Origin of the sequence: Ovoidimarina sediminis, from assembly GCF_032586175.1 — a bacterium.
Lineage (GTDB): Bacteria > Pseudomonadota > Alphaproteobacteria > Rhodobacterales > Rhodobacteraceae > Ovoidimarina > Ovoidimarina sediminis.
This window is the reverse complement of record NZ_JAWHTE010000034.1, coordinates 1-47018: the sequence shown is the minus strand read 5'-3', so window position 1 is coordinate 47018 and position 47018 is coordinate 1. Positions and strand designations below refer to the sequence as shown.

At 55.0% G+C, this 47018-nt stretch carries 44 protein-coding genes; 21 read left to right on the top strand and 23 right to left on the bottom strand.

Translation table 11 applies throughout. From position 1 onward, the window contains the following. Positions 1-56 precede the first annotated feature (56 nt). From RXV90_RS23685 to RXV90_RS23675, 3 genes are all read right to left on the bottom strand, one after another. Complete coding sequence (locus RXV90_RS23685; protein WP_316652507.1) at positions 57-1322, bottom strand: exonuclease domain-containing protein; 1266 nt, start codon at positions 1320-1322, stop codon at positions 57-59. Positions 1323-1769: 447 nt separating this feature from the next. Next, positions 1770-2270 carry a rolling circle replication-associated protein gene (locus RXV90_RS23680; RefSeq protein ID WP_316652505.1) on the bottom strand — a complete coding sequence of 167 codons (501 nt, stop codon included), beginning with the start codon at positions 2268-2270 and terminating at the stop codon, positions 1770-1772. Between the two features lie 147 nt (positions 2271-2417). Beyond that, on the bottom strand, positions 2418-2813 hold the full coding sequence (locus tag RXV90_RS23675) for a helix-turn-helix domain-containing protein (RefSeq protein ID WP_316652503.1): 396 nt from the start codon (positions 2811-2813) through the stop codon (positions 2418-2420). Positions 2814-3306: 493 nt separating this feature from the next. On the opposite strand from RXV90_RS23675, the gene RXV90_RS23670 reads away from it, so the two are divergent. Continuing rightward, on the top strand, positions 3307-4179 hold the full coding sequence (locus tag RXV90_RS23670) for a class I SAM-dependent methyltransferase (RefSeq protein ID WP_316652501.1): 873 nt from the start codon (positions 3307-3309) through the stop codon (positions 4177-4179). Between the two features lie 113 nt (positions 4180-4292). Here the strand turns inward: RXV90_RS23670 and RXV90_RS23665 are convergent, their stop codons facing one another. Beyond that, positions 4293-4721 (bottom strand): GFA family protein, encoded by a 429-nt coding sequence (locus tag RXV90_RS23665; RefSeq protein ID WP_316652499.1) that lies wholly within the window; start codon positions 4719-4721, stop codon positions 4293-4295. A gap of 21 nt (positions 4722-4742) precedes the next feature. Here RXV90_RS23665 and RXV90_RS23660 point away from each other — a divergent pair, with 21 nt between their 5' ends. The 4 genes from RXV90_RS23660 (at position 4743) to RXV90_RS23645 (ending at position 7580) form a co-directional block, all read left to right on the top strand. Beyond that, a complete protein-coding gene (locus RXV90_RS23660; protein ID WP_316652498.1) occupies positions 4743-4907 on the top strand; it encodes a hypothetical protein in 165 nt (54 codons plus the stop codon). Between the two features lie 157 nt (positions 4908-5064). Beyond that, the gene (locus RXV90_RS23655) at positions 5065-5943 is read left to right on the top strand and encodes a hypothetical protein (protein ID WP_316652496.1); all 879 of its coding nucleotides are present in this window, start codon (positions 5065-5067) and stop codon (positions 5941-5943) included. A gap of 540 nt (positions 5944-6483) precedes the next feature. Next, positions 6484-6972 carry a hypothetical protein gene (locus RXV90_RS23650; RefSeq protein WP_316652494.1) on the top strand — a complete coding sequence of 163 codons (489 nt, stop codon included), beginning with the start codon at positions 6484-6486 and terminating at the stop codon, positions 6970-6972. 62 nt (positions 6973-7034) lie between these two features. Further along, positions 7035-7580 carry a c-type cytochrome gene (locus RXV90_RS23645; protein ID WP_316652492.1) on the top strand — a complete coding sequence of 182 codons (546 nt, stop codon included), beginning with the start codon at positions 7035-7037 and terminating at the stop codon, positions 7578-7580. A 23-nt stretch (positions 7581-7603) separates the two neighbouring features. On the opposite strand, the gene RXV90_RS23640 is transcribed toward RXV90_RS23645, so the two are convergent. Continuing rightward, complete coding sequence (locus RXV90_RS23640; RefSeq protein WP_316652489.1) at positions 7604-8377, bottom strand: DUF2182 domain-containing protein; 774 nt, start codon at positions 8375-8377, stop codon at positions 7604-7606. Between the two features lie 25 nt (positions 8378-8402). Further along, positions 8403-9023, bottom strand: coding sequence for a DUF1326 domain-containing protein (locus RXV90_RS23635; RefSeq protein ID WP_316652487.1), 621 nt, complete (start codon positions 9021-9023; stop codon positions 8403-8405). Positions 9024-9457: 434 nt separating this feature from the next. On the opposite strand from RXV90_RS23635, the gene RXV90_RS23630 reads away from it, so the two are divergent. Both RXV90_RS23630 and RXV90_RS23625 read left to right on the top strand, forming a co-directional pair. Beyond that, positions 9458-10279 (top strand): alpha/beta fold hydrolase, encoded by an 822-nt coding sequence (locus tag RXV90_RS23630; RefSeq protein ID WP_316652486.1) that lies wholly within the window; start codon positions 9458-9460, stop codon positions 10277-10279. A gap of 103 nt (positions 10280-10382) precedes the next feature. Continuing rightward, positions 10383-10757: a DUF1330 domain-containing protein gene (locus RXV90_RS23625; protein WP_316652484.1), complete on the top strand. Its 375-nt coding sequence runs from the start codon at positions 10383-10385 to the stop codon at positions 10755-10757. Between the two features lie 119 nt (positions 10758-10876). Here the strand turns inward: RXV90_RS23625 and RXV90_RS23620 are convergent, their stop codons facing one another. Beyond that, positions 10877-11707, bottom strand: coding sequence for a class I SAM-dependent methyltransferase (locus RXV90_RS23620; protein ID WP_316652482.1), 831 nt, complete (start codon positions 11705-11707; stop codon positions 10877-10879). A 363-nt stretch (positions 11708-12070) separates the two neighbouring features. On the opposite strand from RXV90_RS23620, the gene RXV90_RS23615 reads away from it, so the two are divergent. Further along, entirely contained in the window at positions 12071-12685 is a 615-nt protein-coding gene (locus RXV90_RS23615) for a DUF6854 domain-containing protein (RefSeq protein ID WP_316652479.1), read from the top strand. A gap of 189 nt (positions 12686-12874) precedes the next feature. On the opposite strand, the gene RXV90_RS23610 is transcribed toward RXV90_RS23615, so the two are convergent. Continuing rightward, positions 12875-13453, bottom strand: a complete 579-nt coding sequence (locus RXV90_RS23610) for a hypothetical protein (RefSeq protein WP_316652478.1) — start codon at positions 13451-13453, stop codon at positions 12875-12877. 178 nt (positions 13454-13631) lie between these two features. Here RXV90_RS23610 and RXV90_RS23605 point away from each other — a divergent pair, with 178 nt between their 5' ends. Further along, a complete protein-coding gene (locus RXV90_RS23605) occupies positions 13632-14003 on the top strand; it encodes a c-type cytochrome domain-containing protein (RefSeq protein WP_316652476.1) in 372 nt (123 codons plus the stop codon). A 609-nt stretch (positions 14004-14612) separates the two neighbouring features. After that, on the top strand, positions 14613-14882 hold the full coding sequence (locus RXV90_RS23600; protein WP_316652474.1) for a hypothetical protein: 270 nt from the start codon (positions 14613-14615) through the stop codon (positions 14880-14882). Positions 14883-14985: 103 nt separating this feature from the next. On the opposite strand, the gene RXV90_RS23595 is transcribed toward RXV90_RS23600, so the two are convergent. Further along, positions 14986-15759: a hypothetical protein gene (locus RXV90_RS23595; protein ID WP_316652472.1), complete on the bottom strand. Its 774-nt coding sequence runs from the start codon at positions 15757-15759 to the stop codon at positions 14986-14988. A gap of 356 nt (positions 15760-16115) precedes the next feature. Between RXV90_RS23595 and RXV90_RS23590 the strand changes: the two genes are divergently transcribed. Further along, positions 16116-16958, top strand: coding sequence for a DUF2189 domain-containing protein (locus RXV90_RS23590; protein WP_316652470.1), 843 nt, complete (start codon positions 16116-16118; stop codon positions 16956-16958). A 444-nt stretch (positions 16959-17402) separates the two neighbouring features. Here the strand turns inward: RXV90_RS23590 and RXV90_RS23585 are convergent, their stop codons facing one another. The 3 genes from RXV90_RS23585 to RXV90_RS23575 form a co-directional block, all read right to left on the bottom strand. Next, positions 17403-19973, bottom strand: a complete 2571-nt coding sequence (locus RXV90_RS23585; protein ID WP_316652468.1) for a helix-turn-helix transcriptional regulator — start codon at positions 19971-19973, stop codon at positions 17403-17405. 532 nt (positions 19974-20505) lie between these two features. Continuing rightward, entirely contained in the window at positions 20506-21909 is a 1404-nt protein-coding gene (locus RXV90_RS23580) for an alpha/beta fold hydrolase (RefSeq protein WP_316652466.1), read from the bottom strand. 57 nt (positions 21910-21966) lie between these two features. After that, positions 21967-23286, bottom strand: coding sequence for an adenylate/guanylate cyclase domain-containing protein (locus tag RXV90_RS23575; RefSeq protein ID WP_316652464.1), 1320 nt, complete (start codon positions 23284-23286; stop codon positions 21967-21969). A 262-nt stretch (positions 23287-23548) separates the two neighbouring features. Here RXV90_RS23575 and RXV90_RS23570 point away from each other — a divergent pair, with 262 nt between their 5' ends. Together RXV90_RS23570 and RXV90_RS23565 are read left to right on the top strand one after the other, a co-directional pair. Then, positions 23549-24871, top strand: coding sequence for an adenylate/guanylate cyclase domain-containing protein (locus tag RXV90_RS23570; RefSeq protein ID WP_316652463.1), 1323 nt, complete (start codon positions 23549-23551; stop codon positions 24869-24871). Positions 24872-25065: 194 nt separating this feature from the next. Next, a complete protein-coding gene (locus tag RXV90_RS23565) occupies positions 25066-26715 on the top strand; it encodes a tetratricopeptide repeat protein (RefSeq protein WP_316652461.1) in 1650 nt (549 codons plus the stop codon). Positions 26716-26808: 93 nt separating this feature from the next. Here RXV90_RS23565 and RXV90_RS25910 read toward each other — a convergent pair whose 3' ends face one another. The 4 genes from RXV90_RS25910 to RXV90_RS23550 all read right to left on the bottom strand — a co-directional run bounded on the left by RXV90_RS25910 (position 26809) and on the right by RXV90_RS23550 (position 29430). Beyond that, positions 26809-27285: a GNAT family N-acetyltransferase gene (locus RXV90_RS25910; RefSeq protein WP_410482398.1), complete on the bottom strand. Its 477-nt coding sequence runs from the start codon at positions 27283-27285 to the stop codon at positions 26809-26811. Between the two features lie 247 nt (positions 27286-27532). Beyond that, positions 27533-27922 carry a GFA family protein gene (locus tag RXV90_RS23560; RefSeq protein ID WP_316652459.1) on the bottom strand — a complete coding sequence of 130 codons (390 nt, stop codon included), beginning with the start codon at positions 27920-27922 and terminating at the stop codon, positions 27533-27535. 606 nt (positions 27923-28528) lie between these two features. Continuing rightward, the gene (locus tag RXV90_RS23555; protein WP_316652457.1) at positions 28529-28843 is read right to left on the bottom strand and encodes a hypothetical protein; all 315 of its coding nucleotides are present in this window, start codon (positions 28841-28843) and stop codon (positions 28529-28531) included. Positions 28844-29250: 407 nt separating this feature from the next. Next, positions 29251-29430 (bottom strand): hypothetical protein, encoded by a 180-nt coding sequence (locus RXV90_RS23550; protein WP_316652455.1) that lies wholly within the window; start codon positions 29428-29430, stop codon positions 29251-29253. Positions 29431-29586: 156 nt separating this feature from the next. Between RXV90_RS23550 and RXV90_RS23545 the strand changes: the two genes are divergently transcribed. Further along, entirely contained in the window at positions 29587-30294 is a 708-nt protein-coding gene (locus RXV90_RS23545; RefSeq protein WP_316652454.1) for a winged helix-turn-helix transcriptional regulator, read from the top strand. 33 nt (positions 30295-30327) lie between these two features. Here the strand turns inward: RXV90_RS23545 and RXV90_RS23540 are convergent, their stop codons facing one another. Beyond that, positions 30328-31233 carry a tyrosine-type recombinase/integrase gene (locus RXV90_RS23540; RefSeq protein WP_316652452.1) on the bottom strand — a complete coding sequence of 302 codons (906 nt, stop codon included), beginning with the start codon at positions 31231-31233 and terminating at the stop codon, positions 30328-30330. 196 nt (positions 31234-31429) lie between these two features. Between RXV90_RS23540 and RXV90_RS23535 the strand changes: the two genes are divergently transcribed. Together RXV90_RS23535 and RXV90_RS23530 are read left to right on the top strand one after the other, a co-directional pair. Further along, positions 31430-32227: a GNAT family N-acetyltransferase gene (locus tag RXV90_RS23535; protein ID WP_316652450.1), complete on the top strand. Its 798-nt coding sequence runs from the start codon at positions 31430-31432 to the stop codon at positions 32225-32227. An 801-nt stretch (positions 32228-33028) separates the two neighbouring features. Further along, positions 33029-34393, top strand: a complete 1365-nt coding sequence (locus tag RXV90_RS23530; RefSeq protein ID WP_316652448.1) for a Tad domain-containing protein — start codon at positions 33029-33031, stop codon at positions 34391-34393. Between the two features lie 86 nt (positions 34394-34479). On the opposite strand, the gene RXV90_RS23525 is transcribed toward RXV90_RS23530, so the two are convergent. Further along, a complete protein-coding gene (locus RXV90_RS23525; RefSeq protein ID WP_316652447.1) occupies positions 34480-35427 on the bottom strand; it encodes a tyrosine-type recombinase/integrase in 948 nt (315 codons plus the stop codon). Positions 35428-35652: 225 nt separating this feature from the next. Here RXV90_RS23525 and RXV90_RS23520 point away from each other — a divergent pair, with 225 nt between their 5' ends. Continuing rightward, the gene (locus tag RXV90_RS23520) at positions 35653-36366 is read left to right on the top strand and encodes a recombinase family protein (protein WP_316652445.1); all 714 of its coding nucleotides are present in this window, start codon (positions 35653-35655) and stop codon (positions 36364-36366) included. A 230-nt stretch (positions 36367-36596) separates the two neighbouring features. Here RXV90_RS23520 and RXV90_RS23515 read toward each other — a convergent pair whose 3' ends face one another. The 3 genes from RXV90_RS23515 to RXV90_RS23505 form a co-directional block, all read right to left on the bottom strand. Further along, positions 36597-38006: an exonuclease domain-containing protein gene (locus tag RXV90_RS23515; RefSeq protein WP_316652444.1), complete on the bottom strand. Its 1410-nt coding sequence runs from the start codon at positions 38004-38006 to the stop codon at positions 36597-36599. 547 nt (positions 38007-38553) lie between these two features. Continuing rightward, positions 38554-39741 (bottom strand): hypothetical protein, encoded by a 1188-nt coding sequence (locus RXV90_RS23510; RefSeq protein WP_316652442.1) that lies wholly within the window; start codon positions 39739-39741, stop codon positions 38554-38556. A 387-nt stretch (positions 39742-40128) separates the two neighbouring features. After that, complete coding sequence (locus tag RXV90_RS23505) at positions 40129-40365, bottom strand: hypothetical protein (RefSeq protein ID WP_316652440.1); 237 nt, start codon at positions 40363-40365, stop codon at positions 40129-40131. Positions 40366-41081: 716 nt separating this feature from the next. On the opposite strand from RXV90_RS23505, the gene RXV90_RS23500 reads away from it, so the two are divergent. The 3 genes from RXV90_RS23500 (at position 41082) to RXV90_RS23490 (ending at position 44506) form a co-directional block, all read left to right on the top strand. Continuing rightward, positions 41082-41657 carry a VPLPA-CTERM sorting domain-containing protein gene (locus RXV90_RS23500; protein WP_316652438.1) on the top strand — a complete coding sequence of 192 codons (576 nt, stop codon included), beginning with the start codon at positions 41082-41084 and terminating at the stop codon, positions 41655-41657. 875 nt (positions 41658-42532) lie between these two features. Then, a complete protein-coding gene (locus tag RXV90_RS23495; protein WP_316652436.1) occupies positions 42533-42802 on the top strand; it encodes a hypothetical protein in 270 nt (89 codons plus the stop codon). 603 nt (positions 42803-43405) lie between these two features. Continuing rightward, entirely contained in the window at positions 43406-44506 is a 1101-nt protein-coding gene (locus RXV90_RS23490) for a S8 family serine peptidase (protein ID WP_316652434.1), read from the top strand. Between the two features lie 49 nt (positions 44507-44555). On the opposite strand, the gene RXV90_RS23485 is transcribed toward RXV90_RS23490, so the two are convergent. Next, the gene (locus tag RXV90_RS23485) at positions 44556-45023 is read right to left on the bottom strand and encodes a hypothetical protein (RefSeq protein ID WP_316652432.1); all 468 of its coding nucleotides are present in this window, start codon (positions 45021-45023) and stop codon (positions 44556-44558) included. Positions 45024-45216: 193 nt separating this feature from the next. Continuing rightward, positions 45217-45435, bottom strand: a complete 219-nt coding sequence (locus RXV90_RS23480) for a hypothetical protein (RefSeq protein WP_316652431.1) — start codon at positions 45433-45435, stop codon at positions 45217-45219. 966 nt (positions 45436-46401) lie between these two features. Between RXV90_RS23480 and RXV90_RS23475 the strand changes: the two genes are divergently transcribed. Then, the coding region (locus RXV90_RS23475) for a transposase (RefSeq protein WP_316652429.1) at positions 46402-47018 on the top strand (617 nt) is incomplete at its 3' end.

Sequence of the window (47018 nt, the reverse complement as noted above, 5' to 3'; positions counted from 1 at the left end):
GCTGGAACCACAACGAGCCAGGGCCTCCGTTACAGATCAAGCCACCCTGTCCCAAATCATCTGACGACGGACACATCTGTCCATCTTGCAATGAGATTGGCACTTGCTGCCGAACGCATGCGCTCACTCAGGAGATCGGGGCGCTCCAGGAAGAGCATACGGATTGCGAGTTGGTGCAAGCGGTCATCCTCGAAGCCGTCCAACAGGGTGAAGCGTGCTTCCCAGGTCCCGCAGGACTGAAACCTCGAGAGATGGTCTTTGTCCGCCGGGCTGTAAAATCCATCATAGATGCGGTTCTCGACCTTAATCTCTTCGTCTGGCCCCGGTGGCGGGTATGTCTCGGCGTAGTGCTGCGCCATGGCGCGCCCCATGCGATCCTGCAGATCGACATTCGAAGACACATAAGCCGCACGATCGGCAATCATCGGATCTGCATCGTTGAGCGCAAATACTGCGGGCGTTGCGTTGGTCTTCACCGGTTTCACCACTTTCGGTGACTGCCCGATCAGTTGGACCAGATCCTCATCGGATGCCGCTGCGAGGTCTCGCGGGTCGACGCGCGCAAGGTCGAGAACAATTCCCCGACTGGCATAGTTCGCGTCGAAACCGCAGCCCACACCAATCACCGATCTTGGGGGGCCACCGAAGCGCTCGATGAGTTGCACCGGATGACACGAACGAAGCAGATCATGAACGTGCTGCTTGTCCCGGTTCTGAAGAAACTGCGCGTAGATTGCGGGTGCCCTGGAGCGAACCTGATCCAGCAAGTGAATGGTCGCCCAAACATCCCCGAGGGCATCATGCGCGATATGGTCCTCGAAGCCATTTGCAGCAGCGAGATCCTCAAGCTTGAAGCTCAGTCGCCCATCCCCGTTGAGTGGCCATGTGAAGCACTCGGGCTTCAAGACATGGACTGCATACATGATCGGCAGGACATCGAGCCGCGTGTTCCCATCGAACTGCATGGCGTAGATCTGCGGTTGCAACGTCTGGAAGAACGACTGCCGCATCATTGGATCATCGAAGCGCAGCGAGTTGAAGCCCGTCCAGGTTGAGGGTGACCACCGTTCAATGATCCCCCGTATCTCACCCATCATCTCAAACCAGTTGGGCAGCGCGGGATCCGTTATCTGATCCAGTGACACACCGGTGACAGCAAGAGCACCCGGAGAGGGGAGAACGTGCGGCGACAAGCGACAGCGCAGATTGACCGTCTCGAGAACATTGAAGTCATCATCTGTATGGATGGCCGCAAACTGCAGGGGATGGTCGAAGGCTGCAGAGCGTCCGGTTGTTTCGAGATCGTAGAATGCGAATGGCATCAGATGATCTTTGACTTGCCCTTGTCAGTAAGCAGCTACGCTAATGTAAGGGTGATCTCTCACTATAGATAAGTCTAGAGTATTGACCTCTTCATACTTGGAGAGCCTAGCTCTAGCCACGGCAATAGGAGGCTCTAGCTGGTCACAGAGATCGAGAAACGGTGCTTCAGAGACGACGGCACTGATCTGTAAGATAGGAGGGGAGGGGGATCGCCCTTCTTTTTCGCCTCAACTTGCTCGGCTCCGCCTCGCTGCGTTTCGGCAAACAGTTTTGGAAATCAAAGCTCTTGCCCCAGAGGGGCAACACACTTTAACTTCCAAAACTGTTTGCCGTCTCTTTTGACTTGCTGGCAAAGCTTCGCAATTTCCGTTCGAAAACGGCTTGCCTTTGGACGAGAACTCTGGAGGCCTCCCCGAAGCGTCGCACCAGGGCCAGTCGCGCACTTTTCAGAGTTCGAAAAACTCCCGATACACTACGAAATCTTCATAGTTCTGCGGGAGATTCAACTGCTTGGTGATGTAGGATTGAACCCTGTTGTTTTCAACCGGCTGAACGTCAACGGTTCCGCTCGGCACGATCATCCGCCACGTAGTTTCCAAGATAGCATCAAAGCCGAAGGGAAATTCGCGTTCTTCAAATTCGCTGAACTGCTCGGGAAGTATTTGAACCAAGAGATGCCAGTGCGGGTTTGACTCTTGCTTCTCCGGGATTGCCAGCCAGTTCAGACGCTCGTCAGTCTTCTTTCGCCAACGCTTTCCAAGAAGCCGTCGGTTAACTCTAGCATCCCAGGCCTTCAGCTTCTGCCGCATGCGCTCCTTTCCCACCATGGGCTCGTTGAAAGCCAGTGTCACAAAGTGGGTAAAATGCTTGTCGCTTAGCCAGGCACGGATTTCATCACGGGCTCGTGTGGCGAAGATCTTGTCTTGAGCGGAGGGCATGTTCGTCATACCAGCTTTTAATAATCATGATTTGCGAGATTTTAAGAGCAGGCCTGCAGGAAGTTCTGTAAGGCAGACCTTCCGCTCCAAATCTCGTCATTGCGCGCGGTCGTAGCCGAAACGGTGACGACCGCTCCACGGCAAGATCTGAAACCGTCAATCCGCAGCCAGACGGGCAAGCTCAAAGAGGTTCTCGAGCGTCATTTCAAGCGCCCCCTCGATCCGGATGCAGCCATCGAGATTGGCGATCCGATACATGGCAACGAGTTGCTCTTCGTCGGGATCGAGTGGAAGCCCAAGAACCTCAGTCAGCACTTCGTGCACCTCGGGGTGATATTCGAGAAGCGCGCATTCCAGGAACGCCGTCTGATCAATCTCGAGAACCTGTGCCAAGGCCGGAATGCGTGTCAGGGGAACCTTTGTCTGTCCATTCTTCAACATCGAGAGCACGTTGGGCTTGGGAAATCCGACACGCCGCGCGATCTCTGTCTGGGTTAGCGGGGAGCTTTCGATTGCCTCGCTGAGCATGCGGGCCGTTGGAGACGTCAGCATGATTGCCATCCTTTCACTGAGAAGCTGATGCTCTGTGATAGGAGGCACTTCGATGTCCTGCTGAGGAGCAAAGGTATTGACGGTCAGGCTGCGTCTCGCCGTCTTCCAGTTATGAGCCAGTCAGGTTGCAGGAAGTCCTAGGTGGCACTGGCAAGGCTTATGGAGGACTGTCGGGCGTGGCGCGCTGAAATCGCGGCATCCTTATAGTAGCGCACCCGAGGCGGGCGATCCGCGGGTTCGGGCGCAAATGGCCGCTTTCGACGTATGCAGACATTCCCCATATCGCGCTCGACGTCTGAGATGCGGACGACGCCGTTCACTGCAGGGCGGTAAGCGAAGCTCTGATGCACCATCGCTTGGTGAGCGACTCGACGATACATATGTAGAATGATTTAACGGTTGCTAAGCGCGCACCGCCGATCTTCGCGACCGAACACAGCTTTGGGAAAGCCCGTCGTCTCATGCTAGCTTTGCCCAAAAGGGGAGAACCATTATGGCACTCGACAAGCCGGAAGACACACAATTCGTTCGCTTCTGGAACGAGGTGCTTGAGCCGAAGTTCACCAAATACCGTCACATTCTTCAGGGCGGCTTGTCCCGTCACTCGGCGGCGATCATCCCGAACCTTCCGATCGAGAAGGGTATGGCCGTGCTCGATGTTGGATGCGGTTGGGGCGACATGTCATTGCAGGTGGCTGAGATGGTTGGCGAAAAGGGACGTGTTGTCGGCATTGACTGTGTAGATGCCTTCCTTGACGAGGCGCGCAAGGATGCCGAGTCGCATGGCTTTTCCAATGTGGAGTTCCGGAGAGGCGATGCCGAGATTGCGCTGCCGGAAAACGAGTTCGACTACGTGGTCGCGCGGTTTGGCACCATGTTCTTCACAAATCCGGTCGCGGCCTTGCGGCGCATGCGCCTGGCACTGAAGCCCGGCGGGCAAATGACACACATCGTCTGGCGCCGTCGGGAGGAGAACCCGGCTTGGCAAGCTGCGAAGGACATTGCCCTGAAGCACCTGCCGCCTCCCGGTGAGGATGCCGACACCTGCGGGCCCGGCCCCTTTTCGATGGGCAACCAGGAAACGGTGGGCGCGATGATGAAGAGCGCAGGCTACGAAGACGTGAGTTTCACGCGCGTCGACGAAAAGATCATGGTCGGCACAACACCCGAGGAGTGCATCGCGTTCGCTTTGGCCATCGGACCCGCGGGAGAGGTCTTCCGAGAGGCGGGGGAAGAACTTGCGGAAGCAAAGCGGCCGGAGATCGAGGCGGATATGAAGGCATTCTTCGAAAGTCACGAGCGGGACGAGATCGGCATCTGGGTGCCGACCTCTTCTTGGGTAATAACCGCTCGCAATGCGGGCTGATACAGCGCTTCAAGGTTGAAGTGTTGCGACCACCCTATGAATCCGCCGGGTAAGGCCGCCACAAGCTGAGATGATGTCAGGTGTGGCGGCTGGCGCATAGTAAGCTGATCGGCCTATTCAGGAACGGTTTCCCCGGACCCTCCGAACTCGGAGGGGAAATCCTTCATCTTGGGCAGCCCGTCCTTCATGGGAAGAACCGTTTCGGCATAGTTGACGTGGATGCCCGGCGTGAAGGGAACGCTCGGGATGGTGGCGGCATAGACATCCGTCAGGCCAAGCCCCGGATGCCCCGCCATCAGGTGCCCGCCGCACTTGTCGCACCATTTCCGGTCGCTGTTCTCGGTCTTGTTGAACTGCCGGACATGCTCCTCGCCCTTCACGATCCTGACATTCTCAGGCGGCCAGAGGGTGAAGGCGTTCACCGGGCCTGCGGACCAGCTTCGGCAACTCGCGCAATGACAATAGCCCATCCCCGCGGGCTCCCCGGTCACTTCGATCTCGACGGCGCCGCAAAAGCACTGTCCCGTGTGTGTATTCGACATTCTTGTCCCCTATTTCTTCTGATGGATGCAGACTACCACGTCACATCTCCAAACACGCAACCGGCAATTCAACTCGCCGAAAGCGCGCTGATCAAGAGTCCGCAATGGGCTGATTGTGTTGAAGAAGTCGGCTCGAAGCAGACATCCGACGAGATTGATCAGGTTCTGAGAGCCCAGGACTGCTGACCGTCTGCTTCGCGGCGAAGCGGTCACCCAATCCCTGTCTTTTCATCTTGGCGCTTGCGACTGCGCGAACCTATCGGAGGCGGCTTGACTGCGGGGAGCCAAGCCCACGATGAGGTGGAGCAGACACATCCAGGTCGCCACGTTATAATCTTCGTCTATGGAAAAGAGGGAAAAAGACTGCTTACTTCGCTTGCTGCGAGCGGAGCTAACGGCTGTCCATCAGCAGTTCATACACATGCTTGCCCTTCGGCAATGGCAGCGCGGCGAAATCCTTGAACGAATCACGGCCATTGATGCCGTCGACTTCAAGAATGTCATGCACATCATTGATCATCTTGCTGCACACCAAGTGTCGGCATCTCTGCCGTCCCACCAGATTTGGCCGGGGCATGATGTTGCATCGATTCTGAGTTCGGAGCTTCGAATGGAGCAGCACATGGCCTCGGTAATCGACGAGCTTGATTTTGTGGGTGGGGAGACAAGGCCCTTCATTGATCGGGCCGCGGGCGCGCGGGGTGAATATCGGAACTGGTTGGAGATCGAAATAAGAAGGCATGAGCCGGTTACCTGCGATGACAAGACGTCGAAGGCCGTGGCGGCGCTTCTTGCTGAACTGATCGCATTGGTCGAGCAGTCAATGATGTGCGCATTCATGCTGTGGCATTCAGGGCGAAAGATCGAAGCCGACAACGCCTGGAGATTAAGCGGTGCGTCCATGCTGTATGGCACAGCCCTTATCAAGCGAGCCGCGTACGACGGGTGGATGCCAGCTCCATCAGTTAGCCCTGAGGTTCTAATGCCCTATACTCCCGAGGAAGCCTTCGGCTTGGACATGATCTTAGTGCGGCGATGTGCCGAGATGGGACAAGAAGCTGCCAAAAAGAGCGGTGACGATGCTATCAGCCGAATATGTCTCCGGATATCCGAGGACTGTGACCTGATGCTGGATATGCAGGCCGATGGAGAGTTTCCGGCAGTATTCGGCAGAAGTCCCGTATTTGAGAGCTTCGCTGCAACTTTGGAAAAACACCTCTAACGCGCTTGCAAGCAACTGAGCCGACAGTTGCAGACATTGATCGAAAGATGTCCGCTTCGGGCTGATTGTGTTGAAAAAGTCGGTGTCCTGCCTCAAAGGGTCGAATTGGCAGAACTTCTTCCCGCAAAGGCGCACTCTCGCAAACCACGTTTGCTAAATGGCGCAGTGTAAGGACAAAATTCTAGAATTTTGACGCGATTTTCGGCTTGCGGAGATTTTCAACAGTATCGGCTCTTCCCGGTCATCTGAAGGATTTGGTCGGATGACCGCTGCCGCGAGTTGAGCGGTCATCCGGGGCCGTCAAAACGCGGTTTTCGGCTGGAATGACAGCTTTTACCGATAGCAGACCTTCTCCAGATCAAACCCTATCTCCGAGAGGCGGATAGGCGAACACGTGACAGAAAAAACAGATGCCCACCCTAAGTCCGAAGCAGATCAAGAAAATTTGGCATCCGGCAGCCGACCAAGATCTATCGGGGGATTTGCGCCTGATATGGTATTCTTCTGAGATCGCTTACTTGGACCGGGAAGGATAGGCCGATGAATTGGGAGGTCCTCACCGCGATATCCGGGGTGATCGCGTCTGCCGCAGTTGTGATCTCGGTGGTCTATCTGGCGAAGCAGATTCAGACCAACACAATCGCGACCCATTCTCAAACGCACTTCGCAACAACAACCGCGCTTGCAGAGACAGCCGCCAACATCGCATCAAACAATGATTTGAGTGAAGTCTGGCGGAAAGGTCTATCCGCGCCTGGAGAGCTGGATAATGATGAGTTCTTTCGTTTCGCTCTCCTTGGAACGAGTGTCTTCCGGAACTTTGAAACACTTTATTTTCAGCATCGGACCGGTTTGGTCAGCGAGGAGTTCTGGGAGGGTCACCAGGAAAACATTCTTTGGTTCTTTCACCGGCCCGGCATTCAGATGTGGTGGAAGGAAAAGCGGTTGGGTTTCGGAAAAGACTTTCGTGAGTTTCTCGAGACTTCTTCCCAAGCCGACGTCAAGTCTCCGAACATTCGCCGAGTGTAAGGCGTGCATCGTCAAACCTTATGGAGGGCTATGGTAAAGTTAGATTGAAACGTCGAGCCACCATGATGAAAAAGCCAAAAGCAGGCTTTATTGTCTTCGCCGCCCTGTTCGGACTTACATCGGCCTGCGCTCCGACCCAACAGCATGGTGATTGGTGGGGTCATGGCCCGATGGGGCCTGGCCATATGCAGCCCGACGGCATGCACGGCTGGGGTTGGGGGCACATGGGTCAAGGCCAACAGCAAAGGATGCAGCGACACTGGACCTACATGAACGAGGGAGTGCCTGCGGCCTATCGAGGGGTCAGAAGCCCCTTTCGAGCAACGACGGAGGTGATTGCCGAAGGAAACGCACTCTACTCTGACAATTGTTCCAGATGCCATGGCGGGGAAGGTTTAGGAGACGGTGAGGCAGGACGCTCTCTTGTTCCTTCTCCTGCCTTGCTTAGATGGTTTTCCCAAATGCCATTGTCTGGAGATGAATATCTTCTCTGGACCATTTCCGAGGGAGGCCGCCGATTTGGGACCAACATGCCGGCGTTCAAGGGTGATCTGACCGAAGAAGACATTTGGAAGATCATCACTTACATGCGCGCGGGTTTTCCTTAATCTATCCCAGTTTAATGACCGGCTTATGCACCCGCGGCTAGAAGCCAGCTTCCCCATCCGATCAATACTACGCCAAGGGTTCGGCTCAGTTGACGTCCGAACGGTAGGGTCTTCTCGGCAAGAACCACCAGCGTCAGAACAGCCACCCAGGGAAGATTCATAATACCAAGGGCAAACAGCAAGACCATCAGCATCCAGCAGCAGCCTAGGCAATAGATCCCGTGATGCATGCCCATCATGACCGCACCAGATGTGTGCTCTCGCCAATGCGCAGTCAGGAAACCAAGCGGGGAGCGGCAATGCTCCAGACACGCATCTTTTAACGGTGTCCACTGGAAGGCTCCTGCTATGATCAGAAGCATGCCCCCGAATGCGGGCGCGACTTTACCCATCATCGAAGTCAAGGCTTCACCAGTGTGAAGCCACCAGTTCAGGATCGTTGCAGCCAGTGAAAAACCAATCCAGACGAGCAGATACCCGGCCAAGAAACACAGGGTCGGAGCGAACGCTCTGCCGGTCGCTTCGCGCCTAGCGCGCACTCGTTCGTAGATCATGACCGCGGGTGTGACCGAAGGGAGCATCATTGCGAACATCATCACGGCCCACATGACGAACATGTAAATGAAGTCCGTGACCGACCACTTCATCATCATGGGCCTGGCCATGGCGCCGCCCATCGACGTCGAGGACATCCTCAGGCCAAGATGAACTATGTAGGCCCACGAGATGCCCGCAAGAACAATGATCGAGCAGGCCACCAGGATGCGATCCCGCTTCCCAACCGCAGTCACTGACATCAAAGCGCCTGCGCGACAAACTGTGTCAGCCGGCCCAAGAGACTTGCCCGACGACGCCGGAGCGACCTTGCCAGTTCACTGGCATCTCGTCATCGTTCCAGACGGTGCCATCACTGGGCGCCAAGTCGCCTTCATGTGCATCATGGCCGAACGCGACACTGAACGCCGCATTCTTCAGGCTCATCTTTTTCCCCAGATCGTTTACCAGACGCCGGGTCTTCAGCTCACCAATGCCGGCCACTTTGGCAGAGACTTCACCATCGGCCTCGCTCACACTAATGGCGACACGCCTCGTCGGTAACCAGGAGGAAAGCAAGCTTGAAGGAACTTCCATGCCGCCGCCGGAGGCCCCTTGCAGGATAGTCTCAAGGGCAGATGCTTGTTCATCACTAGCGCCTTCGTCGATGTAGACGCGACCGGTCCCATCTGCGTCGAACAGCGTCGGACCGGGAAAATGCAGAGAGACGATTGCATTCTGACCGGCAAGGTCGACGCCCTCGTAACTTCCTTCGCGCACGCGCAGAAGAAGCGATGTGGCACAGTAACCCTGATCCATAAGCATCAGGTCGGCCTGACCAAACCAACATGGACAGAGCATGTTGCAGCTGCATGTCTCGACGAGCTCACCTGATAAACTCCATGTCATAGCGTCGTCCCCCCTTTTTGAGCCATTGGGATAATGGAAGTGTAACACAGCCAACCATCAGTTTCCTAATCCGGGGGATCGATTGGACTAATAGAGGGGCCGGCTCAACGAACGCTGGGAGCCGTCGTCTGCATCTGCGGGGATCAGAGGGGCAACACTTCCGCATCGGGATCGACGCCGTCATTTGAGTATTTCAGTCTGGTGACTGCTATGTCGCGGCAACCGTTCATCCGGAATCGGCGAAACGCGCTTTTCAGTGAGAACGACAACTTCCACCGGGATAGGACGCTACTGGCCTTCTGCCATACAACCCACTGACGTCGCGCCGGGCTTACGTCAATGCTGCCGTATCCGTTCCCGAAAGTGTGGTATGTTGAAAATTGGCCGGCGACGAGCAGCCTTTCGCTGACCGTGAAGCAACAAGATGTTTCGGCATGCATTTCTTGACCAGCGACGGTGTCGATCTCTACTACCGGCTCGATGGTGAAGGTCCACCATTGCTGATGCTGAGCGGCATATGGAGCGATACCACAACCTGGAACGCGCAGGTCCGAGCATTTGCTGAACACTATACCTGCATACGTCTTGATCACCGGGGCATCGGTCAATCTGAGAAATGGGTTGGAGAATATAGCTACGAACAGCACGCCCGGGATGTAAAAGAGTTGCTCGATCAGCTGGGACTTAAGCATGTCCCAATTTTGGGGGTTTGCCATGGCGGCATGGCTGCTGTGACGTTGGCTATGACCTATCCCGGCTACGCGGGAGCCCTTTGCATCAATGCAACACAGCTACTGAAGTCCGAGAGATTGACACAGACATACATCGGTTGGAAGCGGATCTTGGAGACCTCCGATTTCGAAACGCTCTACACTGCGATCTTGCCAACGGTCATGTCGGAGCATTGGCTTGAACAGAACCGACACCGCCTTCCTGCACTGCTTGAAAGCATAGAGAAACGGATTGAACCCGCTGCAGCCTTAAAGATGGTCGAAGCGCTTGTCGGTTATGCTTCAGTGGGTTTCCAGCCCTCAAAGTTTGCATCGATTAGTGTTCCGGCTCTGATCATGGCTGGTGGCGAGGACATGTTCATCGCACCACACGTTATCTTCGAGGAAAGTCGGCTATGGCCGAACGGAACCTACCACCTCTTCAAAGGCTCTGGACACTTTCCGCAGCGAGAGAAGCCGGATGAATACAATGCCGCAATTCTCCGCTACCTCAAGAATATCGCAGACATAAACCAACAGATTTGAGGTTCTGCTCTGGGCCGATTGTCTTGGAAAACTCCACTTGAGTGGACCTTTGATCGTTCCGGGCTCCGAGCAACCCTTCGCCGCAGGGTGCCAGAACCTCTAGGTGGATAAAACCGCCATTTGCTCAAAGAAGCTCATCTGGGCTAGCAATTATCCAGATCGTGCAAACCGAAAGGATTTTGGGGTGCCTAAAGGATATTTGGTTGTCTGCTACACCGGTCCAGCATCTGAAGAGAATCTGGCTGCCTATGCGACCGACGCCCGGCGAGCAATGGAAGCGTTGGGAGGGCGGTTCATTGCAAGAGGCTTGCCGGTAAAGACGTTCGAAGCTGGTAAGTATGAGCGCTCGATTGTCATCGAGTTTGAGAGCACAGATGCGGCGATACGCGCCTACGAACACCCAAGTTATCAAGCAATCTTACCCCGCCTTGGAGTAATGCGCGACATGCGAGTCATTGAAGGCGACGAGCCCACTTAGGAGATCTGTCTTTGTGATTGGTTGCGGTCAGCTTCGAAATCGGGGCGGTCTTACGCTACACCGGACCCGTTATGGCTCTGCGGACTGCAGCGACCTCTCGTTCGCTATCGGCGGGTAAGCTACTTCGGTTTGAAGCACACGATCTGAACCGGGTGGGTTCTGCGCTCTTCAATGTTACGCGCGGCATTTCGAACAATCTGCGGGGCCTGCTTTCCAAGAAGGATGTGAGTTCCGAATACCGGTGCGTCACCGTCTTCCACGAGCTTGATGACAGCCTTGTAGCCCTGCAGGTATTTCTCGCCGGTATCCGTGACGTCGATATCTCTGAAGCCGGCATTTCTTAGCAATGCAACGGTATCCTCCGGGCGCATCAAGTAGGCTCCGCTACCATCTTCCGACCAGGGAACCGGGTGATGCGGGTCGCCAACTTCGCCAAGCCCATGTTCGGTCAGCGCGAAGAACGCGCCGGGCTTCAAGACGCGGAAGCTCTCGGCAAAGAAGACGTTTCGATCGGGCACGTTCATTGTGACGTGCTGCGTATACCCACCGTCGAACTCTTCGTCGTCATAGGGCAGTTTCTGCCCATCGCCGTGTCGAAACTTCACCTCATCTTCCATTCCGACGAGCGCGGTTAGCTTGTTGGCCGCATCGACGAACGGGGCCGTTATGTCTATGCCCTCGACGTGACACTGAAAGCGCTTTGCAAGATACCGCGCGGGACCACCGATCCCACAACCGATGTCGACAAGCCGATCCCCGTCTTTGATCGGTAATGCATCGGCAAGTTCCACGGTGGCGGGAAAGCCGCGTGCATGAAAATGATCCACGGGAGCGAGCTGTTCGATGGTAACAGAGCCGGGATCGATCCCTGCCAACTTCATTGCTTCCAGGATTCGGGAGTAAACATCTCCCTTGCCCCAATGATCTGAAATGGCCTGTGCGTCCGTCATGTAAACCCCGGTTGATTACAGCTCATTACCACAGTTTCGATGGTTTTCAGCAGGCTGTTTCCCTTTGTCTGCACTGGGCTGATTGTGTTGAAAGACTCCACTTGAGTGGTCCTTTGACCGTTTCGGGTTCCGAGCAACCCTGCGCCGCAGAGTGCTTTAGCATCTGCTAAGCGGCCGAAGCACTCACAAGGAGTATGATCCGTTCAACACAGACATTTTCGCGCAATTTGTGGTATCGTGACTGAAGCCGGGCACGCACATTTGCAGGCTCGGACAGAAGAAACTTTCCTCGAGGCGGGTTAGCCCGGCATCCCTATCGTCAGATGGAGCCAATAATGGCTTAACTCACGGAAGGGAGTTCCCATGTCATCTCCAAAATACATGATGGTCACAGTCGCGAAGTGCGCGCCACAGCAATACGGCAAAGCGATCGAATACCTTGAGGGCTTGGCAAATGATCTCAAAAGCGGCGCCGGCGCTGCGACGACACGACATGGGATCATCGCAACCGGAGAGCATACCGGTCAGCTGATCCTCTTCCAAACATACGCAGAGATGAATGGGATTGATCGGGCCTTTGGTGTTTACGAAACATCGACCGCATACAGGGGCCTCATTCACGACGTCGAGGTATCGGTCACACTGCGCAATATCATGCGGATTGAGGACTTGGGGCTTCAGAGCCCGTCTGGCGGCGTGCCTGCCTACGGCGTAGTGACGCGAGCCATCTCTGCTGAGCTGGAGATGGAGAGAATGCGTGCCGTAGTTCCGCATTTCGAGAACAACGGGGCAATGATCTTCCGCTACTGCACGATCCTGACCGGGCCTGCAGCCGGCCACCGCCTGTTAGTCGTAGGCTACCCGTCGATGGACTCGGTGGAGAAGACTTATGACACGCTCAGGGGAAGCGCCGAATACGACGCCATCCTTGAGACTCACGAGATTGAGTGGCGAAACATCATTCGGGTTACCGGATGATGGAACCGGCCCGCTGATGGTGGCGCTTTCTGTCGAAGGATCTCCGGCTTCGAAGTCGCGGTTTAGCATCAATAATGAGCCGTGCGATGCCCGTTGCGGGCTCGGGCTATGATGCTGAAGTTAGACAAGATCAATATGCTGGGGCGCGAAGAGCGTCCCAGCATTTCACGCTCTCAATCCTGAGTTTTGTCAGCCCTCAGCGTGCTCACACGTCACGTTTGGGTTGAACGGCATCAGGTCACCCATCGGATTCTCTCTGAACAACCAGACGTGTTGGTCGTAATGCGGCATGAAGCCGTGGGCCTCGTCACCCTCCGTGGCGGGATCGTCCGCCATATGGTCCCATGTGCGACCGTTCAGCGTTGGAGCCTCCCCCATGCCTGCAGCTTCCCATGCAGCTTCAAAGACAAGGTTCTCGACTGCAACGAGTTCCATCGAGCCGTCAGCTTTCGGCTCGTATATAAGGATCGCTGGATGCGACCAGTCGGTATATGTCGACTCGCCGTTCACACGCGGTTCAGTCTCAGTGATCTTCAGCATTGCCGGGTGAATGTAGTGGATCCCCATTGCACCGAGTTCCGCGGGTAATCCCTCACCTGCGGCTGAAACACAGTGGTTGTCAGGCGTGATGTAACCTTCCGCCAGTGCTACGTTGATATCCTTGTATTTCTCCACGCTGGCGCGAAGCGCATCGAGGTCGACCTCGTCGGCCAAGACAGTCAATGGTGCGCAGGTGGCAAGCACGGCCAGAATTGAGGTTCTGTTCATCCTATCCCTCCAGGTTTTGGGCGTTCGCGCGCACATGGCCCGCGTCCGCGCACCTAGTATAGCACGGCATTGAGCCAACGGTTGTTTTGCTGTCCGTGTCCCCGCGGTTTTCGATAAGCTCAGTGTGCGGCATAGATGCGGCCGTCCGGCTGCTGAGGACCTGGATCGGGGGAGGGTTATGTCAGAACGATTGATCATCACCATCGCACTGCTGCTTGCTCCCATGATTGCCGCTGCCGAAAGTGAGAAGCCTCTGGGGTGGGAAGACGTAAGCGCAATCTTTGTGGAGCGATGCGTAATGTGTCATTCAGCCGTCGCGGGTGCCTCGAAGGGGCTTCGACTGGATAACTATGCTGCGGCGCTTGCTGGTGGCGAGACGGGTGCAGTTCTCGTATCAGGTGACGTAGCCGGCAGCGAACTCATCCGACGCCTACGAGGCCAAAGCACCCCTCGTATGCCGTTCCTCAGCCGCCCTCTGCCCGAGGATCAGATTGCGCTGATCGAACGCTGGATAGAGGCCGGTCTTCCGGAAATGGGTGGGGAAAGGTAACATCATCGGAGCGCGGGCGAGCCCATCTTTCCACCTTCTAAGCAGTAGAACACGAATGACCGCTCCGGGCTCGGCGTGGTCATCTTATGGTTTCAGTCAAGTGGCTGCTGTGCGGTGCCAACCACTCAACTGCGGCCGTCGAAATGCGGTTTTGGCAGGGAAGGTCAGCTGCTGCCGGGGGTAGACTTCGTCAGAATGGGCTGGCTGTCCCAGATGAGAGGCATTGGAAAACATGCGCTTAAGCCTCTTCTGCTGACGTTGAGGTAAGCCAAAGCAAATATGCAGTGCTTGATGGCAAAAAACCGTTGCCGGAACAGTAAACTATGTAGGGATCCGCGAAGAGCACATCTGGTAAAGGCGATCTTAACAAATGTGATTTTGTGACCGGGTTCACGCTGCAGAGGCGTTTTGCCCCATTAATTCCCTGAGAATTGTCTGAAGCCGTCGTCAAGGAACCATCGAGCTTTGCAATAAGGGTATCGTGACTTGGTTTTGTTTGTGTAGCGAGTATGCCCTGGCCTTTGTGTCCCTGAAGACTGGTGCAGTTTGATAGTAACGTTCGCGCCACGGCGATGAAGTTTGTGGCCTTAGTCGGTGATTGGAGTGAAAATGCCTGGAGTCAACGAGTTGATGCAGGAGCTTACGGCATGCGAGAAGATGTGGCTTCTTGCCGGTGAGCTACTGCGTGACGAAGGTATCGAAGAAGTGACGGCCCAGCATCTCGCTGAATTGCTGGGCCAAACGCTTTCCTGTGTTGCCATCCACGATACTCTTTGCCCGCTTGATCAGAAGAGTGTTGCCAGTGTTCTCGAACGTGCAACGTCTACCGCGTCACAGCTGCACGCCGAATTCGTCAACGAAGTCCTAAAGCACAAGTAATCAATCGTATCTCGTCAAGTTCTAGCAGCCTCAAAAAGGCTAGGCGCGGCACCTATTGGCGCCCATAGCGCAAAGAGTAGGTTACTTCCCCCTACTCTGATCTTCAGGGCAGGTAGACGCTGCGCACATACATGGGCACCACGATCACCGCCACTATCCTTTCGCTGCCATCAAACATGTTCGCCAATTCTGGAATGCTGGACTCGAGAGACATGCTGCCTGACAAGGGTTTCCCCGCAGGCTCACTCATCGCCAAATCCACAAGCTGGTCGAAGCGATAGATCCGGTGAAAATCTGGTTTCGTGTTGGAATATGGTAGCGCTTCTCCTGCTCCCCATGAGAGTGGGCCGCTCTCGTAGTCGATCGAGAATACCATCTCGCCGCCGTCTCGATTTATGGTCCAGGTTTCACTCCGTTTCGGAGCGTTGCTCCCGACGCTCTCTATCGAGGCACTGCGGGCAATGTCCGCGTGGGCTGCGTTTTCGTAGGGATCATATCCATCAACGCCCGCGTAGAGTCGTGTCACATACGTTCGAACTTCATCGGAGTCGTTCTTCTTTGCGAGGTTAGCGAACGCAACTCCGCGAAAAGTAGACGGATCGGAGGGCTTGCCGTCGGCGCCCGTCGCCAGATAGCGGTCTACAAAGACAAGTAGGGTATTTGCCCCGGCCAGCGCACCTCCGGGAAACGGTATCGCAGACCAACCTTCTGGAATCTGTGATTGAACCGACTCTTGGTTTACCTCAAGTGCAACCACAATGCGGCTGTCGTTATTGGAACCATACAGAGTTTCCGCCTGAGCAGCATGGGCGAAGAACACAGCAACGATTGCAAATGAAAGCACCCGGCAGAACAGGTCAGATGGACGAGGTTTCATATCTATCCCCCTTGGTGTGAGCGTGCTTCTTCCACTGAAAAGGAGAGCACACGTCATCTTTTTGAATGATGGAAGGATAGCAGAAATTCGTTCTCAGGTCTTGCGCTGTGCTGGGAGGAGCCTCGTAGCTCTCACTGGCGGACTTTTCAAATAGCTCGAGGGCGTCCGCTTCGAGGCCAGGGCAGACGCTCCACGATTTCGCCCTGATGTTTACTGCGCGGACCTAGCTGACATGCTGCCTGCTTGCCCTAAGCCTCACCTGATGCAAACTTGAACGCGGAGGAGGGATGTCTGCCTCATCGCTGGATGTCTTGGCAGCCGGACCTGCTCGGTGCCATGCTTTGGGAGGAGCGTGCATGACATCCAACACACCAGGTTCCACACCACCGGACGATCTGAAACCAGCGGGCAGGGCCGCACCTGTGGTTAACAGGGTGACCGCGGATGATATAACCGTGTCACTAAAGGCCGGGTTTGCCGACTTTCTCGCTCGCCCCTTAATGAGCGGCTTCTTCGGCCTCTTCTACGCGGTTTTCGGGCTCCTATTCGTTTGGTGCTTGGTCTGGCTCGACAAGATATGGATGGTAATTCCCGCCGCCGTCGGCTTCCCATTGATAGCGCCTTTCGCCGCTGCCGGGCTTTATGAAATGTCTCGGAGGTTGCAGAAGAAAGAGAATTTTGGCTGGTCTGAAATCCTCACCGTCATGGCCAATCAACGCAAGCGCGAGATGGGCTGGATGGCCTTTGTCACCCTGTTTATCTTGTGGGTATGGTTTTACCAGTTTCGGACGGTTTTGGTGATCATACTTCAGGATTCATCCTTCTCGGACTTGGACGGATTCTTGAACACCGTATTCTTCACACCACAGGGCTGGACGTTCCTTGCAGTTGGCTCCTGCGTAGGCGCATTTCTGTCGGCTGTTCTATTCACGGTTACCGTCGTCGCCATGCCCATGCTGCTCGACCGCGAGGATACCGATTTTGTTTCCGCCATGCTGACCTCCGTCCGCGTTGTGAGGGAAAATCCAGTGATCATGTTCTCTTGGGCGGCGATCATTTCGGTCACCATTGTGTTATCGCTGCTTCCTGCGTTTCTAGGGTTGATTTTCACTCTGCCGATCCTTGGCCATACCACATGGCACCTCTATCAGCGGGCTGTTATCTCGGAGGAAGGGTGGTCGATTCAGTCATCACCTTGATTAATTGCATTTTGGCATCGTCGGTGTCCGTCATATGGGACTTATTTTCAGATGACGGCCCTGGCCTGTTAACTAGCCATTGGCAGTGTTCGAGTCGCGGGTTCGATCACGAACGACCGCTCCTACTAACAGGGGAAATTCCACAGATCAGCCTCGATGTCCGAGGCTCGTTCTGAAACTCAATGAAGGAGAAGACCATACGATGAGTGTTTGACGCACGAAGTGGAAACTGTGCGATGAATAGTGTGCTGATTTTGCTTTAAAAAGTGGTGCCCGGGGGCGGAATCGAACCACCGACACGAGGATTTTCAATCCATCCTGCGGGAGATGTTGTAAGACTGTTTTCGAAACACAAATGTAAAAAATATTCATACCTTCGAGCGTCCACTTAATGCTTCAAGCACCTTCAATGCCTATCTTAAGCTCCCACCTGGTCGAAGCCGCTCATATTAAATCTAACTTCCTAGCCAAGGCGGTTGCCTCTCCTCTGGAAGACGCATTGAGCCGCGCCAAGATAGCAGAGACATGATGATCGACAGTCTTCGGTGAAATGAACAGCGTTTCGCCAATCTGACTGTTGGTCAATCCCTCGCCCAGAAGCCGAAGCACGTCAATTTGGCGCTTGGTCAGACCGTATGGCCCGGACGACGGAGGGCGGCCCCGCTTAATGCTGCCGGATTTGTTGCTTCTTTCTCTCAACTTTCTGAGCGCCGGAGTTGCTCCTAGATCCTTGAAGATGGATATCGATTGAATGCGCTGTTCAGTAGTGCCGAATGCAAGGGCCATGGCTTCTTCGTATCTAGCGCCACGATCGCGCCATGCCTTAGCAGCTCCATTAAGATTTCCCGATAATTCTAGGCGGTATGGCTCGGAAAATTGCGAGAGGTCATCTGGCGCAATTTCGGCTCCCAAGCGTCTTAGCCACACGCAGGTTCCTCCGATCTTCTCAAAACCCTGCGTGTTGGATGTAACCATTTGCAGGCGCCCGATTGCCTCAGGAATAGCTTCGCCAGTCAGCCACGCATGCTCTGCCTTGATTTCTGCCAGGAATCCAATCCGCTGCTGCTCTGCGTCAGGGCGGTCGTATAGATTGAGATACTCAACGACGTTGGGATCAGGATCCACTCCTGTCCGAACCTGGTGCATGTATAGCGCGATTGCACCATTGAAGTTGTAGTTCTCGGGCACCCGGTCATCAGGGTCGAACACCCTACTCGCAACTGAAATCACCTCATCCCAGTAACCAAGCTGATGCTTTGCCCTGGCGACCATGCCGACTGCATATCTGTAGTAGGCTTCCATCTCTTGTGCGCGGCTGAATTCCGCGCTTTCTTCCGCGCGCTCAAGGGCCTCCCGAAAGTCACAGGTGTGAAACTCTAGGTGCATCCAGTTACCGAGGGCACGCGCGGTATGGTCTGGGTCGTCGAGTGTCCTGCTGATCTCCAAGCTTTCCGATAAAAGTTTCCTGCCGTGTGACTTGTCCCAATGAGTATAGGCCATCCCGATGTTGTTCAGAGCATGGGCTATAATGTCTGGCCGATCAAACTCCTGAGCTAATTCGATTGCGAGGCGCGCGGGCTCTTCGACCTCTTCGTGCCGGTATCCCGTCATTAGAAGTTGGGAGTAAGACGAATATGCTTGGGCCAACTCTGGTCCACGGCTATCGGAAAGCATTGATATCGCCTCCTTGATCGCCGTGAATGCTCCTTGGTAATCGCTCCTGATCCAGCGGTAGCGGGACAGCTTTCGGAGTGCGTCACCCTTTCGAATAGGGTCGTTAGTCGCGTCGATCAGTCGAATGGCCCGCTCCTGATAGCCCGCCGCACGCGAGTGTTCCCCCGCCGTGTAGCTTGACCACGCAGCATCTTCCAGGAGATCCGGCTCGCTGTCATCGCCCGCAGCATCGACCGACAGGGCATAGAAGGCTGACGCTTCCCGGCGCGAGCCAACCGCCGCGGCAGCCTCGGCAGCCCTAGGCGCTATGTCTGCGACTGCGGCATGATCATGGGCACCTTCCGCATGATGCAGGAGCCGCGAGAGACCTACTGTGCCATCCCCCCTGAGTTGCTCAAGGAAGTGACGATGTAGCGCGCGCTTTTTCAATGCCGATAGTGATGAAGCCACGGCTTCTCTGGCGATCTCGTGCTGAAAATAAAGGTTGTCTCCGTCAGTGAGCAAAATACCAGCGTTGAGACAGTTCTCAATTTCCTCGTCCATCTCAAGTTGGCGACCCAAAACGGTTTTCAATAGTGTAATTTCTGCCCGCCGTGGAATGACTGAGACAGCCTCGAGCAGGGTTCTACTGTCCGGCCCTAACCGATCCACCCGGGCAAGAACGGCATCGCGTATGCTTGGCGGGAGACTGTCGTCTTCATTTCGTAAGAGCTCAGTGACGAAAAATGCATTTCCACCGCTTGCACTGAGGATGCTGTCGGGATCTCGAGCCATGCCTTTGCATAATTCGGCGACGGCACCGGCAGACAAAGGGGACAAACTAATCCGCAGTAGCGCATCGATCGGAAGGTCACCAAACGCCCTGCGGATCTTCTGTCGGTTGCTTGCCTGCTCAGCACGGGAACTGACGATCAGTAACAGGTGTCTGTCAGTGATGCGCCTGGCGACAAAGCGGACGAAATCCACTGTAGCATCATCCGCCCAGTGAAAGTCTTCAATTGCCACGATCGTTCCAGTTTTCTGATCAGAACAGGCCGCCAGAATTTTCGCATAGACAGCGACGTGATTTTGAGCGTTTGAAAGCTCTTCTGAGAGGAATGGCGCGGCCTCTTGAAGTAGGTCATGCAGCGGTCCTAGCGGCTCTGCCACGCTAAGGTCTTCGCAAGCCCCTTGCAGCACGCGAACCTCATCTTCGATCCTGGATAAAAAGTTCCGAACGAGGCTGGTCTTCCCGATACCAGCCTCGCCGCTTACCAAAACAACTCTGCCCCTGCCGTTAGTGGCCTCACAAAGCGCCCCTGCCAGCTCGCCAAGTTCTTTTTCCCTATCAAGTAGTTTCATACAGGCCTTACTCCTTGGGAGAGATTAGCGCCTTGCGAATTTTATAGGGAACAAAAATGGGGGTATCAAAGGGGATAAATTAGGGAAGTCTCCCGACGCGAGCATCGGCACGGTGTGTGAAATTGCCTTTGTATCGGCCACGCGCCCACCGCAAATGGAGAAAACACCATGCAAATCTTACGAAAGTTCCGCGCCGCAATCCGCAAGGACCCCTTCGCAGAGGTATCTGAGGTCAATCGCATCCTAAAGCGGGGACCGCATGACTACCCAGCAGGGGTCCGGCACACCAGTAGCTCGCCGCGCATGATGGGCGGTTGGTAGGGAGCTGGGCAGCGTTCTGATGTTGCAGGCGTGGACTACTGAAAATCGAGCATCTGCTTGGGCTAGACTCGGTAAAATGGCGACTTTGCTCACCTTCTCGTAGCAGTTGCCGAAGGTCACGCCGGCATCAGATCCTGCTCCAGCCTCTCGAACATCGACAAATCCTCCTCGGGGTTCTCAAAGGGGTGACCGTAGCCTCGATAGACCCGCGCTAGTGTCCCGTTCCAGTGCACTCGGCGAGAAAGCGATCAATTTCAGACTTTATTTGAGGCCAACAGGGATCGTTCTCTGACGGTATGTGGCTGGGACTTTCGTAGCTTACGAACCGAGCCGATGGGAGAAGAGAAGCCATAAGCCTTCCTTGCTCAGCCGGATGCATCCGGTCTTGGTCGCAGTGCAACACAAGGCATGGCGTTTCTACATGCGGTAGAACATCGGTCACGTCGATTTCGTCAAGGACGCTTCTGTAGCGACTGATGATTTCAGGCGTAACCATCTTAAGCATCGCCTCCGCGAATTGGCGACGATCTTCTACGCTAGCCAGCGGCACAATCATGTCAGCCATCATGTCGCGTAGCGAAGGATAGTCGTCGTCCCAGCCCACTTTCATCATGGCCTGGACCGCGCTTGCTCGGTCGCGATCTTTTTGCTCGGGTCGTTTGGCTCGACCTAATGCAAATCCTCCGACCATGACAATTCCTGAGACTCTTTCCGGGTAACGTGCGGCAAACGCCGAGGCCACTGCGCAACCCTGAGACATTCCCAGGATAGGCGCCCTATCGACGCCTGCAGCATCAAACACGGCCCTCAGGTCTTCAACGAGCTGGTCAAAACTCATCTCCGGAATCTCTCGGTCGGAGAGACCGTTCCCACGCGCATCAAAACGAATGAAGCTGTATGCCTTTGAGAAGTTCTTTATGAAATGGGCAAGGTGGGGGAGCCGCATATCCAAGTCTAGGCGACTTATCCACGCCGGTGCCCTTACCAAGGGAGGACCCTTGCCGGTCAAGGTCCATGCGAGATTGACGCCGTCTTCGCTCTTGGTGAAGCGAACATCGTCACTCCCGATAGCCTCTGTTGTCGACGCTTGTCCATCTGGTTTAGGGACGACCGAGAAGACCTGTAGAGGCTCCTCAATATTCTTGAAGCGACGTATTCCTTCATTGTGAAGAATCAAAGGAAGACCGCTTCCAGCGAGATCAGCGACTAGCTTTGAAATGAGAACTCCACCCTCTGGAGCCGCTGCCTCCAGCCTCGCGGCAATATTTACGCTTTCTCCAAAGATGTCGGCACCTGATACCGTCACATCGCCAGCGTGAATACCCATTCTCAAAGCCAAACGTTCTGGGTGATTGTATGGCGGAGGATCCGAACCCATAAGGTCTTGGATTTCCGAAGCACAGAGGACCGCGTTTCTTGCTGAGGTGAACTCAACAATCGCTCCATCCCCCATTAGTTTGACGACACGTCCACCATAGGCTTTCACCTTAGGCTTGATGGTTGAGCGGAATAGCTCATCAAGCGCTTTGAGCAGGCTAGCCGAACCCTTCTGCATTAGGGCGCTGTATCCGACAATGTCCATTGCCAAAATGCTTGAGAGCCTATGTTCTACCATGTTTCCTCGAAGTCCCTGAACATCCTGAAGATCGAACCTCTATTTCAAAAAACTGCATCAGGTTTTCATGGCCGCGAACAATTGAACCGGCTCTGATACGCCTTTCAGACGCTTGTGACCGCGCTCTGCAAATCTAAGGTCGGAACCGGCGGCCAAGTCGCGCACTGTTCTCGAAACTATGCACTGACTAGCCTCCGCTTCGCCCATCACCCGCGCCGCAATGTGAACTGCCAACCCCGAAACATCGTCGCGGCTCGTTTGAATTTCACCGATATGCACGCCGGTTCGGATTTCAAATCCCAGTTCAATTGCTCTTTCGATGAGCGCCTGCGCAGCGTAGACAGCGCGCGCTGGACCATCGAATGTCGCAAGATAGCCGTCACCCAACGATTTAACCTTTACCCCGCGGAAGCGCGCCAGCTCTGCATCGACCAGGTTTTCGTAGCGTTGCATAAGATGGCTCCAGGCCCCGTCACCAATGCGCGTCGCAAGCTCGGTCGATCCAACAATGTCAGTGAACAACACCGTGGCCAGCGTTCTATCGATTGAGGGAGCCGGCTTGGTGCCGGTCAAGAACTCTTCTATGCGATCAGCGATCATCTCCAAATCATCACCGACCCACGGCAAGTGATCATCGCCTGGCAGTTCTAGCAATTCGGCGTTTGGGATCAGCCGCGCCAATTCCCGGCCGCCTTCAATATTTACGATCATGTCTCTCCTACGGTGTATGACTAGTGTAGGCGACTGAACGGCGGGCAGGATATCCGCGATGCTGATCTGCCGATTCAGGTTCATTAGAACAACAGCCGCACCTGGGCTTGCGCCGGCGCGTTCGCGGCGCGCCCACCATCCTTGATAATCAGCATCGCCCGCCATTGAAGGCGCGTATCGCAGGTATCCTGAGCCGGTGCCCCAGAAGTCACGAACATACCCAAGGAATGCATCAAAGGCGCTCTGGTCCTCAATCCATTGTTCAAAGCGTGCCAGCGACCCATGAAGAACAAGTGCGCGGCATCGATCGGGATGTGACGCTGCAAACAGTGCTGCCAGAGTTCCACCTTCAGATAGGCCGAATAGGGCTGCATCTTCGATACCGGCATGGTCCATCACTGCGCGTATATCGTCCATGCGCTCGTCCATGCCCGGCATCCCCTTGCCACGGTCAGATAGGCCGGTGCCGCGCTTGTCGAACATCACGACAGTTGCGTATTCGCCAAATCGCTCCAGCCAAGCAACAGAACTGGGATGATCCCAACAGCAGTCCAGGTTCGAAATCCAACCCGGAACGATGACGAGATTAAGCTTGCCACGACCAAACTTCTGATATGCGACGTGGACATCTCCCGATTTTGCGTATCGTGTTGGTTGCGCCTTCATCCCCAATTCAGCCCTCCGGCATTTCATAAGTGTTGGCTCAGAGGTTGGGACACTTGATGCCGGCGATCAATATTTGATGGCAGACCAACACCCTTGCGAGCCCGCCATACCGGATAGAGTGGCCAGCGCTTCACGAACTTCGATCGCTCAGTGCGGAGAGGAAGAGGCAGTTCGGCCCCCATCGCAGGGTGGATCAGGCATTTCAGGATCGTGTCTATTGCTTTGACTGGGGTTGGTTCATAGCCTGATTGCATCAACCAATATGGCCGAAGCAATGATGCCAAACACGCAATACGCCAAGAGCGGGGACATTCATATCGCCTATCAGGTTTACGGTGATGGCGCTGCGAACGTAGTTCTGGTGCCTGGCTTCATTTCACAGATCGAGACCTACTGGGAAAATCCGAACTGGGCAAACTGGCTGGAACGTTTAGGTCAGTTCGCAAAGGTTGCACTCTTCGATAAACGCGGCACCGGCCTCTCTGACCGCGGAGTCGCTGTGCCTGACATGGACAAACGGATGGATGACATTCGTGCGGTCATGGATGCGGCTGGCATGGAGACAGCTTATGTGCTGGGCATTTCCGAAGGGGGCTCGCTTGCTTCAGTCTTCGCGGCCTACCAGCCGCAGCGCTGTGACGGGCTAATCCTTTATGGTGCTTTCGCTCGCTTTGAGTCCTGGTTCCCAACTGAGGAGGCTCTAAATGAGCTCTTCGGCTACGCGGAGGAGCATTGGGGCAGCGGCGCCGCACTTCCGTTGTTCTGCCCAGACAGCGGCGAAGAGCCATCTTTTCAGGAGTGGTGGGGGAAATACGAAAGACGCGGTGCATCCCCTCGTGACCTCATTGAAATCATGAAGGTCAACAGTCAGATCGACATTACGGATATTCTTCCGGCAATCAAAGCTCGGACGCTTGTGCTGCACAGAACAGAAGATGCCCTAATTGATATCGAAGGCGGAAGGACGCTCGCGCGACTGATACCCGACTCTAGGCTTGTGGAGTTCGCCGGTCGGGATCACTTCGCTTTTGTCGGCAAAGATCGGGATAAGATCCTCGCAGAGATCGAATCCTTCGTCACCGGTTCAAAGCCCAAGCCAGTGTTCGACCGGGTGCTGGCCGCGGTGGTTTTCACCGATATCGTTGACTCGACCTCTCAAGCCCAAGCGCTAGGGGACGAAGCTTGGCACAAGCAACTCGAGGCGCACAACTCGGTCATCAGAGAACAGATCAGCCGATTCAGAGGGAATGAGGTCAAATCACTCGGTGACGGTTTCCTGGCAACGTTCGATGGGCCGGGACGCGCCATTCACTGCGCAAAAGCAATCGGTGAGGAAGTATCAAAGCTAGAAGTTGAGGTTCGCATCGGTGTCCATACAGGCGAGGTGGAAGTCACCGCGGACGACGTGCGCGGGATTGCGGTGAACATCGCGTCACGCATATCCGGGCTGGGTGGAGGCGGGGACATCGTGGTTTCGCGAACAGTGAAGGATCTGGTTGCGGGTTCGGGACTTGAATTCGAAGATATGGGAACACACCGACTGAAAGGACTCTCAGATGAGTGGCAGATTTTCAGGGCGCTCTAAGGACCTACAAAGCTGATTAAAAATAATATTTAATGAGCGCCTTGGGCTGGTCTCTACCGGCTGAGAAGAATAATCGAATGGCCTGACTGAAAGGCTAATCAGTCAGTCTGACAATAGATCCCGCTCTAGGCCAAATGTAATTTCCCCGCTATAGATGTTGAAATGACTGTGATTTCGCGCAGCAGAGCCAAATCATGTTCCACCTGAGCCTCTTTGGACGATTTTCGCTCACTGATGCAAGCGGCGTGGACGTGTGCGTAACGTCGAAGAAAGGTAAGGCCTTGCTGGCCTATCTCGCGCAAACTCCAGGAAAGCCGCGCAGCCGCGAGGAGATCCTAGCGCTGCTGTGGTCTGACCGGGCGGAAGCCCAGGGGCGCGCGTCCCTACGGCAAGTCCTGACCGGTTTGCGCAAAGAGGTGTGCGAGGATTTCCTGTTGATTGACCGAGACAGTGTCACATTAGATCTTGAAATGGTGGAGCTAGCTCCTCCCAACGGCGAAGAATTCCTTTCCGGCTTTAATATCAGAGATCCCGCTTTTGAGGACTGGGTGCGGGACGAGCGCCTGCGTTTCGGAAGCCCGGCGGCGCCCAGAGAAGCTCTGGATGAACGTGATCATTCTTCTGACGCCAAGCCTGCGGTCGCGATCCTACCCCTCCAGAATATGTCAGGGGACGCCGCCCAGGATTACCTGGCTGACGGGATGTCAGTCGATATTGTCACTAAGTTGAGCCGCTTCCGAAACATCGTCGTTATAGGAAGTTGGATTACGAGCCACTTCCGAGGTGAGATTCCGAAAATTGAAGAGCTAGAACAGAAGTTTGGCGCCAAGTATGTCGTAACTGGCAGCGTGAGAACATCAGAGACTCAGATCCGCGTATCAATTCACCTCATAGAGGTGAGCTCTAGGGAGACGGTTTGGGGCGAGAGCTACAATCGAGACATGGCAGATGTTTTTGCAGTGCAGGACGAAATCACGGCCAGCATCGTCAGAACGATCCCGGGACATATAGACCTTCACCACCGCGGACGGCCCGTTTCGATCCGTGAACTTAACATGAGTGATTACGAGTCACTTTTGAAAGCTGAACAATGCCTCCGACAAGGGGGGCGGCAAGGCATTCGTAGAGCAAGATCGCTTTTTCAAAAAGTAGTCGAAGCCGACCCCAAGAATGCCCGAGCGCTTAGCGGTCTGGCACGCACATACATTAACGAAGTGTGGTCTGACTGGGCCGATGATGAATCTACATTGAGCGAATGTGCATTGCGCTTCGCCAAGGAAGCTGTCCGACTGGATCCTCTTGACGCCCGAGCGCAAATTAACCTTGGTGCTTCCTACTTTTTCAACTCTGATTTCGACAAAGCAGCGCTTCACTTTAGACAGGCTCAGGACCTAAATCCCAACGATGCGGAGGTGTTCTGTTTCAATGGATGGTGTCACGCGTTATCGGGCGATTTCGACGCAACCATGTCCCTTACGGAATGCTCGCTCGCGCTATTGTTGCCTCAAGATTCCCGCGATTGTTACATGGCGAGGGCCATTGCTGCTTACACCATTGGCGATTTTGAAGGCTGCCTAAACTTTCTAAATAGCGTATCTTCTGAAGAGGAGGATACTCAGTCCCTAATCTTATCCGCGGCGTGTTTTGAGCGTCTTGGCGAAACGAATAAGGCGGAATGCGCAGTTACTAATTTCATGTCAATTGCTGAAAGAAGCATGCCGGATTTTGTCGATAAGGATGGCGCGGGTTGGCATAACTACTTTGCAAGAATGTTTCCGTTTCGAAACGAGGTTCACCTTAAGAACCTTATTGAACCGCTCAAACGAGCGGGATTTCCTGTTTAGGGCTAGTAGCTCAAAGCATTCATAATATGAGCTTTTGAGGCGGCTGACTGCAATACAACGCTTATCGGCCTTCCATGACTATCGATGCGCTGTTTAAGCGCGGGAATGACCGCTTCTGCTGTAATCCGACCTCCTCCAGGTCGGGCCCTGTGCTCGCGATGCGAACAGAGATGTCTTTCGCCGCCCGCATTGAGACGCTCCAGTTTCGGTCTCCCCTCGATTGTCATCGAAAGTGATACTCGAGGTAAACCAAATAGGGTTCAAACTCGGGCGGGTTGGCGTTTTCGGGATAGCGCGGAATATGTTTGAAGCCAAACCGTTCATAGATTGACAGCATGGGGCGATTACCTTTGCGGTATCTGCATAGACCGCGCGGCATCCCATGTTTCGCGCTTCCTCGAGGCGCATATCAAACAAGCCTTTTCCCAGGCCCTGTCCCTGCGCTTCTGGACGAACGAACATTCGTTTCATTTCGACTGCGTCAGACCTTATTCGTCGGAGCGATCCACATCCCAAAAGCCGCCCATCCACTGCTCTTGCGATTGCGAGGCGGCCTTTCGGCGGCAGCATTTCGTCTAGATGCTCTATAGAGCTCTCCGCCATGTCTTCCGGCGCAAGAACCGGGCCGTCAACCTCTTCGAATGTCTTCAGGACGAGCCTGTAGTAGTCGAGTAGCAAGTCTTGGAACGCAGACACGTCCTCAACCTTGTTGACGAATGATACCTCTGTAGCCCCCAAGGCCATCCCTTTCGATCACAGCAGGCGAACTCTAGCACGCCTTGGTCACAGTAGAAATTTCCAGCGCACGGCCGTCGGGTCAGTCTCCTGTTTGGGGCGGAACAAGATGATCCCAGTGGACTCGGCTACCGACATGAATCGATTTGGCAGGGGTGTAGAGCTTCGGGTTATCCAGAGTGCCGGCAGTAATGGTCACGTGGTCAGGAAGCGCTTGAGCTTCAGCATAAAGTGAGCTGCCACAAGTCGGGCAGAAGTGACGGCACACCTTTCGTCCACTATCCCCGACACTCTCAAAATAACTCGTGGTGCCTTCGACCGAAAATGTCTTCTTCGCGATGACCATGAGGGGAAGATTGCCGCTGCCAGAATGATGTTGGCAATCCCGGCAGTGGCAGAGAAAGGTCATTCGGGCCGGTCCGAAGGCCCGGTAACGGACGGCGCCGCAAAGACATCCGCCTTCCATTTTCATTCTTTTGCCCTCCATGCCGAACCCGATGGTCCAAGCTTACCAGAAAGCACAGGAAAGAGAGCCTTCTTCCGAAGTCACAGTTCAGTCGGTGTCTTTTCGCCACTCTTTTCGATCCGTTGTTTCGCGATGTTCCACTCAAGGCTCGACAGGCGGGTTATTCGGCGCGTCAACTCTATTTCCGAGATGCGGACGAAGTGCACACTCTCACTGAATGAAAGCGCGACATCACTCTCATTTCTGAATTAGGAGCATAGCGTGGAGGAACGCATCGCTCTGGGCGAGAGCAAGGAATATCGGGACTGATACAGACTCACTCGGACACTCGTTACGCTCTCTCCACTACTATGCCTACTAGCAGATCTATCTGCTGTCCGACGTCACTCATTACTCAACTGAACTACTTGCGGGACAGTTGCCATAATACTGATCTACGTGGCGAGGCTATGTGAGACGCGGGGAGCTTTCAGGGAATCTTTGCGGCAGACAACATTCAAGTCTGAGATCTTGATCACAGAACTATCGTGCTTGTTTGCCACAACTCTCGGACTCATCGCTCTGCAAAACTTATCTGCGTTTGATGTTTCGCCTCGCGCAAAACCTGTAGAATTACTCGACCACTCTGAACACTTCCCAATAGGTCGAACCAGACACGATTAATTCACCAAATTTCTTGCCCCAGTCAGCATGCATTTCGATCGATGCGATCTTGTCAAAGAATGAGTCCAACTCAGCCAAGTTCGCGATCTCCATTTCGGACTGAATGATCGCCTCCTTCGCGCCGATTGAGCCGCTCAATGTTCTGGACCGCGAGATGTCGATATCAGTTTGCACCCCAATCTGCTCTTCCCACTCCTTTTGCAAAGCCAAAGCCTCACTCTTCTGACCAAACTTCGCCTCGCAGGTCCATCTTGCGATCATCATTTGGGGATCTCCCTCTTATTTCAGCTTTCGATCTTCATTGATTCAAGAAAAGAAGACAGCGACCCATCATATCACAGAATTTGGACGCTTCCGATGCGCTGTGGTAGATCTGTGCCTCTATACTACGGCCTCACTGCAGTCACCGGTATCCGTTTCTTACCGGGGCGCGATAATTGGGTCGCTTCTATCGTTTGGAGTCGTCCGGTAACTTTTCTGGCAATGAACGCTCCGCGGACGCAATCGACCAATTCTTTCAGCGATACCGCCAAGAAACCATTCACCGAGCTTGATAAGCCATGAGTTGTCTAGCGGCAGGCAGCAGCGCTCGTTGGCAATGCAATCCTGAAGCAGAAGCGACTTTAGATTGGGTTGGCGGGAGCTGACACGTGGAGCCCAAGCGCCGGGCTTCATCCCGTCAGCCATGGGCCAACGAGAACGACGGCGACGGCCATGAGCGCTAGGAGGCGCACATTCGGAGCACTCATCGCCCGTTTTCGAGGCAGGTAGGGGTGAAGTCGCTTGTGATGCTCAGGCTGTTCGCCGCGTTCGTATCGGTTTTCGAGTTGGATCATGTAGATTTCTCTCATTAGCCTGTCCTCCGTGGGTGTGGGCCGAGGCTGCCCGAACACCCCTTCAGACGGCCAGTGCGGCCAAAGCAGCAAACCGCTACTGATTTCGAACTGGATCGGCCCCCGGATGCAGGATTACGATTGCGACATGATCCTTTTTGCTGGGGACATGGCATGAGCACGAAACCTTATGGGTTCATTTGCCCAATCAACATGGCCGCAGAGATAATCGGGCCGCGCTGGACTCTGAGCATCCTCACCAGTTTGTGGAACGGATATACGCGCTTCAATGACATCAGGCGTGCTACTGGGAACATCTCACCAGGTGTGCTTTCTAAACGGCTCGCCGATCTCGAGGCATTGGACCTGATCCGGCGCGTGGAGGATCCGGCCACCGGCAAGATCGACTATGTTCGCACCGAGAAGGGAATTGATCTGGAAGAAGCAATCGGCGCCCTTGCGCGTTGGGCGCAACGGTCCATCGATCTGGAATTGATGACATTCTCCAGCGAACTGGCGAAGGTCATGTGGCAGGTCCAGAAGAACCTAAAGACAGAAGCGTTTCCCCAACGACGCGTCGTCCTGCGTTTTCATTTCTCCGATGAAGAAGGCCCATATCCCACCTATTGGATCGTAGCGGAGCCGGGTGCACCGGTTGAGTTGTGCAGTGTGGTCCCGAATTTCGACGTGGATCTTTTTATTGAGACGACCAAGGTGTCCTTTGCAGCCATAATCTTGGGCCGATCGACAATCGCGCGAGAATTGGCCGCAGACCGCTTGTATATAAGCGGGGACGCCGTTCTCCGAGAGACGATGGACCAGTGGTTCTTCATCTCATACTGGGCCGATACTCCAGGGATACTTGAGTTTGCTGCTGAATAGCTCACAACGCCGAAGTGTGCACTTTAACCGCAACTAAGCTGCCATAAGATCCCGCTCCAGCTTCTCGAACATCGACACATCCTCCTCGGGGTTCTCGAAGAGGTGTCCGTAGACATCCATGGTCATCGTGATCGACGCATGACCGAGTAGCGTCTGGATCTTCTTTGGGTTCCAGCCCTGTTCAATGAAGAGCGAAGCGGCTGCATGCCGAAGTGAATGAATGCCGAACCGCGCCTTGCCTTCAGCATCGACAATCCCGTTCTCTACCAGCATCGGCTTGAAGATGCGGTTGTAGATGTTCGAGTAGTTCTGAACCTTTCCCACCGAGTTCGGGAATACGAGGTTCATCTCACTCCGGGGCGCCTGACGCATCCACTCCTCGAGCGTGCTGCGGACACTCGGTGCCATTGGGATGTCCCGAATGCCCGCCCTGCTTTTCGGAAGACCGATCTCATTGAACTCATCTGCCCGCTGCAGAATACGAATGAGATTTCGGTCGAAGTCGACGGCGTCCCAGGTCAGCCCTCTCAGTTCTGAGATCCTCATGCCGGTGAAGATCGCCGTGACGAACATCGCACGATGGCTCTTGGGAGATCGCTCAATGATGATCCGGATCTCCTCTTTCGTTGGAATGATCCGTTCTTCAGACCGGGCACGCGCCCTTCGCTTGACCTTCACCTCGATGGCGACATTCTGTGCGATCCACTCGCGTTCGACGGCCTCTGAGAGAATGGATCTGAGACTGACCATGATCTTCCTGACCTGGGCGTGTGACACGCCGTCATCCTGAAGATCATCGAGGAATTCCCGCACGGCGCCCCGGGTCAGTTCGGTGAGCAGAAGATTTCCTATCCATCCAGGGCTGGAAATCACAAAAATGTTGTATAAACACAAATGCAAAAATATTTCCGGTGGAAGGAATGTTTTTACCGTTCGCAATCATTGGTCAACTTTGACGGCAATGACGCCTCGGCGGACATTTCTGTAAATAGCCGAAGTCAAACCCTGGTCGCGCTGGTCTGAAGAATTTGCGGAACCGCAAAGCTGTCGTAAGATTGATCTGCCAGGGAGCATACTCCTTGAGCGGGTCAAACTGGCCGCCGGTCGTTTGGAAATGGCGGGCAAGGGGGCGGAGATGATTGCGGACAGGGCGCTCGTTGCCCGCATGGACGCAAGCCTCATGGATTACTGGGGCACCTACGGGCTCGCCGAAGGCGGCAGGCTTGAGAAACTCCGCGACGCGCTGTTCATGCAGACGACGATACCCCACAGTCTCTTCAACAGTGTGATACTCTCGGGTCACGATCCAGATGCCACCGAGACCGCTCTTGGCCTGGGGGCAGAGTGTGCAAGAAATGCCGGCGTCCCGGTTCTCTGGCGTGTGGGCCCAGCCGCCGACACCGCGGGGCTGCGCGCGCGGCTCGAAGACGCCGGTCTCAAGCCAGGCGAGCCTCATCCGGCCATGCTGGCCGATCTGGACGATCTGGACGATATGCCGACAGAGCCCGTCATCGATGGCCTGGTCATCAAGACGGCCAAGGGTCCGGAGGAACGCCGCACCTGGGGTAGACTGACCATCGCATCCTTTGAAATGGAAGAGAGCCTCGGAGAGGCAATGGGTGCCTGCGAAGCCACCATTCCGCCTGACATGTTCGGGGATCAGCCCCGCTACACGGCGTATCTCGACGGTGAGCCCGTGGCGGTGAGTTCACTTGTCATGACGGACGGCATTGCCGGAATCTACGCCGTCGCCACGCTGCCCCGGGCTAGGGCGCGCGGCATAGGAACCGCCATGACCCTTCACGCAATGGCCGAAGGTCGTCGACGCGGTGCGAGGATGGCGACCCTGCAGGCAACTTCCATGGGACGTCCCGTCTACGAAAAGATCGGGTTCCGGACCATCTTCGACTACCAGACCTATCTGCAGGCCTGAGGCGGGCGCTTGGGAAGCCGCTGATGAAGAAAGACCAGAGTTCGTAAACGATCTACTGGAAGACTTTTTTCATAAGCTTGCGGAACTATTGAGCAGTTCAGTCTGAACTTGCCTTACACTTGCCGGCCGGGTCGCACGCGACGTCCCGGCCGCTTTGATCGCAGCGTTGCAGCATTTTACGGTTTATTGGCGTCCGCCCTGAAGGTTTCTACCGCCGCTCTTTTCTGTCGCTGTCCCTTCAGTCGTGCCGCCAATCTGGGAGTCCCCGCCAGTTGCGTGATCGGAGATTTTTCCACCGGCTTCACTAACCAGTCCGCCAAAGGTTCTACCATCCGCGCTGTGAGCATCGGGCAAGCCTCCAGCTAGTGCTCCGGTCGCCGATGCGGACAGGAAAACGAATGTTGCGACAGGTATAAACTTACGAAGTTTCATCTTAACCCCCATGCTAATTGGTGCCGAGAAAACTCGCACGAATGCTGTAAGCTTAAAAAGCCGAGATCGGTTAACAGGCTGTTCCTAGAAAGCGGACAATAATTACGACGATCTATCGTTGATGGTTTGCTTAAACTATGCGGCCTATGGCCCGCTCCGGGCTCTACATGGCCAACTGGGTCTTTCACGCAGATGGCCGGTCCGGCGTGGGCAGCGGTCGGTCGCGAATCTCAGTCCGCAGTTTTGGACATGAATGTCCGCTTCTGCCCTTAGCGGACGCTTGCCGAAGTCCGTCCAACGACTGAGAAGCGGACAATTGGGCACGGCCATAATTTTGCCAAATAATGGCTGCACGAATAAGGCGGGGGCGTGGCACGGGAACACATCAGCGCCATGAATGCTCTGATCGAAAAGCTGCACGAAACCGCAAAATCAAACCAACATGGCGCATCTGAGGATGGAGGAATCACCGTCCTTTCGCTGTTCCTTTTCATCGTCATGCTCATGGCGGCGGGTTTTGCGATTGATGTGAACCACGCGGTTCAGGCGCGCACTCAGCTGCAAGGCGCGGCGGACGCCGCGGGGCATGCAGCGCTTTACACCCGCTACAAGGATCCAGTGGAGCAGAACGCGATCGACAAGGGCATCGCGATCGCCGAGGCGAACATGCCTACATCGATCTACGGTTCGGTGCTCGCAACCGCTGACATTGAATTCGGAGACTGGGACGGGGAAAAACGTATCTTCACCCCTGGTGCGGGTGACACAGCCGTGCGCGTAACAACGCGGCGGACGGGCGCAAACGCAGTGTCGACCTTCCTCCTGAAGCTTATCGGCGTCGACTCCATCAATCTGAATACAGTGTCGGTCTGGGATTACGAAGACGGCTGGTGCCCCCGTGGAGAGGGGTATTTCGCCGTCGGTCGCGTCGATATCCAGTCAAACAACCACTACAAGGACGGGTTTTGTGTTCACTCGGAAACTCATGTCGAGTTCAACCAGGGCTCGATCTTCGATGCCGGTGTCGTCGTTTCGATGCCGAACGAGGGTGACCTTGTGGTTCCACAGTCGGGCATGGATGGTAACTCTGGCCTCTACGAAGCGCTCGACTCGATCAATTACAACCTGACCAGCTTCTTCAACGGCCTCGAGGACCTAGCGAAGCAACACCTCGTCCCAACGGCTTCCATTCAACCGTCCTACATCACCGATTTGACGGCGCCACCGAGCACGCCCAAAAAATGGAATGCGAACATTACCGCGGACGATATCATCCCGAATGCGGTGAACTACATGGACTGTCAGAACAAGACGCTGACCTTTGATAACAACGCGATCATCAAGGATGCGGTCATCGTCACACCCTGCGAAGTGAAATTCAGTTCTGGCGCTGCGCTGGAAAACGCTACGCTTGTTGTGCTGAATACCGGCTCCAAGTCCGTAAGCGCTCCTTCCGGACTCAGGATTGGCGCAAGCACATACTGCAATGATGGCAAGGGCGGCTCGACGCTGATTACGATGGGCGATTTCTCGGTGGCCGCCGGTCTCGAGGTCTATGGCGGGAATGTGATCGCCGCAGGCAACCTGAGCGGGACATCGAACGCAAACGGTCTCGCCGGCATCAATTTCATGTCTGGGGCAGAGCTCGACGTCACCGCAAACGGCGATATGGGCTTCTGTAACTTCGGTCCGCCGACGCCCTTCGCGATCCCGGTTTTCAAGATGGTGATGTGATTTCCGCGCTCCAAGGCTGGCCGCTTCAGGCGCGACGCAATCATCCGAGCAAAATAGTTTGATGACCCTTCTGAAGTGCTAATCGTTCAGGCTGCCAAAAGATCCCGCTCCAGCTTCTCGAACATGGACACGTCCTCCTCGGGGTTCTCAAAGAGATGCCCGTAGACATCCATGGTCATCGTGATCGACGCATGACCGAGTAGCGTCTGGATCTTCTTTGGGTTCCAGCCCTGTTCAATGAAGAGCGAAGCGGCTGCATGCCGAAGTGAGTGAATGCCGAACCGCGCCTTGCCTTCAGCATCGACAATCCCGTTCTCTACCAGCATCGGCTTGAAGATGCGGTTGTAGATGTTCGAGTAGTTCTGAACCTTTCCGACCGAGTTCGGGAATACGAGGTTCATCTTACTTCGGGGCGCCCGACGCATCCACTCCTCGAGCGTGCTGCGGACACTCGGTGCCATTGGGATGTCCCGAATGCCTGCCCTGCTTTTCGGAAGACCGATCTCATTGAACTCATCTGCCCGCTGCAGAACACGAATGAGATTTCGGTCGAAGTCGACGGCGTCCCAGGTCAGCCCTCTCAGTTCTGAGATCCTCATGCCGGTGAAGATCGCCGTAATGAACATCGCCCGATCGCTCTCGGGAGAACGGTCGATGATGATCCGGATCTCGTCTTTCGTTGGAATGATCCGTTCTTCAGAACGGGCGCGGGCCCTTCGCTTGACCTTCACCTCACTGGCGACGTTTTGCGCGACCCACTCGCGCTCGACGGCCTCTGAGAGAATGGATCTGAGACTGACCATGATCTTCCTGACCTGGGCGTGTGACACGCCGTCATCCTGAAGATCGTCGAGGAATTCCCGCACTGCGCCCCGGGTCAGTTCGGTGAGCAGAAGACAACCTATCCTCGGTTCGATATGAACTCGCACATGACTGCGATAGGCTTTCAGGGTCGAGCGTTCGAGCTCGTTTCGCTTGCAGGATTTCAGCCAGCTCTGACAGGCGTCTGAGAGGGTTCTTGCGTGGGTGGACATCGGCACATACTCCAGAGTTCATGTTTGGGAGCATTATACAGCGGGGAAGCAGCTCTGTCGGGCGTTTTCCCACGAAAGCCTATGATTTTCCTAAACTTTCTTCGTTATCGAAGCCGTGCAGAGCCATACGCAAACCCTACGCAAACCCTACAAGAGTGCAGTATTTTGGAAGTAAGTGACAATTTCACACTTGTGTTAATATGGCGCAAATGAAAAATCTTAGTCATGTCTGACAAATTCGTCACTTGCTATGTCCTGGCCTGGTATGGTGCGCGCGGTGAAGCAAGCCGCAATCCCGCCGTTCGGTCTCAGATCAGCACTTACCGGCAGCGCTTTCATGACGAACTCGGGAAAGGGCCTGACGAGTTCAAAATTGGGTTCGTTTCGGATTACGCCCGCACGATAAGATCCCTGGCTTCTTTGCCGAAGCTGCAAGCATGGCTTGATGCATCACGTAAGATCGATGGGCAGCCTAAAATCCTCTTTGAAGACTTGAGGCGGCTGTTTGTTCGATGTCCGAGGGAAAGCCGAGACACACTTTTGCAGGAGCTGCGCGAGCACGGCGAAAACATCATCGATCTCCGTTATCCAGAGAAGCTTTCAAACTTCAATCATTCTCAACAAATGCAATTGCTACTCTGTGGTTCTCCAAAGGTTGCTTCCCAGCGCCAAAAACGATCATCGCGTATGGGTAAGAAGCAGACTGAAGCAGCTATTCGGCAATCAGCCGAAGCGCGCTCCAAGAGAGCGATTGCACAGGCAAGGCAGCTGTCATCCCTTCGGGCAGACATGCTTGAAAAGGGAATGAGCATCACGCTCCGGGAGATTGCAGAAGAGGCAAACAATCGTGGTTTAAAGACTGCGCGTGGCGGCACCTGGTCGCCAGCCACGATCAAACGCATGCTCGATCGCGCCGCTACTCTCGACGACGAGACATGACGACTGACACCCCGACGATGCGTCTACGGATCGAACATTTCTAGACTGCGTCACTATCAGGCTCTGAGGGCGCGTGAGCCGCGCGTAGGGGCGCGTTAGAGGGCATTTAGCTACCCTTCTAGCGGAGCATTCAAAACGCTGCCTACGCGCACCTCTGCGGCCCTTTCACTTTTCGAAGCCGCCCGCGGCGAGCCACCCATCAAGCAGCCCTGAACACTGCAGACCCAACGTCAGCCCGCAGCAGCGATCGCTTCCAGTCTTCGCCGGCGATCTGCGTAGAACTCTCTGAGCTCCGCCACCTGCAGTGCATCGAGATCGCCCGAGGTCTCTTTCTCCTGAAGTTCGGCTTCGACGCTCGTGAAAGTCGACCAGCCATTCTTCGGCGCATCGTCGTCTGTCCATCTTGCGAGCAGATTGGCACTTGCTGTCGAACGCATGTGCTCACTCAGGAGATCGGGGCGCTCCAGGAAGAGCATACGGATTGCGAGTTGGTGCAAGCGGTCATCCTCGAAGCCGTCCAACAGGGTGACGCGTGCTTCCCAGGTCCCACAAGACTGAAACCTCAAGAGATGATCTTTGTCCGCCGGGCTGTAAAATCCATCGTAGATGCGGTTCTCGACCTTAATCTCTTCGTCTGGCCCCGGTGGCGGGTATGTCTCGGCGTAGTGCTGCGCCATGGCGCGCCCCATGCGATCCTGTAGCTCGACATTCGAAGACACGTAGGCCGCACGATCCGCAATCATCGGATCTGCATCGTCGAGCGCAAATACTGCGGGCGTTGCGTTGGTCTTCACCGGTTTCACCACTTTGGGCGATTGCCCGATCAGTCTCACCAGATCCTCAACGGATGCCGCTGCTAGGTCTCGCGGGTCAATGCGCGCAAGATCGAGAACAATTCCCCGGCTGGCATAGTTCGCGTCGAAACCGCAGCCCACACCGATCACCGATCTCGGCGGTCCACCGAAGCGTTCAATGAGCTGCACCGGATGACCCGAACGAAGCAGATCATGAACGTGCTGCTTGTCCCGGTTCTGAAGAAACTGCGTGTAGACCGCGGGTGCCCTGGCGCGAACCTGATCCAGCAAGTGAATGGTCGCCCGGACATCCCCGAGGGCATCATGCGCGATATGGTCCTCGAAGCCATTTGCAGCAGCGAGATCCTCAAGCTTGAAGCTCAGTCGCCCATCCCCGTTGAGTGGCCATGTGAAGCACTCGGGCTTCAAGACATGGACTGCATACATGATCGGCAGGACATCGAGCCGCGTGTTCCCATCGAACTGCATGGCGTAGATCTGCGGTTGCAACGTCTGGAAGAACGACTGCCGCATCATTGGATCATCGAAGCGCAGCGAGTTGAAGCCCGTCCAGGTTGAGGGTGACCACCGTTCAATGATCCCCCGTATCTCACCCATCATCTCAAACCAGTTGGGCAGCGCGGGATCCGTTATCTGATCCAGTGACACACCGGTGACAGCAAGAGCACCCGGAGAGGGGAGAACGTGCGGCGACAAGCGACAGCGCAGATTGACCGTCTCGAGGACATTGAAGTCATCATCAGTATGGATGGCTGCAAACTGCAGGGGATGGTCGAAAGCAGCAGAGCGTCCGGTTGTCTCGAGATCGTAGAATGCGAATGGCATGTGAAAGCAGCCAAGCCCCTTCATTGATATACTTGAGTGCCGTGCAAGCATCAGGACCGAAAGCCCATGCATGTCACGCGCAAGCCCGAACTCAGACCATATACAGGTATAAGGGTGTGATCATAGCAGATCGGTCACCGCCTCTTTTGCGTCGCACCTGTCAAAGCCCCTTACACTGCGCAGGACGCAAATTTCTGTCTTCCTTATAGATGGCGTCCTGAAGAGCCGTCCATCTGCCTCTGAAGCAGGTCTAGGATCGAAATTTAGAAATCGCCTTGCAGACTTAGTTTAAGAATCTCTGTTTAGAGATATTATTGAATCAAGTTACTAGGGCGTTGCTTGATCCAGAGTGCGACAACCGCGCTTCTCCGCCTTTCTCACCCCACCCCTACAGCCTCCGAACCAGACACCGACCAACTCCTTGTATAAGGATGTTCGGTCAAAAAAGTTTTCGGCTTCTTGGGCTGGAAACTGAGTAGTCTTAGCCTGAAGGTGGCTGTGAGGGCGCTCCTCAGTTGGCCGCGGGACGTCGGTGGGGCACGGTTTCTCAGAGTGCTTTTGACTTTGGGCCGGGAGTTCCGACGATCCTCATGCACGGACTTTCCCATCGGCGGGATAAAGACCTCAGGGCGCGGTCAACCTTCTGGTTCAGTTCGACATAGGAAAGCAGACGGCCCTTCTTGCCCAACCGAACCGGACGAGTGCTTCGCCGCTTTTTCGCCCACTCGGCATGGTGAATGGAGGCGAGTGCACGATGAACACGATCCAATCCATAGACACCGGTTCGTTGGAAGGCCTCCATTTCTGACAATGACGCAGGCGGGGGCAATCGACCTGAAGCAGCGAGATCTACTGTTGGGAGGAAGAACTCGAAGAGTGGCTTTCGATGTTGCTTGAAGTCATAGCCATAGAGATCGCCAATCGTTTGCAGTCCAACCGCACCGGCTCCTCCGATCTTGTCCCAATCACCCTTCAAGCTGACCTCTATACGCGAGCGCTTGTGTTCTGCCTCAAGAGGGACGGAGCATTTCTTCTCGGGATCACGACGGTCCGAGATTTTGTCCATGATCCGCAACATGATTGGAGCCTCTTTCGCCCCGATATAGCTGGTCAGATCCAGCGGTGGCTGATTGTGGGCTTCCAGGGATAGTGGCGCAGCAACTCTGCCGTCCAACCCGAGCAGAGTTGCCCGATGTAGCAATGCCGACGGAGCGCGCAGCTTCGTGTCGACCCAATACTGCGCGGTATGCCGTGCCTGTTTCTCAGTATAGTAGCGCGGCCAGTTCCGATCGAGATCGGTCAGCACGGGTTCTGGTCGGATATGCCGCCTCAGAACTTCGGTCATTTGCCAGCGCAAGTGGTCTCTCTCGGCAGGACTAATTGAACCCGTGTCAGCGACGCGAAAGTCCACCGCGACCTCAACGCCCGAAATCTGCACTTTCCCGACATCATCTGCACGTGCCGCGTATCGGTCATGAAGAGCCTCTAGGAACAGGTAGAAGCGTCTCGGCTGGGGATCCTGAACGCGAACAAGAAAGTCCGAACCTTGATATCCAGGCTGTCGCTCCGGACCAGAGACGAAGACTGTGGACCGAGCGCCCAGTTCACCCAGGAACCTTGCGGCGACCTTCTGAACATTAAGGGACTGATGCTCTGTGAATGTGCAAAACCGGAACTCGAGCCAGTCGATAACTGCCGAGCAGTGATACCTGTTCAGGTCCAGCACCGGCGTCATAATGGACCGACCGAGAAGAACGGGCTGCGGGCGTCGACCTGCGGCAGGCGCATAAGAGCTTAGATCATAGTCCAGACACGGTGGTTCGGTAGAGTGCTCGCCTGAGGGAGGCGACTGGAAAACGATCGGGCATCGATATCGCATGGAGAACCCTTGCGAAGCAGTTGCGTAGGAAATGGTCTCGAAAGAATGCGTCTCAGAAAAGCGCTCTTCAGGAAATTTCAAGGACGCGCTCGACGCATTGAGCATAAAAGGCCGTTACACATGCTCGTTGACGCCAAGGCGGCCTAAGGGGGCAGGGGGGCAATCGAACAGCCCTAGAGGGCGCCTTGGTAGCCTACGAGATACGGACTGGGCCACTTCGCTCCTCGGCAAGATCTGAAACCGTCAATCCGCAGCCAGCCGGGCAAGCTCAAAGAGGTTCTCGAGGGTCTCTTTAAGCGCACCGTCGATCCGGATGCAGCCATCGAGATTGGCGATCCGATACATGGCAACGAGTTGCTCTTCGTCGGGATCGAGTGGCAGCCCAAGAACCTCAGTCAGCACTTCATGCACCTCGGGGTGATATTCGAGAAGTGCGCATTCCAGGAACGCCGTCTGATCAATCCCGAGAACCTGTGCCAAGGCCGGAATGCGTGTCAGGGGAACCTTTGTCTGTCCGTTCTTCATCATTGAGAGCACGTTGGGCTTGGGAAATCCGACACGCCGAGCGATCTCTGATTGTGTTAACAGGGAGCACTCGATTGCATCGCTGAGCATGCGGGCCGTTGGAGATGTGAGCATGATTGCCATCCTTTCACTGAGAAGCTGATGCTTTGTGATAGGAGGCACTTCGATGTCCTGCTGAGGAGCAAAGGTATTGACGGTCAGGCGACGTCTCGCCGTCTTCCTGTTGTGAGCCAGTCAGGTTGCGAGAAGTCCTAGTTGGTCTCGGGCAAGGCTTATGGAGGACTGTCGGGCGTGGCGCGCGGAAATCTCGGCATCCTTATAGTAGCGCACCCGAGGCGCGCGATCCGCGGGTTCGGGCGCAAATGGCGGCTTTCGCCGTATGCAGACCTTCATCGGATGAGGCTCGATGTCTGCCATGTGGGACGATCCGGACAGCTTGCACGGGGTTTATGACCAATGTCCGCCGTTTACAGCGAGTAATGCGTGAGGTTCATGAGTTATTGGTTGCTGAAACTCCAACTCGTCGAGGACTTCTATTCTTCTGTTCTTCTACAATTAGGCGCTCAGATGCTTACTGTTGAACCAATGAAGGCCAATAGGCGGCGAAAACGCATAGAAACACTCGAATGTTTCTGCTATGTTTTGCGTTGTGTGTTGATTTGGGGGAATAAATGTTAAAGAGCACTCAAATTCTCATTGCCTCGGTCCTGGTTTCGATAGGATTTCCTGCCGGAGCCGCGACCTACGACTACTACTTTTCTTTCGAGAACGTCCTGAATGGGGGTGGGACGGTAACCGGGGTCGTTAATGGACTTGAGGATGATACCGCAAATCAAGTCGCGACGGTCGAGATATTGTCGAACAGCAGCGGGTTTGGCGTAGGAATCTACGATAACATTTGCCCGCCAGCTCCCTTGGATCCATTAGGTTGTAGCTCTTGGACGGTTTCTGGTGGTGAGATTGTCGATTTCTTTTTCTTCGTCACAGAATTCGACGTAGATGCGACGCTTTTCTTAGAATCGGCTGAGCTTTCTGGTGTTGGATGGCGCGCCGGCATTGCGGCGGGAACCAGTTCAATCACGACGGGACTGGCGGGTGTAAGCACAGAGGACATTGGGCTTGTGTTCACTCGTCTTCCTGCTGCAGTTCCGCTACCCGCAAGTCTACCGCTAATTATCGCTGCGTTTGGAGCGCTTGCGGGGCTTTCAATGCGCAGGAACTTCAGCACTAAGTCCGTTAGCGACTAATCGAACCAGGCCGCTTGGCGCGGCTTTGAGTATCGTCCGTTCTGGGCTGATTGTGTTGAAAAAGTCGGTGTCCCGCCTGAAACGGTCGGATCAACAGAACATCTTCCCGTGAAGGTGCGCCATCGCAAACCACGTTTTCTGAATGGCGATTCTTCAGAACAAGATTCCAGAATTTGAACGCGATTTTCGGCTTGCGGAGTTTTTCAACAGTATCGGCTTAAGGCAGCCATCTGACCGTTTGACTCAGATGACCGCTTTCTCGCGGTAACCGGCCATCCGAGGCCGTCGGGAATGCGGTTCTAGGTCAGAACGTCGACCCGTTCCGAGAGCGGACCTTCCTCAGATTTCACTCGATGTCCAAGCGGCGGACCTTCTGCCATACCGACGCGCGTGTAGTTCGACATTGCCTCGCATCTTGGCCGCTGTCTCCAAGGCGCCGATTATAGTCATCGGGATCGGCACACGATCCGAACTTTGTCTAAGCCAAGCTGGGTTCTAGACGTCGGCGAAGCGCCACTCTCGATGTTTCGATAAGTTAGGGCAAATATGCAGTGCCCAAGGCAAAAAACCGTTGCCGGAACAGTAAGCTATGTAGTGATCCGCGAAGAGCACAGCTGGTGAAAGCGATCTTAACAATTGTGATTTTGTGACCGGGTTCACGTTGCAGAGGCGTTTTGCCCCATTAATTCCCGGAGAATTGTCTGAAGCCGTCGTCAACGGACCATCGAGCATTGCAATAAGGGTATCGTGACTTGGTTTGGTATGTGTAGCGAGTATGCCCTGGCCTTTGTGTCCCTGAAGACTAGGGCAGTTTGATAGTAACGTTCGCGCCACGGCGATAAAGCTTGTGGCCTTAGTCGGTGATTGGAGTGAAAATGCCTGGAGTCAACGAGTTGATGCAGGAGCTTACAGCATGCGAGAAGATGTGGCTTCTTGCGGGTGAGCTGCTGCGTGACGAAGGTATCGAGGAAGTGACGGCCCAGCATCTCGCTGAATTGCTGGGCCAAACGCTTTCCTGTGTTGCCATCCACGATACTCTTTGCCCGCTTGATCAGAAGAGTGTTGCCAGTGTTCTCGAACGTGCAACGTCTACCGCGTCACAGCTGCACGCCGAGTTTGTCAACGAAGTCCTCAAGCGCAAGTAATCAACAGTATCCAGGGTAACGCACGCAGTGCAAATCGTGTGATGCCTAGTTTATTGATTTTGCTTTGGAAAGTGGTGCCCGGGGGCGGAATCGAACCACCGACACGAGGATTTTCAATCACATTAACAATAGTAAATACAATTAGTTAAAGTAGTGTGTATAAATTAGTGTAGAACTTTTTCTTCCAGTCGTTGGCGGAAATCGCATCGAGAGATCTTAGGTATTGATACCAAAGAAAAAAATTTCCGTCCCAGAAGGAGAATATTCTGTCGATAAGGATAGTGCGGGCAAGTGGCAGAGTCGTCTAGAGCTAGCGTGAAGACACATCGCTGTACAGCCTTGGCTTGTGTCGAAAGACCGCTTCGACGCGATAAACGGTCATCCGAGCAAACCAGTCAGATGTCTCAGACGAGCCCATCTGCACGAATCACGTTCCGTATGTTCGACCAATTCCTGAAACCATTGGGCAAGAATTCGTTGGATTGTTTCGAATGTGAAAGGCGTTCAACAGATTTCAGCCGCAATTGCAAAGAATCTGGCTAAATTTTGCCAATAATCAGAATGAGATTAACGTAACGTCATCTCTGAGGGGAGAACACGGTAATGAAGAATTTTCAGAAGCTTCTCGCTTCCGCATTTGTGCTGGCATTGTTGGCGATGGCACCAAGTGTCGCCGAGGCGCAGAATTGCAACAAAAACCCCAACCATCCGAGATGTGGTGGCGGTGGCAGCGATGATGGTAATGGCGGAGGTAATGGGGGCGGCAATGGAGGAGGCGCTCCGGTAATTTACAACTGGATGCCTTCCGATATTGGAGTAGCATTTGATAGCGGGATCACGGGTGCCGGGTCTCACATTGTCACGTTGGATAATTTCAGCGGAACAACCTATCCCGGTAATCTGGACGGAACGGTACAATCGCTGACCCATGGCGCGTGGACATCGCTCCAGTCCAGCCTGATGGCTCCCGGAGCAAGCTCGGTCGATGTAAACCAGCCTTCGGGTCGTAGGGACCGCTCGGGTTCGATAACACGGCACTATTCGTCCAGCGCGACGTTGCAGGTTGTGAACCTGAGCTTTGGATTGTTCGATCCCGTCGGGACGGATGTTGATGATCCGAACTACTCCTTCGGATACAGCATCTGGGACTCGCTTGTGGATGAGGCGAACAATCCGGTCGGAGATGCCGTGTTCGTCAAAGCATCGGGCAATCTCAACGGTCAAACCGTCGATACGGGGACGTTGAACATCGGCTTTCCCCTTCCTTCGCCACATCTCGATGTGCTGAATCTGTCCCTGATTGGTGCACCAAATGCGCTTTTCGTCGGTGCGCTGAATCCGACCGGAACGATTGCGGACTATTCGACGATAGCAGGCGACGATACGGTCGTGCAGGACATGTTTCTCGTGGCGACCGTTCGGGATGACCTGACCGGCTTGGCGGGAACGTCTTTTGCGGCTCCGATCGTGTCCGGTGTGGCCGCGCTGGTTGGCGACAAGCACGAGGCATACCTTCTTGGCATAGACAACCGTGCCGAAATAGTCGTCGATCATCTGCTCGAGACCGCGCAGACTGATACGATAGGCGACTTCTCCGACAGCTGCACGCTGACTGTGGACGGTAAATGCGAGCGCAGTAGCATTTACGGCGTGGGTGAAGTTTCGATCACCAATGCGCTATCGCCAATTTCGCCGCCCCAGTAAGTTCTTGAGGTTGATTAAACGGCCGGGGATTTCCCCGGCCGTTTTTCTATTAGAATCTCAGGTTGTAGCGCAGCGAAAGGGCGAACTGGTCTTCGGGCGCACGGTCTTCGAGGTACCGTAGTGTTTCGGATGGCGGCAGAATGGAGTCGGCCATCCGGCAGTTGACCCTCTGCACCCCGCCGATCGCGCCATAATCCGCCGTGCAGGCCTGTTCGCGGAAGTATCCACCAATGATCGTCGTGACCGAGACCGAGATCCATTCGGTCTCGGTGATCGGATCGGTGAGGATGAGGCCGAGTTTCAGGCTTGGGTCGATCTCGTATTTGTCGCCGCTTTCACCCGTGCCGAAGCCCCAGAGAACGCCGAAGTTTTCCGTTACCGGTGAAAGCCAGGTGAAGCGGATGTCCTCGTAGTCGGAACTGTAGTAGCGGTCAAAGGAGTAGCGGGTGCCATCGGACAGCCCCCCGCTGAGATTGCCGTAGCTGCGGGCGAGAGAGGAAAGATTGCCCTCTTCCACGCTTATCAGCCGGAGATCCTCAAAGAAGGACTGCGCCTCTGCGACTTTGCCCGAAGACAGACACAGCAAAACACACGCCAACTGATACTCAGCGCGTATCCTCCTTTTGATATGCTTCCGTGGGCGCCTCGACATTCGCAAGCCCAAGTTTTTCCTAGGATGATTATATACTCAATCGCGCAAACATGTGTCCTCAATGAGGAAAATGCGGATTGCGCGCGCTCTGGTGGCACCTGTGCGGCACCACGGAATGCCGTGCCGTATCGGTCATGAAATGTTCGATCACCACGGTGAACAGATCATCCCGACAAAGCCCCTGCCTGACCGCTTCTGCGTCGATCTGGTTCACGAGTGGATTGTGCCCCCAGACCATCATGCCTTTGATCGGTGGCTCGAGGTCTGACGAGGTCAAGATTTGACCAAGCTGGCCTCTGTGGAGGCTCCGCGTTCCCTGCGGAGATAACTCCGGACATTCGGGCGCAGTGTTGTCGAAGGTCGGATATCCCTCGATGGAAAGGCCGCCGCCGGGCAGTTTCCAGTGCCCGAAAAGGATCGCGAGGGCGCTGAGGCTTCTGACGAAGACGTCACCAGTCCGAGACTGCTGGGGACCGATGCCTAGGCGCATCGGAAGTCACATCACCAAGGTGGTTTTCCCTCGACACCCCCGGAAATACCCCCAGATTTACTGGCTGCCCCCGGACGGTCGTGGACGACGCTGGATGCTGAATCTTTTGAAATCAACCCCTTGGGAGGATTTCGGACGGGTATGGACGGCGCTGGACTTTGAAGTGGTGCCCGGGGGCGGAATCGAACCACCGACACGAGGATTTTCAATCACATTAACAATAGTAAATACAATTAGTTAAAGTAGTGTGTATAGATTTGTGTAGAACTTTCTTCTTCCATCCGCTGGCGGAAATCGTACCGAGCGATCTAAGATATTGATACCAAGGAAAAAATCTCCGTCCCAGAAGGGGAATATTCTGTCGATATGGATAATGCAGGCACATCGCAGAGTCGTCTAGAGCCAGCGTGAAGACACCTCCATAAGCAGCCAAAGGCTACGTTGAACGACCGCTTCGTCGCTATAAACGGTCATCTGAGAAAATCAGTCAGATGTCTCCTGCGAGCCGATTGTGTTGAAAAACTCGGTGTCCCGCCTCGGAAGGTCGAATTGGCAGAACATCTTCCCGCGAAGTTGCCTCATCGCAAACCATGTTTGCTAAAAGGATATCTGCGAGAACAGAGTTCCAGATTTTCAACGCGAATTTCGAGTTGCAGAGTTTTTCAACACAATCAGCCGATTGTGTTGAAAAACTCTTCTTGAGCGACGCCTTGGCGGCTGATTCACTTCCCTTGAGGCAAGGGAGGTCTGGCGATGATGGGGCCGAGGCAGGTGGCGCAGGGCGCGCTGTTCTACGAGTTCTCGATCGAGGATCATGTCCCGACGGATCACCTCTTGAGGTCGATCGACAGGTTCGTCGACCTCGGCGACATGCGCCGTCATCTTGCGCCGTTCTACAGTTCGACGGGACGGCCGTCGGTTGATCCCGAGCTGATGATCCGAATGCTTATCGTGGGATATGCCTTCGGCATCCGGTCGGAGCGGCGGCTCTGCGAGGAGGTGCATCTGAACCTGGCGTATCGCTGGTTCTGCCGGCTCGATCTGACCGATCCGGTGCCCGACCACTCGACCTTCTCGAAGAACCGTCATGGGCGGTTCCGAGACAGTGACCTCTTCCGGCATCTGTTCGAGAGCGTTGTCGCCCGCTGTATCGCCGAGGGTCTGGTTGGTGGTCAGACGTTCGCCTCGGATGCCAGTCTGATCCGGGCGGACGCGAACAAGCAGTACGCCGCGGCCAAGGCCGATTGGGACCCTGAGCGGATCGATGTGGCGTCCGCGCCGCGTGCCGTGCGCGAGTATCTCGAAGTCCTCGACGATGCCGCCTTCGGAGCGGCCAGCGAGGTCGACCCGAAGTTCACCTCCTTCGCCGA

Coding starts and splice junctions, on each gene's coding strand:
- RXV90_RS23660 (WP_316652498.1), top strand. CDS start 4,743: ATGGATGCAGACTACCACGTCACATCTCCAAACACGCAACCGGCAATT.
- RXV90_RS23495 (WP_316652436.1), top strand. CDS start 42,533: ATGCCTGGAGTCAACGAGTTGATGCAGGAGCTTACAGCATGCGAGAAG.
- RXV90_RS23685 (WP_316652507.1), bottom strand. CDS start 1,322: ATGCCATTCGCATTCTACGATCTCGAAACAACCGGACGCTCTGCAGCC.
- RXV90_RS23620 (WP_316652482.1), bottom strand. CDS start 11,707: ATGACGGACGCACAGGCCATTTCAGATCATTGGGGCAAGGGAGATGTT.
- RXV90_RS23610 (WP_316652478.1), bottom strand. CDS start 13,453: ATGAACAGAACCTCAATTCTGGCCGTGCTTGCCACCTGCGCACCATTG.
- RXV90_RS23650 (WP_316652494.1), top strand. CDS start 6,484: ATGAATTGGGAGGTCCTCACCGCGATATCCGGGGTGATCGCGTCTGCC.
- RXV90_RS23600 (WP_316652474.1), top strand. CDS start 14,613: ATGCCTGGAGTCAACGAGTTGATGCAGGAGCTTACGGCATGCGAGAAG.
- RXV90_RS23640 (WP_316652489.1), bottom strand. CDS start 8,377: ATGTCAGTGACTGCGGTTGGGAAGCGGGATCGCATCCTGGTGGCCTGC.
- RXV90_RS23670 (WP_316652501.1), top strand. CDS start 3,307: ATGGCACTCGACAAGCCGGAAGACACACAATTCGTTCGCTTCTGGAAC.
- RXV90_RS23520 (WP_316652445.1), top strand. CDS start 35,653: ATGTCTGACAAATTCGTCACTTGCTATGTCCTGGCCTGGTATGGTGCG.
- RXV90_RS23550 (WP_316652455.1), bottom strand. CDS start 29,430: ATGAGAGAAATCTACATGATCCAACTCGAAAACCGATACGAACGCGGC.
- RXV90_RS23555 (WP_316652457.1), bottom strand. CDS start 28,843: ATGATGATCGCAAGATGGACCTGCGAGGCGAAGTTTGGTCAGAAGAGT.
- RXV90_RS23595 (WP_316652472.1), bottom strand. CDS start 15,759: ATGAAACCTCGTCCATCTGACCTGTTCTGCCGGGTGCTTTCATTTGCA.
- RXV90_RS23525 (WP_316652447.1), bottom strand. CDS start 35,427: ATGTCCACCCACGCAAGAACCCTCTCAGACGCCTGTCAGAGCTGGCTG.
- RXV90_RS23580 (WP_316652466.1), bottom strand. CDS start 21,909: ATGGTAGAACATAGGCTCTCAAGCATTTTGGCAATGGACATTGTCGGA.
- RXV90_RS23635 (WP_316652487.1), bottom strand. CDS start 9,023: ATGACATGGAGTTTATCAGGTGAGCTCGTCGAGACATGCAGCTGCAAC.
- RXV90_RS23535 (WP_316652450.1), top strand. CDS start 31,430: ATGATTGCGGACAGGGCGCTCGTTGCCCGCATGGACGCAAGCCTCATG.
- RXV90_RS23545 (WP_316652454.1), top strand. CDS start 29,587: ATGAGCACGAAACCTTATGGGTTCATTTGCCCAATCAACATGGCCGCA.
- RXV90_RS23490 (WP_316652434.1), top strand. CDS start 43,406: ATGAAGAATTTTCAGAAGCTTCTCGCTTCCGCATTTGTGCTGGCATTG.
- RXV90_RS23645 (WP_316652492.1), top strand. CDS start 7,035: ATGATGAAAAAGCCAAAAGCAGGCTTTATTGTCTTCGCCGCCCTGTTC.
- RXV90_RS23605 (WP_316652476.1), top strand. CDS start 13,632: ATGTCAGAACGATTGATCATCACCATCGCACTGCTGCTTGCTCCCATG.
- RXV90_RS23570 (WP_316652463.1), top strand. CDS start 23,549: ATGGCCGAAGCAATGATGCCAAACACGCAATACGCCAAGAGCGGGGAC.
- RXV90_RS23510 (WP_316652442.1), bottom strand. CDS start 39,741: ATGACGCCGGTGCTGGACCTGAACAGGTATCACTGCTCGGCAGTTATC.
- RXV90_RS23560 (WP_316652459.1), bottom strand. CDS start 27,922: ATGAAAATGGAAGGCGGATGTCTTTGCGGCGCCGTCCGTTACCGGGCC.
- RXV90_RS23675 (WP_316652503.1), bottom strand. CDS start 2,813: ATGCTGACGTCTCCAACGGCCCGCATGCTCAGCGAGGCAATCGAAAGC.
- RXV90_RS23665 (WP_316652499.1), bottom strand. CDS start 4,721: ATGTCGAATACACACACGGGACAGTGCTTTTGCGGCGCCGTCGAGATC.
- RXV90_RS23500 (WP_316652438.1), top strand. CDS start 41,082: ATGTTAAAGAGCACTCAAATTCTCATTGCCTCGGTCCTGGTTTCGATA.
- RXV90_RS23680 (WP_316652505.1), bottom strand. CDS start 2,270: ATGACGAACATGCCCTCCGCTCAAGACAAGATCTTCGCCACACGAGCC.
- RXV90_RS23615 (WP_316652479.1), top strand. CDS start 12,071: ATGTCATCTCCAAAATACATGATGGTCACAGTCGCGAAGTGCGCGCCA.
- RXV90_RS23585 (WP_316652468.1), bottom strand. CDS start 19,973: ATGAAACTACTTGATAGGGAAAAAGAACTTGGCGAGCTGGCAGGGGCG.
- RXV90_RS23590 (WP_316652470.1), top strand. CDS start 16,116: ATGACATCCAACACACCAGGTTCCACACCACCGGACGATCTGAAACCA.
- RXV90_RS23515 (WP_316652444.1), bottom strand. CDS start 38,006: ATGCCATTCGCATTCTACGATCTCGAGACAACCGGACGCTCTGCTGCT.
- RXV90_RS25910 (WP_410482398.1), bottom strand. CDS start 27,285: ATGCTGCCGCCGAAAGGCCGCCTCGCAATCGCAAGAGCAGTGGATGGG.
- RXV90_RS23655 (WP_316652496.1), top strand. CDS start 5,065: ATGGAAAAGAGGGAAAAAGACTGCTTACTTCGCTTGCTGCGAGCGGAG.
- RXV90_RS23565 (WP_316652461.1), top strand. CDS start 25,066: ATGTTCCACCTGAGCCTCTTTGGACGATTTTCGCTCACTGATGCAAGC.
- RXV90_RS23630 (WP_316652486.1), top strand. CDS start 9,458: ATGCATTTCTTGACCAGCGACGGTGTCGATCTCTACTACCGGCTCGAT.
- RXV90_RS23575 (WP_316652464.1), bottom strand. CDS start 23,286: ATGAAGGCGCAACCAACACGATACGCAAAATCGGGAGATGTCCACGTC.